This is a genomic window from Neorhizobium sp. PAMB6716 (assembly GCF_058242805.1).
On sequence record NZ_CM177835.1, the window covers coordinates 736093 to 791399 of the forward strand.

Genomic DNA, 55307 nt, shown 5'->3' on the forward strand with positions numbered 1-55307 from the left:
GTGACGGCAAGATGCGCGAAATCGCGGCACACGCCGGTGCGATCGGTGAAACCGCCAAAGGCTGTGCGCAGTGGATCGGCTTTCTGGTAATCGAAAGTAATGTGGTTGTGGGTGAAATCGAGAATGGCCTTCACACGCGGCCAGCCCATCGGCGTGTCGGAAAACGTCTTCCAGGCAAAATCGGCCAGGCGGTCCGTGTCGCAGTAACGGCTGCCGAGCAGGAAGACCAGAACCTCGTCCGGCAGATCCTTGATCTCGTGCTGGTAGGCATTTTCGGGGATGGGATCGGCAAGGCCGCCGTCATAGATCTCGAAATCGGTGGTGATCGTGGTCACGCCGGCCGGTGCCACGATGCGGCTGCAGGCATTTCCGAACCCGTCAATATAACCACGGGCCTCGATCGGCCGGTCGAAACTCAGCGTCTGCTCGCCAAAAAGGTCCGCCCGGCGCGAAGGGTGAATGTTGAGAACCAGCAGCATGGCCGTGTCCTGCGGGCATTCGTAGCTCAGGCGAAAGCCCGCGCGAATTTTCATGGATCGATATCCTTGAGCGAGGAGGGAGGAAAGTCATGCGGGCAACGGCGTTCGGTGCTTGTTGTTCCGTTCAGCCGGTCAGTCGTCTGTCGTTTTGTTCAGTCGTCACGTTGATCTGCACCACCATGTCGTCGAAATCGGAGGCTTCGCCGTCGTAACTGCCGGAAAGTGGCACGGCCTGACGTGGGTCTCGCGCCACACCGACGCGGATAAGATCCCGGTTCCCGACGATGCCATTGGTCGGATCGAACTCCACCCATCCGGCGCCGGGCAGGTAAACCTGACACCACGCATGGGTCGATCCGCCGCCGAGCGTGGTCGAGCCATCGCGATCGGGCACGTAGATATAACCGGTGACGAAACGCGCCGCCATGCCGAGAGCCCGGGCAGCCTCCATCATCAGCAGCGCAAAGTCGCGGCAGGTGCCACGGCGCAGCGACAGTGTCTCAAGCGGTGTCTGCGTGCCGTGTTCGTGCCGGCGCGCATAGGTGAAGCTTTCGTGGATGGCATAACAGAGCGTCATCAGCACATGCCCGGTTTCGGTCGGCTGGCCCGGCCGCAGGAATTGGCGGGCAAAGCGGCCGAGACTGTCGTCGGGATCGGGAAAATGCCGCGCAATGACGCGCTCCAGATCCGGCGCCTCTTCCGGATCATAGGCAAAGGGATAGGTGAGGGCCTCGTCGTCGATCTGCAAGTCGAGCGCCACCTGCTCTGAATGCTCCAGACGGATATTGGTTTCGAAACGAAGTTTTTTGGCCCGGCCGGAAAACGAAACCAGCGCCACGCAATTGCCGAACACATCATGGATCCAGCGCACCGATTGCGGCGGCGGATGGATGGCGAGATCGGAACTGAGCAGCGTCTGGTCAAAACTGTCGCGTGGCCGAAACATCAGTCGGTGCTGCCCGAAGGCGACCGGCCGCTTGTAGACATATTCGGTGATGTGGCGAACGGAAAATATCGTCATTCGATTATTGTCTCCCGGTCATCCGCAGTCTCTTGCGGCGCCGGGCGGATGCGTCGATGACCGCCCGCATCCGTGACACGAACCGTCAAGCGCGGCGCAGCAGCGGGTAGTCCTGCGCGTCATAAAGGCGGCGGATGCCGTTGCCGTCGAAACGGGTCTCGTCCACTTCCAGCACGCAACCGCGCAACTGCACGTCGGGCATGTCCTCGATGGCAAAGCGCACGGCTTCGGCCACGGTGTCGAAACGTCTGTAACGCACGCGGGTGGTGCGCTTGTTGGTCTTGCACGGATAAAGCCCGGCGCTTGCATTATAGTCGATGTTTGCCACGTCAATATATCCTGCGGCCGTCAATGGGCCTTCAATCGGGGTTGGGTCGTCTTCTTGAAAACCGGCGAAACGGGTCAGCCGGTGGGTTGCAGGTGCGACGCCCTTTTGTCCAGGCGCTCCTGCTTTTCGGTCATCTTGCGTTCGCGCAGCCGAAGCGCCTGGCTGTTGCGCAGGGCCTGAAGCTTGGCGGCATTGGAGCCGGCATCTGCCTCAGGGCGGGCAAACAGAAGCGTGGCTGCGGTACGGGGTGATTGCATCATGATAATATCCTTGAAATCCGGGTGTGGCGCGCAAGAAATGGATTTGCTGGCGCACTCCAGCCGCTCGGGCTGAAGTTCTGGAACGTTCGCAAAATCTGTGGGTCGCCAAGCAGCCTAGGAGGCAAGGATGATCAGGTAGCCGAAAAGGCTGTAAACGTATGCGTTCAACATAAGCTATATTGGCGAAACTTCAAGGATTATCGCGACAGGATGCTGCATGGCAGCAATTTATACGCATGAGGTTTACGCAGAGCCCGCGTTGTGGGGTGTTTTTCATACCCGTCGTGTTCTGCTGTCAGGAGTAACAGCAAGCCGGCCCTCGGTCAGTCGTTGCGGATCTGAAAGCCGGCCTTGTTCTGCGCAAAACCGCAGCTTTCGTAAAAACGAAGCACCTCGGGTCTCTGGCGCCCGGTCAGCAGCATGACCTTGTAGCAGTCTGCGGCAAAAGCATGCGCCACCGCATGACGGATGACGGCGCGGGCATAACCCTTGCCGCGAGAGGCAGAAAGCGTCACGACATTTTCGATCAGCCCATAGGGACGGGCGTTTCGGGTCAGGTTGGGGATCACCAGCAGCGTCGCCGTTGATACGGCAACATCCGCCGACAGCCCGAGAAAGACGTGGAGGCCCGGATGCGACAGCATCGCATGGTAACGTGCGTGCGCGGTCTGCGGCAAGACCTGGGGATCTGTGGGGTTAAGCTCACGGTAAAGAGCAAGCAGCGATGCAAGGTCGTGCGGACCGGCGGGGCGGATCGATAGCTGCGCGCCTCCCGTCATCAATCCTTGTCCTTCGGGCCAAACATCTTCTTCAGCATGTCGGCCATCGGACCTGATGTCGGCAGCGCTTTTGGCTGGGCAAAATTGCGGGCAGCGCGAATATGCGACTGGCCGCCACCCGGCTTTTCCGACGTCTTTGCCTTTTTGGGCTCGTCGTCCGGTTTGGCACCGACGGCCAGCGCCAGCTTGTTCATCAGCTGCGAATCCTCGCCCTTCACCAGCATGTCGGCATTGTCGGCGAGTGCCTCGAGCAGCGGGTCGAGCCAGACGCGGTCGACCTTGGCGAAATCGCCGAGCACATGGTTCTGCACCTGCTCCTTGGAGCCGGGATGGCCGATGCCGAGCCGCAGACGGCGATACTCGCGCCCGCAATGGGCATCGAGCGATTTGACGCCATTGTGCCCGCCATGGCCGCCGCCCGTCTTGATCCGGGCCTTGCCGGGCACGAGATCCAGCTCGTCATAGATGGCAATAATGTCCTGTGGCTGAAGCTTGTAGAAGCGCATGGCTTCGCCGACGGCCTCGCCGGACAGGTTCATGAAGGTCTGCGGCTTGATCAGCAGCACCTTTTCCGCGCCAATTTCGCCTTCGGAAATTTCTGCCTTGAACTTCTTCGACCACGGGGCAAATCCCTGACGGCGCTGGATGGCATCGACCGCCATGAACCCGATATTGTGGCGATTGCCGGAATATTTGGCGCCCGGATTGCCGAGGCCGGCGATGATGAACATGTGACGTTTCCTCGACGCGCTGGCCGTTGAACAGGGTGGCCGTTGAAACCGGTGGCCATTACGCTGCGCGTCTGGGACCGCGAAACGGGCCGGAAGTCAAGTATTTTTGGCAAAATCCTGGCCCCTGCTTCAGTCCCTCGTCCCTTCGGCGTCAGATGGTTTGGCGGGGATCACCGCACGGGCGTCAGGCCATAGGCGCGGTAGATCTTGTCGCGCATGCCATTGGCGTTCAAGCGGTCGAGCGATGCCTGCATGCGCTCGATCAGCGTGACCGAGACACTTTTGTTGCAGGCAATAGACAATTGCTGCAGTGACAGAGCGACAACCGGCTCGATCGGCTGTCCCTCCTTCAGCAATTTGCGCACCACGCCGTCTGACATCGGCATCATGTCGATGCGTCCTCCGAGCAATTTTGCAAGGGTGAGGTCAAAGCTTGCGCTGAGGTCGATTTCTGTAAAACCCTTCCGGCGCAGGATTTCCTGCGTATAGTCTTCGCGTTGGGTTCCGATGCGGTAGGCCTTGGCCGCCTCAAGGGTTGGCGCATGAACGGGGCTGCCGGCGCGCTTCACCAGTACGTTGCGGTCGATGTGCAGGGGGCCGACCCATTGGAACCGGTTTTCCCGCTCCGCCGTGCGCGCCGTGGCAAAGACGCAATGATCCGGCTGCGTTTCGGCCAGTGCCAGTGCCCGCGCCCAGGGCAGAACCTCGATCTTATAGTTCATATCGGAACCGATGCCCTTCATGATTCCATTGACCTGTTCCACGCCTGCACCGCGCGGCACGTCGTCCGGGCCGAGAAAGCTGAAGGGCGGATAGGATTCGGTGGTAAAGGTCAGGCTTGCGGCCGAGACCGGCCCGGCCAGCATGCAGAAGATTGCAATCAGACACTTCATGCCGCTTCCCCCGAACCCGCTTGATCTTTCAGTATGAACTCATCCTGTCAGGCTTTCCAGTGGTGCTGCAGAGCTTGAAAGATCAGCCATCAGGTCCTCGATGCTGCGGGGCAGGGAAAACAGAAATCCTTGCGCGCAATCGACGCCGATCTGCTTCAAAAGCTCGTGCTGCCGGCGGGTTTCCACGCCTTCTGCAATCACCGTGCAGTTCATTTTGTGCGAGATGGCGCTGATGCCTTCCACCAGCATGCGGTTCTTCTGCCCGACTTCGGAGGCATCGGCGCCGATGGAGCGGATGAAGGACTGGTCGATCTTGACGATATCGACCGGGAAGCGGCTCATGTAACTCAGCGAGGAATAGCCTGTGCCAAAATCATCAAGGGCGATGCGGCAACCGAAGGCATGGATTTCATCGAGGATCTTGCGCACCTTCGGATCGTCATGCATCAGCACGGCCTCGGTGATTTCAACCACCAGTCGGTGCGGCATGATATTGTGGCGGGAAACCAGTGCTGCCAGTCGCGCGGGAAGGCTTGGCTCGAACTGCAAGGGCGAAAAATTCACCGCCACATAGGTTTTATCCATGCCGGGAAGGGCTGAAATGCGCGCCAGGTTGGACAGCGCGTCCTCAAGCACCAGATTGCCGATCTGGTTGATCGAACCGGTTTCCTCGGCCACTTCGATAATGCTGGAGGGCGAGAGCAGGCCCTTGCGCGGATGGCGAAGACGCATCAGCGCCTCGAAACCGACAATGCGGCGGGTCGCGACATCGACGATCGGCTGGAAATGCGATTCGAACCAGTTTGCAGCCAGGGCAACGGTGATGTCGCTTTCGATCTCGGCCCGTTCGCGCGCCCGATCCAGAATGGCTTCGTTATAGATGACGGCACCGTTCTTGCCGTCGCGTTTGCGGGTATACATCGCCATGTCGGCCTTCTGCAGCAGTTCTGCGGCAAGCTGGGCATGGCGCGGATAGAAAGCGAGGCCGATGCTGGCGCTGAGGCGCACGGCCGTGCCATCTGCCTGAAACGGCACGTCGAACAGGTCGACGATCTTCTGGCATATCGCGTTTGCCCGCTCTTCGGCACCGTGGCCGGTGACCAGCAGCGCAAATTCGTCGCCGCCAAGACGCGAGGCGATGTCGTCCACCTGGATCAGCGGCGTGATGCGCCTGGCAAACTGGCACAGAACGCTATCGCCCGCCGTATGGCCGAGCGTGTCGTTGATCGACTTGAAGCGGTCGAGGTCGATGAACAGGCAGGCGATCTGCGATCCGGCGGTGTCAGCTTCGGCAATCTTCTCGTCCAGAACGGCCTCGAACCCCTGGCGATTCAAAAGTCCGGTCAGGTGATCGGATATCGCCTGGCGCCTGTTGCGCTGTTCCGATTGCTTCAGTTCGGTCACATCGGTCATCACGCTGAGCGAGGTCGGCTGATCGCTGCCGGAGGTGTGCAGTTCCGTCTCGAGGATCAGCACATCCATGACGCGTCCGTCAGCACAGAGAAAGCCCACGGTTATCTCGCAGGCGCTGCCGCTCGTGCGCACCTGCTGCTTGCGCGCCCGGTAGCGCATGCGGTCGGCAGGAACGATGAGGTCGATGAAGGGATGGCCCAGAACGTCCTTGCGCGCATAGTCTGTGGCCAGCAGCCAATAATCGCTGACGGCCCAGATCATGTCGTCGCTGTTGAGCGAAAACAGCATGGCGGGCGTCAGGTTATAGGTTTCGGTGGTCTGCTGGTGGGCGCGCTTCAACTCGCGCTCCTCGCGTTCCAGCTGGGTCTGCATTTCGTTGAAGCTTTGCGCCAGCCGCCCCATCTCGTCGGTGGAGCGCCAGTCGACATGGTGGCGCGAGCCAAGCCGGCGCGTGGCTTCGATGGCCGCCGTCAGTCGCATCAGCGGGCGGATGACCATGATGCGATTGCCGAAGATAGCCGTGACGAAGACCGTCAAAATTGCCAGCATGAAGATGGAAATGAAGGCGAGTTCCATGGCGTTGAGCGCCGAAAAAAGCCCGACCTTGTTGTAATAGATGGTGAGCGTGCCGACGTCGTGCAGCCCGTCTGTCGAGCGGTACTGGATGGCCTGCATCGTCTTGTCGAGGCGTTCGCCGCTGCCCCGCAGATTGCTTTCGGTAACGTCGAGCTTGCCCAGCGTATCGCTGACCTGCACGACCCGAATGCCCGGTTCGCCGATCAGCGTTGCCGTGATCATACGAATGCTGTCGAGATCCAGATCCCAGAGCGGCTTGCTGAGCGCCTGTGCATTGGCCTGCAGGCGAATGTCGACGCGCTCCTTTAGGCTCTGCGTCGCCTGCTGCGAAGACAGGGCGAGGAAAAGCGTAAACAGCGGTGCGACGACGATCAGGAGAGCGCCGGATATAATCGCAATGAAACGGCTCTCTACGGAGTGACGCATCAGCTCAGACCAAGGCTCCCGCTATTTTCTTTATCTTGAGATCATGCCTGTCGAGCGGGCATCGTTCCACTCTTTCCTTAAGCAATATTAAAACCCGATTGGCAGATACCGCAATGCGGCTGTCAACCTCTTGCCAGCCCTTTTGCCGGCGGAGACGGATCTTTGCTGCACGATGCATGGGATCCTTCAGCTTATCGACAGATAAACATGGGGTTTTTGCGGCAAAGCTTGTGAAGCGGAATAGAAAAACCCGCCTCCGTTGCCGGAAGCGGGTTCAAAGAATGCTGATCAGCGTAAAGCTTATTCGGCAGTCGCTTCTTCTTCGGTCGTGCCGCCAGCCGGAGCAACGATCGTAGCGATGGTGAAATCGCGATCGGTGATCGTCGGCGTTGCGCCCTTCGGCAGCTTGACGGCCGAGATGTGGATGCTGTCGCCGATCTGGAAGCCGTCGAGGTCGACGGTGATGAATTCCGGGATGTCGTTGGCCGGGCAATCCATTTCAACGGTGTGGCGAACGATGTTCAGCACGCCGCCGATCTTGATGCCGGACTTTTCTTCGTTGATGAAGTGGACCGGAACGTCAACGGTGACCTGGCTGTCTGCGGAAACGCGCAGGAAATCCACGTGCATGGTGAAATCGCGCACCGGATCAAGCTGGTAATCCTTCGGCAGAACGGAGATCTTTTCGCCGTTGAGCACGATGGAAGCGACGGTGGTCATGAAACCGCCGGCGTGGATGCGCTTCGTCACCTCATTGGTGGACAGAGCGATGGAAATCGGGGCCTGCTTGTCACCATAGATGACAGCGGGAATCAAACCGTTGCGGCGAAGTTCACGGGAGGACCCCTTACCAACCCGTTCGCGCGCCTCGGCCTTGAGCTCATAAGATGCGTGGCTCATGGCATATCCTTTCGAGGTTATTTGGAGAACCCGTCTGCTGTGCTTACGCTCTGCGACGGATCAGAAGGGCATCGTCCGATGCGCTTCATCCGCGTTGCCTCCAAGGGTGTCTACGCGGACGAGGGGCCTATAGACCAAGTGGGGCAGGCTGGCAAGCAAAAGCCTTGTCCTGCGGCCATTTCCACTTCAATCCGCGTTTTATACAAACGAAAACGCCGCCCCTGGGGACGGCGTTGGTCGTCGGAATGGTAAGCATCGCGATTAATCGAACAGGCTAGAAACGGATTGTTCGAGCGCGGTGCGGTTGATCGCTTCGCCGAGCAGGGCTGCGGTCGAGACGACGCGGATATTGGGCGCGGACTGGACGGCCGTCGTCGGCTGGATGCTGTCGGTGATCACCAGTTCTCGCAGCTTTGACGACGAGACGCGGGCCACCGCGCCACCGGAGAGAACGCCGTGCGTGATATAGGCAGTGACGCTGGTTGCGCCGTTCTTCAAAAGGGCTTCGGCGGCATTGCACAGCGTTCCGCCCGAATCGACGATGTCATCGATCAGCAGACAGTCCTTGCCGGTGACATCGCCGATGACGTTCATCACTTCGGATTCGCCGGCGCGCTCGCGCCGCTTGTCGACGATGGCCAGCTGGCAGCCCAAGCGCTTGGCAAGCGCGCGGGCACGCACCACGCCGCCGACGTCTGGCGAGACGACCATCACGTTGTTGAGGTCGTAGTTTTCCTTCACGTCACGGGCGAGGATCGGCACGGCGTAGAGGTTGTCTGTCGGGATATCGAAGAAGCCTTGGATCTGATCGGCATGCAGGTCGAGCGTCATCACGCGGTCGGCACCGGCTTCTGTGATCAGATTTGCCACCAGCTTGGCCGAGATCGGCGTGCGCGGGCCGGCCTTGCGGTCCTGGCGGGCATAACCGAAATAGGGAAGCACTGCAGTGATGCGCCGCGCCGAAGATCGACGAAAGGCGTCGATCATGATCAGCAGTTCCATCAGATGGTCATTGGCCGGGAACGAGGTGGGTTGCACGACGAAGATATCTTCGCCACGCACGTTCTCCTGGATCTCGACGAAAATTTCCTGGTCTGCGAACCGTTTGACGGTGGCTTTGCCAAGAGGCACATTAAGATAGGAACAGATCGCGTCGGCAAGATGCCGGTTCGAATTCCCTGCGAAAACCTTCATTGGGGTCCGCCTGTTGTCACGCTGGATGCGGGCCTTTTACCGTTGCTGCACTCGAATGCAAGACTGAACGACTGACATCACCCATTTTTTGTGAACGGTGCGTGAAGTTGGGGCCGGATCCTGCTCCATTCAGCTTGTTTGCGCACCCTGCCATCGCCGGTAGGCGGCGATCGTGTCCTGCGCAATCGTCTGGAGGGTTCTGCCGGGTACGGCAGCCCAGAGATCGCCGCCGGCATAGGCAATGTCCTGTTTTCCCTGGATGCGGTGCAGGCGCTCTCCGGTTTTGTCCAGCACGTCCCAGACATAGGAGACGGTCACGCCGTCGCCACTGCGAAAGGTCGCAAGATAACCTTTGAGGAAATGGCTGCCATTGTCGACATTTGCCGCCTTGATGACGATGCCACTAGCACGCGCCGCATTTGCCAGGTGGCGCGACAATGGCGTGACAATCGTTGCAGGTGCCCCAATGATCGGCAGGAAGCGGATCGTATCGCTCCTGACGGGCCCAAGTGAGGCCGCCTCATTGACCGGCCGAGAGGTCGATTGCCGGGTGGGCGCCGCCTTCGGTTTTTCCGGAGTGGTCGCGCGCTTGCTGGCGGCAACCGACGGACGTCTTTGGGGGAGCGGTGCGGACGCAGCCGGCGAACGCCGGCCCTGGTCGACGGCACGGGCCTGTGCTTCCAGCGTTTGAGGCGCTGCCCGCGCCGCGGTGGGCGCCGTATAACTCTTCCTTTGGGCAGGCGGCGGCAGGGGGGCGCTCTGCACGGTGCGCGGCGCTGTTCTGTTGCCGGCGGTGCGCAAGGCGGGTGTGCTCGAGGTTGACAGCCTTCCCTCATCCAGCCTGCTGCCCTCATCGTCCAGGGGCGCTGCCTGCGAGAGTGGCCGGCTGCTATATCCGCCATTGTCGCCACTGTTCGGATAGGCGGATCCGCCGTCATAGGAGGGGGTGACGGCGCCATAGGGCGGGTTGGCGTAGGAGGCCGGCCGCGGCGGATAGGCTGGTTGCGGGTAAGGCGGATAGGCCGGAGCCGGAAAAGGCTGGTAGATTGAGGCCGGATAGGTCGGTGCCGGATAGGCCTGTCCCGGATAAACAGGCTGCGGATAGGCCTGCTGCGGATAGACCGGCTGCGGATAACCTTGCTGCGGATAGAATTGCGGTGGATAGGCTTGCGGCGGATAGGCCTGAGGAGGATAGGTCTGGGCCGGCGCGGCGTTCCAGCCATTCGTGTAGCCGTTGGGCGCCCCATACCCGTTTGGCGCCACATAGCTGTTTGGCGCGTTGTAAGGTCCCGCATTGGCCGGCGCGTTCCAGTTCGGTGCGTAACCATTATAAGCGGGAACACCTCCGGTCGCGACGCCGTCGTAGCGGCTATAGGTGCGGGGATTGCGATAGGCCTGGCTGGAATAGGTCGGGCGGGTTCCATTGCGATAGGTCGGGGTGGCGCGCCGGTCGGCGTTGCTCCCCCGCGTGGAGGTATAGCGTCCATAGGACTGCTGTCCCACATCGGCGCGTGGCGCCATACGGTAGGAATCGCTGCAGCCGGCGCATAGCAACGTCATCGTTACCGCGACAAGCCGCGGTCCAATCCGTTGCAATTGCCCCATGCCTGTGCCCCCATTCCGTGTACTGAATGATCATCTTTAGGGGAGCTGTTTCGGTGGAGTCAATATTTTATCATATTATACTCTTTGTATTACTGTAATTCTGTGGATTTTTATTTAACGGGCAAGCATGTCGAGACTATGCCGGGAGAGTGTTTTTGGCGCTTCTTGTGTGGTGAGGTAAGTGTGCCCGAGGGTCATGGCGGCACCGCTGTCGGAATCCATGATGATCATGTGCACGAAGAGCGACATATCAGGCAGGATTTCCTGCGGATTGCCGAGGTGGAACATCTGGTGTTCCATCCAGGAAGGCGAGAAGCGCGCGCCGAGCGAATAACCGCAGGCGTTGAGGCGGTGTCTCGTCAGGCCACGCTCATCGATGATGCGGGCATGGGTGTCGAAGACGTCGCCGAAGGTATGGCCCGGTCGCAAGACCTCCTCGATGGCAAGGATCGTTTCGCGGCAGGCATTGTACAATTCGCGATGGCGGGTGGTTGGTTCGCCGATCAGCACGGTGCGCATCATGGCGGCATGGTAATGCGCGCTGGCACCCGCCCATTCCAGGGTCAGCTGATCCTGGGCGTCCAGGGTCCGGCGTCCGGCCTTGTAGCGGCAGAGCAGCGCGTCGGCGCCGGAACCGATGATGAATTCGTTGGCGGGATAATCGCCGCCGCCTGAGAACACCGCACCCTGCATGGCCGCCAGGATATCCGCCTCGCTGCCGCCGGCTGTGATCAGGGGTAATGCTGCATCCAGCGCATCGTCAGCCAGTACGGCTGCCCGCTCCACATAGGCGATCTCGGCGGCACTTTTTACCAGCCGCAGGCGGCTTACCACATGGGAGGCATCGATGATGTCGCCGAACGTGGACAATTGATTGTCGAGGAGACGGGCGACGCGGCCGGTCATGCCATGCGTGTCATATTCCACGCCGATGCGGCAGCCGAGCAGGTCCATCTCGGAGAGCAGGTTCTTGAGGTCCACCGTCGGATCGGCATTCACCCGGTCGACCCAGATGTGGATGTTCTCGAGGATGGAGGTATGGCGCGCCTGGCGCAGGTCCGCCGAGCGGGTGATCAGCGACATCGTGCCATCGGCCTTCACCACCAGGCACTGGAAGAAACAGTAGCCGAACGTGTCATAGCCGGTCAGCCAGTACATGCTTTCCTGGGCAAACAGCAGCATGGCATCGAGCTTTTCCGCCTGCATGGCGCCAGTCAGGCGCTCCAGCCGGGCGGCATATTCGCTGCGTTCGAAATGCAGGGCCATGTTATTCCTCCATGATTGCGATGGCCGATATCTGGCGCCCGTAGTCCGGCTCGCCGGCATGGGTGGTGCGGCGATAGGAAAAGAAGCGCTGAGAATCGGGATAGGTGTCCATATCGAGGTTTTCCGCTGTAACGCCTGCATCGCGCAGGCGCTCTGTGGTCAGCCCCGGAAGATCGAACTGGTAATGTCCGGCCTTTTGCGAGGGCGAGAAGAAGGCGGCAAAGCGCTGATCTTCATCCATGAACCGCGCAAAAAATTCCGGGCCGACCTCATAACTTGCCTGTGCGATCGATGGGCCGAGGCAGGCGAGGATAGCCTGGCGTTCGGCGCCAAGCGCGATCATCGCGGCAATGGTGTTTTCGGCAACGCCATAAAGCGCGCCCTTCCAGCCGGCATGGGCAGCGCCAATCACCCGGTTTTTCGGATCGGCAAACAGGATGGGGCCGCAATCGGCGGCAAGCACACCCAGCACCACGCCCGGCGTTGCCGTCACCAGCGCATCGGCATTCGGGCGCTCGCCGGCATAAGCAGCATCAACGGTCATAACATCCGGAGAATGGACCTGGTTGACGGTGGCAAGGCGCTCCAGCGGCTGGCCGAAATAGGCAGCCACCCGGCGCCGGTTTTCCACCACGTCGTCGCGCATGTCACGCGAGCCGAGCCCGACATTCAAGCCTTCGTAGATGCCCTTCGATACGCCGCCCTGGCGCGTGAAAAACCCGTGGCGAATGCCATCCTGGGTGCATCGAGCCAGCAAGGGGCTCTCGATCGGCGTTGGATCCTGCATGGGCTTGAAATCTGTCCGTCTCTGGGAGGTGAAGGATGGTGCGCTGCGCCGGCAGGGCGCAGTGTCGCGGGCGCCCGGCTGCTTCGTTTTCGAAGCAGAATGTGGACCGGGGGCCGGCGCGATGTCAACCGTGGAGCGGCCGCGTCAGTCGCGGACAGGGCGGAACGGCGCAAGCGTCACGGCGGGACTGGAGACGGCCATGACCTTGAAAAGCTCGCCCATCCGGCCTTCGCCGGCATTGGCGAGACGGTCGACGGAAACGCCGATGGCGCGCTGTTCTGCCTCGCTTTTGCCGCGCGCCAGCTTTGCGGCCCGTTCGCCAAGTCCAAGCCCATAGAGGAAGTCGCCCTGATGCAGGCAGCCGTTGATGCGGATGCCGGTGCTACGTGCAATGCGCGCCAGATCCTCGAAATCGACGTGGCTCGTCAGGTCCGCATCGCCGGGATGGGCAAGCGGCGGGTCATAATCGTGGCGCAGCACAGCCTGCAGCGTGTCGCCGAAATTTGTCACCATATGCCCGTAGTCGATAATGACGGCGGTGCCGCCATCCCGTTTCAGGCGGTCGCAGAGCGTGCTCATCACCGCCTGGCGGGCGGGAGATATCTCAAAGATCGCGCCGTCGCGTTCCGAACCGTGAGAGGAGGGCAGGAGGGCTGGATCAAGTGTGGCCATGCCGATGCCGAACGACAGGCCACCATCCGCGTCGAGGCCGACCATACGTTCGCGAAAACCGGTCGGTGTCTTGACGAACTGGCGGATCGGAATGGCGTCGAACAGCTCGTTTGCGGCAATCAGCGTAAATCCGCCGGGGACGTCCTCAAAAGCCCAATGCCAGGTGATCTTGGCGGAATAGGCTTCGAGCGTGACACGCTGCACACCGCGCAGGCGGTCGCTGGTTTCCACGAGATGAACGCTCAGCGCCTCATGCAGGGCCGGCGCCAATTTCGCGATGGCACGCAGCATGTCGAGCATCATCGTGCCGCGGCCGGGGCCGATTTCCACGAGGTTGACCGGCGTCGGTTTGCCGTGCTGCTGCCAGGCATGCACCATGAAAATGCCAAGCATCTCGCCGAACAACTGGCTGATCTCGGGGGCTGTCACAAAATCGCCATTGCGGCCGAAGGGCTCGCGTGTGCGATAATAGCCATGGTCGGGATCTGCCAGGCAAAGGGCGAAATAGTCGGTTACGCTGATCGGGCCGTTTGCCCGGATAAGGTTCTTGATCTTGTCTGCAAGTGGCGTGGTCACGGAAGCCTCGTCCTCGCGTCAGATATGTGCGGCGGCACGGCGGCCGCGCCAGATGGAAACAACGCCGATCAGCAGCATCGGAACCGAAAGGACCATGCCCATGGTCAGCCAGCCGAAGGCGAGATAACCGAGCTGTGGATCCGGCTCCCGGAAGAATTCGACGAAAATGCGCGACAATGCGTAACCGCAGACGAAAACGCCACAGACGACGCCGGGAGTTCTGAGCGCCTTCAGGCCATGCGTCATCAATCTGAGAATGATCAATAACACGATTCCCTCAAGTAGCGCTTCATAAAGCTGGCTTGGATGGCGGGCAAAGGGTCCGCCGGTCGGAAACACCACCGCCCAGGGCACATCGCTGATGCGGCCCCACAGTTCGCCATTGATGAAATTGGCGATGCGGCCGAAGAACAGGCCGAAGGGGGCAACCGTTGCCACCAGATCAAACAGGCTCCAGACGGCAATACCGTTGCGGCGGGCAAACAGGATCATCGCAATCGTCGTGCCGATCAGCCCGCCATGGAAGGACATGCCGCCGTTCCAGATCTGCAGCGCGCGGATGGGATTTTCGACGACGGCCGGCAGATCATAGAACAGGATATAACCGATGCGGCCGCCGAGCACGATGCCGGCTGCCACCCAGACGAGGAAATCGTCTAGCTTTTCCTTAGATGTCGGCGCCATGCCCGCCGGCCAGAGATCGGGCCGCGACACCAGCGCGCGCGCATAAAACCAGCCGAGGAAAATGCCGGCGACATAAGCCAGTCCATACCAGTGAACCGAAAGCGGGCCGATGGAAAACGCAATCGGATCGATATTCGGAAAAGGCATGATGGCGAGGAAAGATGATGGTGAATACAAGGTTTAATATCCCTCGGCCGATGTGCCGTATCGGGCGGGAACATGACTTTCCGCCCTCGACCGGTCAAGGCCTAACTGATTTCCGGACCGAACGATACGCTCGAAAAACATAACAAAACCACCGCAATAGAAGAATTCGGGTGCTGTTGCCTCAAGGTTTTGCAAAAAGGAATGCCTCCCAAGGCCACCGCTTCTTGCCCATCCTCTTCGAGCGTGAAGTGGGACGAATTGCGGCAAGGGGCGCGAATCTCCTTGCAAGGAGGCAGGCCACACCCTACCTCGTCAGGAGTTAACAGACAGGTCGCCGCGCTGCGGCGCATCAACGGGAGATCGAGGCAATGTCGACCGGAACGAACCGCATGATGGATGAATTCGCGCGACTGATGACCGATGCCGCAGGTGCGGCCCAGGGCGTGCGTCGCGAAGTGGAAACGGCTTTCCAGGCGCAGGCAGAACGGTTTCTCAACAATATGGATCTCGTTCGCCGTGAGGAATTCGACGTGGTGCGCGAAATGGCCATCAAGGCACGAGACGAAAACGATGCGCTGAAGGCTCGTCTTGAGGCGCTCGAAGCAAAGCTTGCCGCAAGCAACAGCTGATATTTACCCTATTCTACGGCAATACCACGCGGTGCTTCCAAAACGAGGCGCCGCGTTTTCTTTTTGGGCTTGACGGCTTTCCTAAAAAGTTTGTCCCGGGATTTTTACAGCCTGTGGACACAGCCGAAAAACTCTGCCCGCAGAGTCGTTTAACCGCCGTGGCTGATCTCCCGAACGAAGCGTCGATGTGAGTCGTCCCCGCAAAAACGGGGTGCGGGGGCTGGTGCTGGGACTCGCTCCCTATACACTGATTTTAAATGATGATTCGAAACGACGACCGAACGATCCGCAGGCTCTTTTCCATGAGCCTTCCCGTTTCGGCCGGCGGGACGATCATCGAAGAGTTTGGTTTTCCGGGTCAGTGTCCGCGTTCATCCCTCATGTTTCTCAAAGCAAACACGCATGTCGCTATCATTCCGGTTGAGAAGGTGCCGTATGAGCCTCTTAGAGATGCAGATTGAACGTCATTCGAACCCGGTTGATATGATCGAGTTCGTCGCAGACTCCAATGACTGGACGTTCGAGCGGTCGGGCGAAGACGAAATCGCCATGACAGTCGCCGGCCACTGGACCGATTATCACGTATCCTTCTCGTGGATGGAAGAGTTCGAGGCGCTGCATCTGGCCTGCGCCTTTGACCTCAAGGTCTCCGACCAGCGCGCCAACGAGGTGATCCGGCTTCTGTCGCATGTCAACGGGCAGGTGCTGATGGGCCATTTCGATCTCTGGCGCCAGGAAGACGTGGTGATCTTCCGCCAGTCGCTGCTTCTGGCCGGTGGTGCCGAACCCAACAACCAGCAGGTCGAGGTGCTTCTCTCAAGCGCGCTCGAAGCTTGCGAAACCTATTATCAGGCCTTCCAGTTCGTCGTCTGGTCGGGCATGGAAGCCAAGGCCGCCATGGATGCGGTTCTGTTTGAGACCGTGGGTGAGTGCTGATGTCGGTTTCTGTCTCTGAAGTCTCGTCGCCGCTGGTGGTGCTGGTCGGTGCGGGAAACATGGGCGGCGCCATGCTGTCTGGCTGGCTGAAGAGCGGCGTGCCCGGCGCCTCGGTGCTGGTCATCGATCCGGGTCCATCGGAGGCGATGATCGCCGAGATCAACAATGCCGGCGCCCGCCATGAAACCTCTGTCCCCGCGGCTGTAAAGGCCGGCATCCTGTTTCTCGCCGTCAAGCCACAGGTGATGGAAGCGGTGCTGCCGCAGCTAGCATCGCTTGTCGGGCCGGATACGGTTGTGGTTTCGGTGGCAGCCGGCAAGACGCTTGCCTTCCTGCAAAGCTATCTTGGCGATGGCGCCATGGTGCGCGCCATGCCCAACACGCCGGCGATGATCGGCCGTGGCGTCACGGGCGCCTATGGCAATGACAAGGTGTCGGAGGCGCAGCGCAAGGCCGTGCATGACCTGTTGAAGGTCAGCGGCCCGGTGGAGTGGGTGGCAGCCGAGAGCGATATTGATGCGGTCACTGCCGTGTCGGGCAGCGGACCGGCCTATGTCTTTTATCTGGTGGAATGCATGGCGGAAGCCGGGCGCAAGCTGGGCCTTCCCGCGGATCTGGCCATGCGGCTGGCGCGCGAAACCGTGTCTGGTGCCGGCGAGTTGCTGAACCGCTCGACCGAGGAGGCCGCGCGGCTTCGCCAGAACGTGACCTCGCCCGGAGGCACGACGGCGGCAGCTTTGGCCGTGCTGATGGCTGATGATGGCATGCAGCCTCTGTTTGATGCCGCACTCAAGGCCGCGCGCGACCGCGCCGAGGAACTGGGACGCTGATTTCTGTGGGAGTGAAGCATGGCTGACGAGATCACCTGGGGCGATTTCGAAAAGGTCGATATCCGTGTCGGCACCATTGTCGAGGCGGAAGCGTTTCCAGAGGCGCGCAAGCCCGCCTACAAGCTGAAGATCGATTTCGGTCCCGAGATCGGTCTGAAACGCTCGTCCGCCCAGATCACCGTGCATTATACGCCGGAGACGCTGATTGGCCGACAGGTGCTCGGCGTCGTCAATTTCCCACCCCGCCAGATCGGCCCCGTCCGCTCCGAAGTGCTGACGCTCGGTTTTGCCGATGAAAACGGCGATATCGTGCTGACCGCTGTGGAACGTCCGGTGCCGAACGGCATGAAGATGATGTGAGACGGCGCGTCTCCCGCCTGTTTCGCTGACGACCCTTAAGCCGGCACCCGCACCACAGCGCGCAATCCGCCTGACGGGCTGTCTCCCAGCGTCACGTTGCCGCCATGGGCGCGGGCGATATCGCGGGCAATGGCAAGGCCAAGGCCGGTGCCGGAAGCATCCAGATTGCGCGCCTCGTCCAACCGGTAGAAGGGCTTGAATACATCCTCGCGCGATTGTTCGGGAATGCCGGGGCCATCATCGTCAAAGGTCAGTGTCAGCCATTTGGAATTGTGGCGGGCTTCCACATGCAGGCTGTTGGCATAACGGCGGGCATTGGAGGCGAGGTTGCCGACCAGCCGCATGAAGGCGCCGGGACGCACGGACAGAAGATCCTCCCCCTCGACGCGAAACGTCATCGTCTTGCCATGCAGCTCGAAATCGGCGCGCATCTTTTCGAGAAGTTCGCTGAGCTTCAGCTCGCCGAAATCCTCCGCCGCCTCGTTGCGGGCAAAGGCGAGATACCCCTCCAGCATGCTCTGCATGTCATCCACATCGGTACCCATGCCGGCAAGATCCGGATTGTCGCCGGCGAGCGCCAGTTGCAGCTTGAAGCGGGTGAGGATGGTGCGCAGGTCATGGCTGATACCGGTCAGCATGGCGGTGCGCTGTTCCATCTGGCGCTCGATGCGCTCGCGCATCTGGATGAAGGCGATGCCGGCACGGCGGATCTCGTCAGCGCCACGCGGCACGAAGGGGGCGGGCATCTTCTGCCCCTTGCCAAAACTTTCGGCGGCATCCGCCAGTGCCAGGATCGGGCGGATCTGGCCACGCAGGAACAGGATGGAAATGCCGATCAGCAGCAGCGACGTGCCGAACATCCAGACGAGGAAGATGTGGGTGTTCGACGCGTAGGTCTGGTTACGAATGGTAAAGACGCGCAGAACCTTGTCGCCGAGCTGGATGCGGATTTCCACAAGCCGGCTGTCGCCCACCGTATCGATCCAGAAGGGCAGGCGGATCTGCTGGTTGATCTGGTCGGCAAGAATATCATCGAGGATCGAGAAGAACGGTTTTGAGCGCGGCGGCGGCAGCTGGCCGCCCGGTTCGATGGATATATTCAGGGACAGCGTTTCGCGCGCGATGCGGATGATCTGCTGATAATTGTCCTCCGGCGGCGGATAGGTGCGGATGACCTCGATGATGGCGGCAATATCCCGGGTGACGGCCTGCGACAGGCGCTCGGTGACCAGCCGCCAGTGGCGCTCCATGAAGACGGCAGCCACCACGGTCTGCAGCAGAAGCATCGGAATGATGACGATCAGCACCGAGCGCAGGTAAAGGCCGGTTGGCATGCGCCGCTTCAGCCAACGGCCGAGCAAGGTCCAGCCTGGCGGCTTCACCCTGCCGATATCGCGCCCGATCCTGTCGAAAATCGCCATCCTGTCTCTCTCGGCCGGCGCTGCGGCCGCCTGTTGCGGGCAGCCCTTGAAGGCTGCGACCTCAATCGATGCTCAGACGGTACCCGATGCCGCGCACGGTTTGAAGATAGATGGGGTTTGCCGGATCGTCCTCGATCTTGCGGCGCAGCCGGTTGATCTGCACGTCGATGGTACGCTCGCCCACTTCCGCATCATCGCCGATCAACTCGTGGCGGGGAATGGTGTCGCCGGCGCGCAGCGCAAACAGCAGCATGATGTCCTGTTCGCGATCGGTCAGGCGAATGGTTTCGGCCGCTCGTCGCAGCTCTTTTTTGGCAATGGAAAAGGTAAACGGGCCAAACATCACCTGGTCGATCTTCGGCGTATCCGGATTGCTGTTGCGGCGCAGGATGTTGTTGATGCGCAGCACCAGTTCGCGCGGGTCGAACGGTTTTGGCAGATAGTCGTCGGCGCCGGCCTGCAGCCCCTCGATGCGCGATTCGGCCTCGGCCCGCGCGGTCAAAAGAATAATCGGGATGGCCCGCTTGTCACGCAGCGACTGGGTGAGCGAGATGCCGGTTTCGCCCGGCATCATGACGTCGAGGATGATGAGGTCGAACTCCAGCCCCTCCAGCTTGCGCCGGGCTTCAGCCGCATCGCTTGCGCCGGTGACGCGAAAACCCTGCTCCCGCAGGTAGCGGTGCAAAAGGTCGCGGATGCGGGTGTCGTCATCCACCACCAGCAGGTGGGCCGCATCGTCCAGCAGAGATACCGGGTTGTTCCCCATGTTCAATCGACCTCGTTTTCGACAGGTGTGAGCCCTTCGGCCCGCCCGCGCATGGAGCGCAGGAAATGGATCACTCCATCGCGCTGCTCCGGCGTCAGGTTTGAAAGCGCCGAGCATATGCGGCTCGATTGCGGCTCCGACAGGGCAAGCGCCAGTTCGCGCCCGGCAAGGGTTGGATAGAGACGCCGCTGCCGGCGATCCTTGGCACCCGCCATCTGGCGAATATAACCGCTATCGATCAACTGCTTCAGCACCCGCGCCAGGCTTTGTTTGGTAATCTGCAGCGTATCCAGAAGGTCCGTCACCATCATGCCCGGCTGCCGGCAGACAAAATAGACCACGCGGTGGTGGGCCCGCCCCATGCCGATCTTTTCAAGGATGGCATCGGGATCGGAAATGAAATCGCGATAGGCAAAGAAAAACAGCTCGATGGTTTCGAAGTCGATCTTGCTTTCATCGACAGCAGGCATCGGCGGCTGGACCTTTTTGAGGGCTTTCCCAGACGAGACCGGTGGCACCAGGCGTTCCTCTTCAAGCGGCGGTGCGGCAGGGTGGCAAGGCGACCGTTTGGAAGGCCCTGCCGTGTTGCCGTCACCGCGACGTATTTCATGCAGGTTTGATAAAGCGCGAAGTGCTTCAACAATCAACATCAATGTGCATGACCGCCGCTTGTCGTCCCCACGCAAAAAATGCTCAGAGACGTGTTCATCCGCTTCATCCGTCACAAAGAAGACGCAAGTACCAACCAAACAGACCATCGTTGCAAGACGACGGAACCTTTGCCGCCCCTGTCCGTTGCGAGGCACAGGGAAACAGGAATTATAACATGAGCTTATCCACAATCGACGGCCCTGTGCAGACAGACGGCAAAATGTCCCTCTCGCATCCGCTGCGTCCGGTTCTCGTCACCGTTTTCGCGCTGAAATTTGCCGTGGCAAGTCTGCTCGTCGCCAGTGCCTGCCTTGCGCCCTCCGTCGGTGCCGAAAGCCGCTATTCCGTTTCGGATTGATTTTGCCGGGTGGCCGGGGAAGGCAAGGCGGGTATAGTGGGTCTTCCTTCATCCCCAACCCGACGAGGCTTCATGGGCATGCTTCAAGCCGGTATCATTCCGGTTACCCCCTTCCAGCAGAACTGCACGCTTCTTTTTGATGCCGACACCAAACAGGGCGTCGTGATCGATCCGGGCGGCGATGTCGATCGTATCATCGAGGTTGCCGCGCAGCAGGGCGTGACGATTTCGGAAATCTGGATCACCCACGGTCATATCGACCATGCCGGCGGTGCAGACGAGTTGCGCGAGAAGACCGGCGCTTCGGTCATCGGCCCGCATGCCGACGACAAGCCGTTGCTCGACGTTCTCGATACACGCGGTGCGGCCTTCGGTTATACCGTTCCGGCGCGCAAGCTGGTTCCCGACCAGTTTCTGAACGAGGGCGATGTGGTGGCGCTCGGCGATCACCGGTTCGAGGTGCTGCATTGCCCGGGTCATGCGCCGGGTCATGTGATCTTCGTCAACCGCGACATGAATTTCACCATCATGGGCGATGTTCTGTTTAACGGATCTATCGGTCGCACCGATCTGCCAGGCGGCAACCACCAGCAATTGCTCGACAGTATTCGCGACAAGGTTCTGCCGCTCGGCGACGAGATGGGCTTTATCTGCGGCCATGGTCCCGGCAGCCGGATTGGCGATGAGCGCCGCAGCAATCCCTTTCTGCAGGGCATCGGGGCGCCGCGCACGCAGCCCACATCAGGCGCTGACAAGGACGACGGCGCCAAGCGTTGATTTTTTGCGCCCGCCGGATCACAGCCCGGTTTCGCCTCTCTTGCCGGAAATTTCTGGCAAGCAGAGCGCAGTACAAAAAAACCCGGCATTCCTGCCGGGCTTCAACTCGAAGTAAAAAACCGTAACGAGACTTAGCCGGCAATCTGCAGATTGACTGCCTTGGGGCCTTTGCCGCGACGATCCGGTTCCGTGTCGAAGCTTACTTTCTGGTTTTCTGAAAGTCCGGACAGGCCCGAAGCCTGTACCGCGGAGATATGGACGAAGATATCTGCTCCGCCATTGTCAGGCTTGATAAAGCCGAAGCCCTTGTCGGTATTGAAGAATTTTACAGTGCCAGTTTCGGCCATGCATCAGGTCCTTTTTCCTCTGTCCGTGTTCAGCGGCGGACAGCATCACGATATTTGCCCAAGAAGGGCAGGCGGCAGGCATTTCGAAAATTGAGGAAAGGGGCCCGTATTTACCGCGCGAGACAAAGAAAAGATCATCATGATCCTTGCTGCATCCCCCGCCCGGAAGTTTTGGCGCTTCCGAAACGCTTCATTATAGCTCTTCCCATGCTCGCAAATTGCCCGAACCAACACAGAGTGCTGCGTTTGACGCAAATTGGCAAGAAAAAGTTTTCTGACGCGAATGGGCAACACCAAACGGGCGTTTCGTCCTTCTGAGGAAATCCGGTGTCCGGTTGCCGCAAGGGGTGAAAAGGCCGCAACTTCAACGGCCTCGCCGGTGGCGAATCAGGTCTCGTCGGGCAAGATTGCGGCCGTTCAGGCTAGAGCGCTTTGGCGATGCCGCGGCGCTTTAGCAGTTCGGGAACCAGTTCAACGATCAGCATGGCAGCAAAGATAAGCCCGCAGCCGAAATAGCCGATGGGCGGCAACGTTTCACCCAGGAGCAAGGCACCAAAAAAGGCGCCGAACAGGGCCTCTGACGACAGAAAGATCGCCGCCTGTGGCGCTGTCGTATAACGCTGACCGATGACCTGCAGCACGAAGGCAAGGCCCGAGGAAATCAGGCCGACATAAAGAATTTCTGCAAGCGAACCGGAGATGGCCTCAAACGACACCGGTTCGACGAAAATGCCGATGGCAAGCGCTGCAACCGCGCAGACGGCAAATTGCGTCGCAGACAGCGCCAGCGGTCGCTGCGACCGGCTGACGAAATGGCCGGCCAGCACGATCTGCAGGCCCCAGAAGCCGGCGCAGGTGATGCTCCAGAGATCGCCGGTGGAGACAGAAGCCACATCGCCGCCGCCGAGCAGGAAGATGCCGACAAGGGCCATCAGCGCCACGGGCCAGATGATCCAGTGCGGATATCGCCGGAAGATGAGGATGGAGATCACCGGCACGAAGACGACGTAGAGGCCGGTCAGGAAGCTTGAATTGGTGACGGTTGTGGTTTGCAGGCCGATTTGCTGGGTTATCGCGCCGCCGAAAAGGGCAAGGCCGACCAGAAGGAAGTCTGCCATGTCGCGACGGGCCGGTTTGCTGCCGATGCGTTTGGCTTCGATGACCGCGAAGGGCAGGACGGCAAGCGCTGCGATGGCAAATCTGAGGCCGACGAACCAGAAGGGGCCGATGCTTGCCATGGCTGTCGATTGCGCCACGAACCCGCCACCCCAGATGGCGGCCGCAAGAAGAAGCACCAGGTTCGCCTGCAAGCGCGTCATGTCGAAATCCGTGAAAGGTTAAGCCGGGCGCGGGTTTCGCCACGGCGGCTGCCTATCAGGTGGTAACGGCAGGCTCAAGCTTTTCGATGCAGGCGATTCGCAAAGGTGGCAATGAAGCCTCAGGAATGATGGATGCGGCGGCCGTCGGCCTTGGTCCTTTGGCTTGCAGCCAGTCCGCGAAAACTCAGTCTCCAGAGCCCGGCTGCCGCCACGCAGAAGACCAGCGTCAGCGCGCCGAAAATCAGCCGCTGATCGCCGGCGGCATCGCTCTGCAGGAGAAGCTGTGGGGTTACCACCTGCGACAGGGAGGAAATGTCCTGCGCACTGGCCGTGCCGACCAGCGCCAGCATCATCAGCACGCAGGCCGCAAGGGCCGTCACGGCAACCCACAAACTGCCGCTCAGGCGGCGTGTCCGGATGCGGGCCGTGGCCTCTTCGTCGTCCAGAAACATGGGGCAGTCCTCTCAAGGCGTCGTCGATAGGGTAAGAAGACCTCTGGAAAGCGACGTCACAACGACGGGATTGCGGCAGTCGGCGGCAATTATTGTGGCGAAAACAAGGCGTTACGGGCAAGGCATCGCAAGGTGCGGATAGTGCCGGTTGCCGCCGTTGAAATAACACGCGAATTCGTGTTTTGCCGCGCGTTGCAAGAAAGACGCACGTGCCGGCTTTTCGGCCTTGAAACAGGCGGCTTTCTTCGACATAGAACCTGACGGCAAAGCCGAGCCGGCCTGCCGTTTTTAACAGCTTCAGGACATTATCATCATGGCCTTTCTTGCCGATGCACTTTCCCGCGTAAAGCCGTCCGCCACCATTGCCGTTTCGCAGAAAGCCCGCGAACTGAAAGCCAAGGGCCGCGACGTGATCGGGCTTGGTGCCGGCGAACCGGATTTCGATACGCCTGATAATGTCAAGCAGGCCGCCATCGACGCGATCAACCGCGGCGAAACGAAGTACACGCCGGTTTCGGGCATTCCGCAGCTGCGCGAAGCCATCGCCAAGAAGTTCAAGCGCGAGAACAATCTCGATTACACCGCAGCCCAGACCATCGTCGGCACCGGCGGCAAGCAGATCCTGTTCAACGCTTTCATGGCAACGCTGAACGCCGGCGATGAAGTGATCATTCCGGCGCCTTACTGGGTGTCCTACCCGGAAATGGTGGCGCTGTGCGGTGGCACGCCCGTTATCGTCTCTGCCACGCAGGAAAACAATTTTAAGCTCCAGCCGGCCGATCTCGAAAAGGCGATCACCGACAAGACCAAGTGGTTCATCTTCAACTCGCCGTCCAACCCGTCGGGTGCGGCCTACAGCCATGACGAGCTGAAGGCGCTGACCGATGTGCTGGTCAAGTATCCGCATGTCTGGGTTCTCACCGACGACATGTACGAGCACCTGACGTTTGGTGATTTCAAGTTTGCGACGCCGGTTGAAGTGGAGCCGAAGCTTTATGACCGCACGCTGACCATGAACGGCGTCTCGAAAGCCTATGCGATGACCGGCTGGCGTATCGGTTATGCAGCCGGCCCGCTGGAGCTGATCAAGGCCATGGACATGATCCAGGGCCAGCAGACCTCGGGCGCCTCCTCGATTGCCCAGTGGGCCGCCGTGGAAGCCCTGAACGGCCCGCAGGATTTCGTCGCCAAGAACAAGGCGATCTTCGAAGGCCGCCGCGATCTCGTCGTTTCCATGCTGAACCAGGCCAAGGGCATTTCCTGCCCGAACCCGGAAGGCGCCTTCTACGTCTATCCGTCCTGCGCTGGCCTGATCGGCAAGACGGCACCCTCGGGCAAGGTCATCGAGACCGACGAGGATTTCGTCACCGAACTTCTGGAAACCGAAGGCGTGGCCGTCGTCCACGGTTCGGCATTCGGCCTTGGCCCCAACTTCCGCATCTCCTACGCCACCTCGGAAGACCTGCTGGAAGAAGCCTGCCGCCGCATCCAGCGCTTCTGCAACGCCTGCAAGTAAGCACGGCTGTCAGCATTTAGAGAAGGGCTCGCCAGTGATGGCGGGCCCTTTTGTCGTTGAGGGTCCTTGTTGACGATTTCACGCTCCAAGCGTACATTTTCACCATGAAAACCGTCTCCATTCGCGAAGCTCAGGATCGTTTTAACGAACTCGCACAGGATGTCGAGAAAGGCGAAACCGTGACCGTGACCCGCAACGGCAAGCCGGTGTTCGATCTGGTGCCACGTGAGGGTGCGATCCAGAAGAAGGGCGGGATCGATTGGGAGGCAGGGCAGGCCTATTTGCGCTCCATCGGGGTCACCGATCCATTCCCCTTTATCGCCGATGACTTTGACGATCCGCTTCCCGAGGACTTCCTTCTCCGTCCTCTGCCGTAAACCATGGGTCTCTTGCTGGATACCCATTTCGTCATAGCCTTCCTACGGAAGACATTTCCGACCGACTTTCCCCAGATGCATCGGGTTCTCTCAGGAAGGGCCGATGTGGTCTATGTCTCCGTTGCAAGCCTCTGGGAAATTGCCATCAAGCACAGGTTGGGCAAGCTGGAAATTGACATGCCTCTTGAGCGCATGCCGGAAAGCCTTAAAGCCAGTGGCCTGACAATGCTTCCTATTGCCATAGAACACGTCCTGACCGTCGCTCAGCCCGAGCCACCAACGCGTGATCCGTTCGACCGGCTTCTGCTTGCCCAGGCGCAGGTCGAAAACCTGCAATTGGTCACGATTGACCGGGCGCTTGTCGATCACCCGCTGGCGTTCCGGTTTTGATCGGCATACCGAAACGCCTGCGGATGAGTGGTTAAGCCTTCGTCAGCCTGATGATGGTCGATTCTCCGCCGCCGCGTTGTTCGGTGACGGCATAAACGGCACCATCGGGGCCGACCTTGACGTCGCGGATGCGGGCGTTGAGCGGAACGCGTTCCTCATGCTTCACCCGGTCGTTTTCCATGTGCAGCACGACGACGCCCTGGCTGACCAGTCCGCCGACGAGGAAGGCGCCCTTCCATTCTGGGATGGCATCGCCATCGTAAAAGGCCATGCCGGAGGGGGCGATGACAGGATCCCAATAATAGACCGGCTGTTCGGTCTCGGCCATCTGGGTGATGCCCTTGCCAACCGGCGCGCCGCTATATTCGATGCCGTAAGTGACTTCCGGCCAGCCATAGTTCTTGCCCGCTTCCGGACGGTTCAACTCGTCGCCACCCCGCGGGCCGTGCTCTACCAGCCAGAAACGCCCCTCGTTATCCACTGTCGAGGACTGCACATTGCGATGGCCCAGGGACCATATTTCCGGCAAAGCGTTCTGCTGGCCAACGAAGGGATTATCCGGCAGCGCCTTGCCTTCCTGAGTGATGCGGAACACCTTGCCGAGGCCGCTGTCGAGATCCTGCGCCTGCACGCGCGGTTCGCTGTCGGAGCGTTCGCCGACGGTCACGTAAAGCTCGCCATTGGATCCGAAGGCGAGGCGGGATCCGAAATGCTTGTTGCCGTCATAACCGGGCATCTGGCGGAAGATCACCGTGACATCTTCCAGCCTGCCGCCGCCTTGGTCATCCGGCACAAGACGCGCGGAAGCGACAGACGTGCCATTGCCATCCTCACGTTCCTCGGAAAACGAGAAGAAGATTTTCGCCGAGCTTTCATAGTCGGGCGCAAGCGCCACATCGAGCAGTCCGCCCTGGCCCCCTGCCAGCACTTTTGGTACGCCGGCAATCGCAGGCCCTGCCTTGCCGTCACTGACGATATGCATGGCGCCCTGTTTGGCGGTCACCAGAATGCGCCCGTCCGGCAGGAACTCCATCGCCCAAAGATGCGGCAGTCCCTCAGCCACCGTTTCCGTCTTGATCTGAGCCATGGCTGCAGGCTGAGAGGCGCGTGTCTGGCCTTGAAACTGCGGTTCCTGGCTCGGCGCATTGGGCGGTTTGGTTTCCGCAGGCTGCCCTTGCGCATAAGCGGGCAGGGCGGCAGCGCCGGCAAGGATCGATCCGGCGATCAGAAGGCTGAACGATTTCATGGTCTTCTCCCAGTTTGCAAAGTCTGCGCCAGCGACCCAATGATCGTGGCACCCTCGCTCACCATGTAGGGTGGCTGGGAGAAATGACCGCACAAGTGACGTTCAAGTTTGCTTTATCCGCATTTGATCAGGCGGGTTCGCAGGTTGAATCAGATGCCTGTCAAGTTGAGTCGGCTTTGGATCCTAAGCGCCTGAAATGACGAATTAAAGTCCGAGCATGGTCAGCATCAGGAACGTGGCAAACAGCACGAAATGGGTCATCCCCTCGATGGCGTTTGTTTCGCCATCATTGAGGTTGATGGCGGCTGCAATCAGGGTGATCGTCACCATCACCGTCTGCACCGGCGTCATCGCCATGATGAAGGGCTGGCCCGTATAAAGCGCAATCGCCTCCATGACTGGCACGGTGAGGATGACGGTCGAGAGCGAGGCGCCCATGGCGATATTGACCACGGCCTGCATGCGGTTGCGAAGTGCTGCCCGGAGCGCCGTCAGGATTTCCGGTGCCGCCGAAATGGAGGCGACGATCACCGCCATCAGGGCAGGCGGCGCGCCGCTTCCCTCAAGCCCGGTATTGATGAAGGCGGACATGAACTCGGCAAGCGCTCCGATCAGCACGACACCGATGAGGATGATCACGATGGAGCGCGTCGTCGAGCTTTCGCTGTGCTCCTGCTCCGGGTGCTGAGGGTCCGCCGATGGCTTGGCGCGCGGATAGCTGTAGCTGAAGAAATAGCTGTGCGGCCCCACCTGCATTCTAAGGAAAAGCCCATAGAGCGCAATCATCGCGCAGATGGTGAAGGCGGAATAATAGTGCCAGCGATCCGACGGCACGAATTCCGGCACGATCATGGAGATGCCCATGGCGGTCAGGATCATCACGCCATAGGTCTTGCCGGAATTGTCGTTATAGGGCTGCTCGCCGTGGCGGAGGCCGCCGAGCAGGGCTGCAAGGCCCAGAATGCCGTTGATGTCGATCATCACAGCGGAATAGATCGTGTCGCGCACCAGCGTCGGCGAGCTTTCTGAACTCATCAGGATCGCGAGAATGATCACCTCGACCGCCACGGCCGACAATGTCAGGATCATCGTGCCATAGGGATCACCAACCTTGTGCGCAAGAATTTCCGCATGATGAGCAACCCGGGTGGAGACGAGCACGATGACACCGATCAGGGCGGCGGCGGCAATGATCGAGACGAGCTTTCCCGCCTCCAGCACCGCATGTTCAGCCAGATAGGCGGCAATCGCCACGAACAGAGCGACCAGGAGAAATTTTTCCTGCTTTACCAGTGATGTCATGTGCGCTTGTACTCCCGGCCACTCAGGCGCAATCTATGGCGGTGGCTGCAAGGTTCAAGCTGCGCCGCCCATGCAGGTCTTCGCCCGCCCGTGAAAATCCTTTTAGGGAACCGCGGGCGCGCTCGGCCATTTGCCGCTTGGACATTGTTTCAAGAAGAACAGAAACTCAGGAGGAAAACCATGACGAAGGTCGTTTACAAGGTCGTTCAACACGATGGCGGCTGGGCCTACCGGCTGGGCGACGTCTATTCCGAAACATTCGCCACCCATTCGGACGCCTTGCAGGCCGCGCGTATCGTGGCTGCCGAACAGCAGGTGGGCGGCGATGCCGAAGAGATCAGCTGGCAGGATGCCGCCGGCATCTGGCATGTCGAATACAGCGATGGCGGTGACCGGCCGGAAGCCGAAGTGGAAGATATGGAGCCTGATGGCGACCGGGCGCGCTGACGCTGTCAGACGCCTCGCACATAATCGATCAGCCCTTCGCAGAGCGCATCGAACACTGCTCTGCAACGGGGCGATTGCCTGAGGTTCTCGTGCATGGCAACCCACGTATCGAGTGACAGGGAAAAATCCGGCAGAAGCCGCACGAGGTGCGGCTGCCGTTGCGCAAGCTTCACCTGGCAGATGCCGATGCCCGCTCCCGCGCGGATTGCCGAAAGCTGGGCAAGGTTACTGTCGGTGCGGTAGGTCCAGTGAAGGTTTTGCGGAAAGTCCGGCGCCTGTTGCCGGATGCTTTCGATGCTGGCCCGGATAAAAGCCGTCTCGTGGTCAAAACCGACCATGTGGTGCTGCGTCAACGCCTTGAGATCCGCTGGACTGCCCTTGCGATCCAGGTAGCTGCGGGCTGCGTGAAGTCCAAGTTCGATCGTTCCGATATGGCGGGCCACCAGCGCATCCTGCCGCGGTTTTGTCATGCGCACGGCAATGTCTGCCTCGCGGCGCAAAAGGTCATGGAGCGTGTCGGACAGGGATAACTCCACGGACAGCCGCGGATAGGCCGCCTGCAACTGCGACAGGATCGGCGGTAGAACCTCCACACCGATCACGTCACTGGCGCTGATGCGCACCACGCCTTCCACAGCGCCGATGGCGCTCGATGCCTCGCGCAGCAGTGCCGCAGCCGTGGTGGAGAGACTTTCCGCATAGGGGCGCAACGCTTGCGCCGCATCGGTGGGGCGCAAGCCCTGTTGCGAGCGCGTGAACAGCGCATGACCCAGCGCCTGCTCCAGTTCATCGATATGGCGCCCGACGGTCGGTTGCGTCAGCCCGAGCGTGCGTGCAGCCGCCGAGAGGGACCCGGTTTCCAGAACAGCCAGCAGCGTTCGGTAGAGGTTCCAGTCCGGATCATTCATTTTTGAATAGACACCATAACATTTCCGCCAATTTCATATAGCGCTAAGGCACAGGATACTCCAGTCCGTCAGACCGAAGGAGTTTCCAATGACTGCCCCCCACGTAACCGAGAACGCCTCCACCACCCTTGTTGCAAAACCCATTGCGCTTGTCCTCGGCGCCACCGGAGGTATCGGCGGAAGCGTCGGCCGCCGTCTGGTCGCGGACGGATGGCATGTGCGTGCGCTGCACCGCAAAGCGCTGTCCGTTGCGCCGAGTGAACCGTCATTTCAATGGGTAACGGGAGATGCCATGAACGGCCGCGACGTGCTGGAGGCGTCGAAAGGAGCACAGGTTATCGTGCATGCGGTCAATCCCCCCGGCTACCGCGACTGGGGTAAGCTGGTTCTGCCGATGATCGACAATACGATTGCTGCGGCAAAGGCCTGCGGCGCGCGCATTCTTCTGCCCGGCACGGTTTACAATTTCGGGCCGGACGCCTTTCCAATTCTGGACGAAGACAGTCCGCAGAACCCGTTGACAGTCAAGGGTGCCATTCGTGCCGAGCTTGAGCACCGGTTGCACCGCGCAGCAGAAGACGGCGTACCGGTGCTGATCGTGCGGGCGGGAGACTTTTTTGGGCCGGGGGCCGCAAGCAGCTGGTTTTCGCAAGGTCTGGTCCGGCCCGGCCGGCCTGTCACCCGTGTCATCCGACCGGCAGCGCGGGGCATTGGCCATCAGTGGGCCTATCTGCCGGATGTGGCCGACACCATGGTGCGGCTGCTGGGGCAGGCAAGCCGTATGCCGCTTTTTGCTGTCTTTCATATGGATGGTGTCTGGGATGAGGATGGCGAGCGGCTGATTGATGCCATTGCGCGTGTGACCGGGCGCACGCCGCGCCAGCACAGGTTCCCCTGGTGGCTCGTGGGCATGGCGCGCTCGGTCGTGCCGCTGTTCCGGGAGCTTTGGGAAATGCGGTATCTGTGGGCAACACCGGTTCGAATGTCGAACGGGAAGCTTCGCGCATTTCTGGGTTTTGAGCCGCACACACCGCTCGATACGGCGATCCGCGAAACCCTCATTTCGCTCAAATGCCTTGAACCGCAGGCTGGGCCGGTGTTCGGCAATGGTGGGAAGAGGCTGCCCAAGACCGCTTTGCCCCGCTAGCCACGGGCGTTTTGTTCAGCTCGTCCCCGATAAAAACGAGGCCCGCAATGTGCGGGCCTCGCAAGCGATCAGGATTACTCGGCTGCTTCCAGCGTCGGATAGTCGGTGTAACCTTCCGCGCCGCCGCCGTAGAGCGTCTGCGGGTTGATGTTGTTCCAGGCCGCGCCGTCCTTGATGCGGCGCACCAGGTCCGGATTGGCAATGAACGGCTTGCCGAAGGACACGAGGTCGGCCTTGCCGCTGGCAACAGCCTCTTCTGCCGTCTCGGCCGAATAACCGTTGTTCAGCATCCAGGCGCCCTTGCCACCGGCATCGACATAGGTTGCCTTGAAGGCGGCGTAGTCGAAGCTGGTGCCTTCGTACTGGTGGTCGCGCGGGCCGCCGGTTGCACCTTCGATCACGTGGATGAAGGCGAGGTTGCGGGAGGCGAGCGCCTTGACCAGCGTGTTGAACACTGCCTGCGGATCACTGTCGCTGACATCGTTGGCAGGCGTCGTCGGCGAAAGCCGAATGCCGGTCTTGCCGGCGCCGATGGCGTTCACGACAGCATCGACCACTTCCAGCGTCAGGCGGATGCGGTTTTCGATCGAGCCGCCATAGGCGTCCGTGCGCTTGTTGGCGCCGTCCTTCAGGAACTGGTCGAGCAGGTAACCGTTGGCGCCGTGGATTTCGACACCGTCAAAGCCGGCATCGACGGCCGCACGGGCAGCCTTGGCGAAATCATCGGCAATGCCTGGAAGTTCGGAAAGCTCGAGTGCGCGCGGTTCGGAGGTTTCAGCAAATCCGCCGCTGCCATCTTCGTTCAGGATATAGGTCTTCGACTTCGCCGCAATGGCGGAGGGGGCAACGGGGGCGGCACCGCCCGGCTGCAGTGACACATGCGAGATGCGACCGACATGCCAGAGCTGGGCAACGATCTTGCCGCCGCGCGAATGCACGGCATCGGTGATCTTCTTCCAGCCTTCCAGTGCTTCCGGCAGATAAAGGCCGGGCACATCCGCATAACCCTGGCCCTGATGGGTGACGGCAGTGCCCTCGGAAACGATGAGGCCGGCGGTGGCGCGCTGTTCGTAATAAACGACGTTCAAATCGTTCGGGATCGCCTTCGGCGAGCGGTTGCGCGTGAGCGGCGCCATGACGATGCGGTTCTTGAGGGTAAGATCCCCGAAGGTGACGGTGTCAAATAGTGTCGGCATGAGAATTCCTTTTGCGTATTGGGCTTGGGAGGAGGAGCCGGGCGACGGGCGCTTAAAGCGTGTCGCCAAGATGGGAGACGAAGGCGCGGATCATGTCTTCGTCGCGATGGTAGAAGGTCCATTGGCCAACCCTGGTGATCTTCACGAGACCGGCCTTTTCAAGGGTCGCCAGATGGGCGGACACGGTAGACTGCGACAGGCCGCAGCGCTTTTCGAACTGGTTGGCGCAAATGCCCATGTCGAGCGGATGCGCCTGCGAGGAAAAATGCGCCTCCGGCTGGCGCAGCCATTCGAGAAACTCGACGCGCACCGGATGCGACAGGGCTTTGAGGATTTCGGTGCGGTCCATGGCCTGATCTCTTATATCGTCCATAACCGATATATGGATCGATATTTTCCGATTTAAAGAGGGGAAGGGGATCGGCCGCCAAAAAAAATGGGCCGCCGGATTGCTCCGAGGCCCAAAGTTATGAAGGTTTAAAAACCTCCAGAGGGGAACAGCCGGCGCGGGCAACGAGGGGATGTTACCAAGTGGCGCCAACTGTCATCAATATGGGGGTGGGGTTTTACAGAAGCAAGTGCTGTGCCGCGCTGCCGGTCGATATTTCCGCTGACATGGACAAGGCACAGTTAAAAAAAGAGGGCCACCGGATTTCTCCAGGGCCCTTTAAATTGTGAAGGTCAAATAACCTCCAGAGGGGAACAGCTGCTGCGGTGGAACTGGGAGGAAAAGCCACCATGTGCATCAGCTGTGTGCGATATGGTTCTTTATTGTGCAGCGAACAATCGGTTTTTGTGCAGGCCAGCCATGCGTTCGGCGCAAGGGTTGCCTATTGAGCTGTCGTCAATTGTAGGTTCCCGCACCCAAGCCCTTGGAAAGGCATGATTTTGTTAACCGGTTGCGTTGGCACTGTTTTGCCCGCGATGTTTTTCAGAAGTTCCAGTTTCTGGCCTTGGCGACGATAAAGTCACGAAACACCTTCAGTTTGGCAGCGTTTTTCATCTCGTCGGGGTAACAGAAATAGGTGTCGAACGAGGGAATGTCGGCATTGATGGCAAGCTGGATGAGTCCCGGATCGCGTCCGACGATGTAATCCGGCAGCACGGCGATGCCTATCCCCAGCAGGCAGGCCCGCTTGATCGAGGTCTGGCTGTTGATCTGCAGGTGCGGCAGGCGCGGATTGTCGGAATTGCGGCCGGCATATTCCAGCCAGTTCACATCCAGCAGATAATTGGGGGCAGGCTCCCCGAAGGTGATGATTCGGTGATCGTCGAGATCCTCGATCGTCTGCGGCTCGCCAAACCGGTTGATATAGGAGGGTGCTGCGTAAACGTGCATGTGCACGGTAAACAGCTTGCGCTGGATAAGGTCGGATTGCTGCGGCTGGCGCAGGCGGATGGCGCAATCGGCGTGGCGCATGTTGACGTCCAGTTCCTCGTTGTCGAGGATCAGTTGGATGGCCATTTCCGGATAGAGTTGGAGGAATTCCTGCACCTTGTCGGTGAGCCAGCCCTGGCCGAGACCGACCGTCGTCGTTACGCGCAGCTTGCCGCTCGGCTTTTCCGTCGTCTCCGTCAGCTGCATCTTCACCGTTTCGAGCTTCAGCAGCACGTCATGGGCGGTGCGATAGAGAAGTTCGCCTTGCTCGGTCAGGATCAGGCCGCGCGCGTGGCGGTGAAACAGCTTGACCCCGACATCCTGCTCCAGCGCGCTCACCTGCCGGCTGATCGCCGATTGCGACAGATGCAGCTTGTCGGCGGCATGGGTGAAGGAACCGGCTTCGGCGGCCGCGTGAAAAATGCGTAACTTGTCCCAATCGAGCGGCACGACCATCTCTACTCTGCCGCTTCGGCGAGCGGCAGGATGCCCGCAAGGTAACGTTCGGCCTCAAGCGCTGCCATGCAGCCGAGCCCCGCGGCGGTGATCGCCTGGCGGAACGTATCGTCCGTAACGTCGCCGGCGGCAAACACGCCGGGCACGTCGGTCGCCGTCGAATCCGGGGCCGTCCACATGTAGCCGTTCTCCTTCAGCCTGACCTTGCCCTTGAACAGTTCGGTTGCCGGCGCATGGCCGATGGCCACGAACACGCCGTGGATCGGCCGTTCGGCGACCGCGCCGGTCTGCGTATTGCGCAGTTTTACGCCCGTCACCGACGGCGGCATCGGCGGCTTTGCGGCATCGCCGGTGATTTCGGCCACTTCCGTGTTCCACAACACTTCGACATTCGGGCGCTGCATCAGGCGCTCGCGCAGGATCTTTTCCGAGCGGAAACTGTCGCGGCGATGCACGACCGTCACGGACTTGGCGATGTTCGACAGGTAGAGCGCCTCTTCCACCGCCGAATTGCCGCCGCCGACGACGATCACGTCGCGGTTGCGATAGAAAAAGCCATCGCAGGTGGCGCAGGCCGAGACGCCAAACCCCTGAAAGTGTTGTTCGCTTTCGATGCCGAGCCATTTTGCCTTGGCGCCGGTCGCGATGATCAGCGTATCGGCCGTCCACACCTGTCCGGAATCGGTCTTCACCACGAAGGGACGTGTGGACAGTTCCACCTCGGTCACCAGGTCGTTGATGATCTCGGTGCCGACGTGATGGGCCTGCTTCAGCATCTGCTCCATGAGGAACGGCCCCTGGATCGGATCGGCAAAACCCGGATAGTTTTCCACATCCGTGGTGATCATCAACTGGCCGCCCTGTTCCATGCCGGCAATCAGCACGGGTTTCAGCATGGCGCGCGCGGCATAGATTGCCGCCGTATAGCCGGCAGGCCCGGAGCCGATAATGAGAACCTGCGTGTGACGGGCAGACATGGATGGTTTCCTTTCGAAGAGCGGCATTGGCGCGAGCAAGCGGAACACATGACCATCAGGCGGTTCCCGGCCGGTGCGCCTTTAAGTCCTCCATTTATGAACGTTCCATGCCTCAATTCAAGGGCAGCCCTGCGTTGAACGGCGGGCTGGCGCCTTTACGCACAATAATGATGCCGCAAAGGCCTTTGTTTCCGGCTCTCCGCACAGATTTTTCGCTCGGATGTCGGTGCTGCTGGCTGCGCGCGCATTCGCCATGGCAATCCGCTATGTGCAGTCAGGGAGTTTTTCGCCTGCCAATATGCGCGGAGCCGCTGCCGCCCATGCGCCGTGTTTTCCAGCCTATCCCTGCTTGACCCTTGTCTCCCGACCTTGGGTTGTGTAAGGCGGGACTTTCTTTCGCAGCTGGCGAGAGTGGATCCACGACAATTGAGGGGAAGATACCGCCGGGGGCGGGGCGTGCAGGAGAAATCCGAAAACCCCTGCGGTGCTTTGAGAGCGCATGAAAATTACGCATTTTCATTTTGGCACCGATGGCGGTGCCGAGAGATTTTTCGTTCATCTGGTTCGGGCATTCGAGGAGCGGGGGCTTCAGCAGACCGCCATCATCCGGCGCAACCGCCGCTGGCGCGCCGAGATCGAACAGCAGGCGCGCATCATCGAACATGATTTTCGCAGCCGCACACTCGGCCGGGTCATCCTGCCCTACAGCGTCAGGCGTCTGGTGCGCAGGGAAAAGCCGACGGCCATCATGGCGTGGATGCCGCGCGCCAGCAAGCTGATGCCGGCGGTCAAGGGGCCCGTGCGGATCTGTCGGCTCGGTGACTATCCCGATCGCCTGAAGGAGTTCAGGAATGTCGATATCCTCGTGTGCAACACGCCGGGCATCGCGCGCCATGTGCGCGATAATCTCGGCTGGACGGGCGGGGTGGAGGTGATTTCCAATTTCACCTCGCAAATACGGGTGGAACCACTTCAGCGCGCCCTCCTTGATACGCCGGAGGATGCTTTCGTGGTGATGGCGATGGGCCGGTTCGTCAAGCGCAAGGGGTTTGACACGCTGATCGCCGCTATGGCCAGCGTGCCCGGTGCCTATCTCTGGCTCTGCGGCGATGGCGAAGAGGCCGATGCGCTGAAACAGCAGGCGCAAGTGCTGGGCATTGCTGCGCGCACCCGCTTCATTGGCTGGCAGGAAGGCACGCGCCCGTTTCTGGCGGCTGCCGATACGCTGGTCATGCCGTCCGCGCATGAGCCTCTCGGTAATGTGGTGCTGGAAGCCTGGGCGCAGAATGTGCCGGCCATTTCCAGCCGCTCGGAAGGGCCCTCGTGGTTCATGCGCGACGGCGACAACGGTCTGCTCGTCGATATCGGCGATGTCGAGGGCTTTGCTGCGGCCATCCGGCAGATCATGGCAAGCAGGACCCTTGCCGGACAGCTGTCCTCTGGAGGGCAGCAAACGCTGGAGGCGCAGTTTTCAAGAAAAGCCGTCACCGACGCTTATCTGGATCTCTTTGCGCGCGCCAACTGACGCAAGCATCGAAAGATTGATGCGCACTGAGGACATAATGTTGCGTGAAATCCTTGCGTTCGCTGCGCCTTTGGCTAATACCAAGCCGCAAAACGACAGGGGTTGTCCGTGCTTAAAGCCGAACTTGATGCCATTGATATCAAAATTCTGCGCGAACTTCAGCGCGACGGTCGCATGACCAATGTCGAGCTTGCCGAGCGCGTCGGCATCTCGGCGCCGCCCTGCCTGCGCCGGGTGCGCAAGCTGGAGGAAGCCGGCATCATCGAAGGGTACGCCGCCATCCTCAACGGGCCGCGGCTTGGTTATGACCTCGTCGCCTTCTGCCTTGTCGGGCTGAAGCACCAGTCGGAAAGCAACCTGAAGGCCTTTGCAGCGCTGGCGCAAGGCTGGACGATCGTGCGCGAAGCCTGGATGGTCTCCGGAGACAGCGATTTCCTGCTGCGCTGCACCGCTGAAAACCTCACCAACTTCCAGGATTTCGTCATCGAGGTTCTCGCCGCCAATGAGCACGTGGACACGGTGCGCACCATGCTGACCATCCGCCAGGTGAAGAAGCTGGGTCTGGTGGAAGTGTGATTGTGCCGCTGCTTGCCGTCTGCGCTACCGATCGCGGTCTGACGCGAGCATAACCTTCACGTTCCGGCGGTCCGTCAGCGGGTTGAACGGCAGCCCGGCAATCGCAAAGCTTGCCTGTTCGCCAAGCCTGCCGATCTCCCGTGCGGCCTTCTGTAGAAGGGTTTTCTTCTGCTTCTTTTTTTCCAGCGCCCAGGCGCGCACGATCTCGCCGCCAAGGCCAAGCGGCTGCGTCGTGACGAACTGGTCCTGGATGCAAAGCGCCGGGATCGTCTGGTAGATTTTGAGCTGTGAAAACAGCGGCGACACAGGATCGAAGATCAGGTGATCGACGGCGCGATGGCTTTTGCCGATGGCGCCGAGCAAAAGGCGTGCGGCCTTTGGCGTGACGATGTAGCCGGCAGCCCCCAGATGGGCGCTGCGCAGCACGGAAAGCGACAAACCTGCGACGTGAAGGTTTTTGCGCGAGACGGCAATCGTCCGGCCGGTGGTTTCGATCTTGACGATATCGGCCTCTGCGGGAAGCCAGGAGAGATCGGCGAGGAGCTTTTCCGCGCCCGGCGCCAGATGGATGTCATCCTCGAAGATGACGCCGGGCAAACCGCTTTCGGCAATCCGCCGCCAGGCCTCGCGCTGGCTTAGGAGAATGCCGACTTCGCCGACCGACAGAACCAGGCTGCCATCAGGATGGCTGGTTGACCAGGCGGCCAGCGTTTCCGGTGAAAGCGTTTTCCCGTCCGCCGCTTCGATGCGCTGAAAGGCAAGGCCGCGTTCGCCAAGCAAAGCCTGCATGCGCGCCATGCGGTCTTTTGCGCGATCAAGGTTGATGACATAGATCGTCATGAAAAATGCGGCCTCATCGCGCGTCCAGAAGCGCGCTGTAAACGGCGCCGATGGCCTTTGCCTCGCGTTCGATGGAAAAGTTTTCGGTGACATGGGCAAGGGCTGCGGCTCCCTGCTGACGGCAAAGATCCGGCGCGGCAAGGTAAGGTTCGATACCCTCGACAAAACTGTCGAGCACGCCGCGCTCCACCATTTTGCCCGTCACGCCATCGAGAATGAGTTCGGCAAAGGCGCCGACATCGGCGGCAATAACAGGCACGCCGCTGGCCATGGCCTCGAGCGGCGTCAGCCCAAAGCCTTCCCAGCGCTGGGGAGCAACGAAGAGGTCCAGCCCGCGATACCAGTCGTTGATATTGGTGTGCTCGCCGACAAACAGGATGCGGTCGGCAAGGCCAGCAGCCGCGACGCGGGCTTTCAGATCATCCTCGAAGGCGATGTGCTTGGGCGTGGCGCGGCCGGCAATGACGGCATTCCATTCGGGATGATCCGGCAGAAGGCGGATCATCGCATCAACGAAGAGATCGGTGCCCTTCTGGTGGCGGACCCGGCCGAAACAGCCGACATGATGCTTTTGCGGATCAAGCCCAAGGCTTGGCTTTGCCGAGGCCTTGTCTGCGGCAGGCGAAAAGCGATTTAAGTCAATGCCGTGCAGAATGACGGTGCTGTCCCGCTCCAGGTAGGAGGCGGTTTTCTGGCACACCGCAATCACCCGGTCCATGCGGGCAATCAGACCCTTCGTCCAGCGGGAATGCTTGCGCTGCGAGGCGGAGGTGAAGAGGAGTTTTAGCGGCATGCGGCAGACATCGCGCAGAAAAATGCCCGGAAGCATTTCGATATTGCGCCGTGCATGCCAGATTCGGTGGCGACGCCCTTCAGGCGGCGTCCAGAGGTGCCGGAGGTCGCTTGCCGTCATGGAAGGCAGAGAAGCGGGCAGGCCCGGCCCGAAGGTGACAACCTTCTGGCCGAGACGGTTCTGCACCGGAACAAGCTGGATCACGGTGGAGGTGACGCCCGACAGCCTTCGCTTGAAGTGCGGGGCGATCACCTCGACCTGTTGCAGGGAAGGGGGCACGGCGAACGCCTGCTTTGCCGGATCAGCCCCAGTTGACCGCGAGGATCTCGTAGGCCTTGGAACCGCCGGGGGCGACCACTTCAATGCTGTCGCCGGCTTCCTTGCCGATCAGCGCGCGGGCGATCGGTGAAGAGATAGAGATGCGGCCTTCCTTCACGTCGGCTTCCTGGTCGCCAACGATCTGGTAGATCTTTTCCTCGTCCGTATCCTCGTCGATGAGCTTGACCGTGGCGCCGAACTTGATCTTGGAACCGGACATCTTGCTGAGGTCGATCACCTCGGCGCGGGCCGTCAGGTCTTCCAGTTCGGTCACGCGGCCTTCATTGTGGCTCTGCGCTTCCTTGGCGGCGTGGTATTCGGCATTTTCCGAAAGGTCGCCATGGGCGCGTGCTTCCGAAATGGCCTCGATGATGCGAGGACGTTCCTCCTGTTGGCGCCAGCGCAGTTCTTCCTGCAGCTTGGTGAAACCGGATGGAGTCATCGGGACCTTATCAACCATTTTCCTTAACCCTCAGTCTCATGGCCGCTACCCGCGGCCACAAAAAGAAACAGGTCCCGGAGGGTATCCCCGGAACCGTGTGAAAGCTCTAATTTCGGCAACTATAACAGAATCACTACAGCAATTGCCAGCAAATTCGAAATAGGGCGCCAGCCGTGGAGGGAAAGGGGCGCGTCGTTTCGACACCGGTCTTGACGTTAGGGAAAAGAACATATAGTGAACAGACTAATGAAGAAGTCGCTGAAAGAACGTCTCGCCATTCTCTCCGACGCTGCCAAATATGATGCGTCCTGCGCCTCGAGCGGCACCACGAAACGCCATTCGGGAGGCACCGGTGGATTGGGCTCCACGGAAGGCTCCGGAATCTGCCACGCCTATGCGCCGGACGGGCGATGCATTTCGCTTCTGAAAATCCTGCTCACCAATTTCTGCATCTATGACTGCGTTTATTGCATCAACCGCTCGTCCAGCAATGTCGAGCGGGCGCGGTTCACGCCGGACGAGGTGATCTGGCTGACGCTTGAATTTTACCGGCGCAATTATATCGAGGGCCTGTTTTTATCCTCGGGCATCATCCGCTCCTCCGATCACACGATGGAAGAAATGGTGCGGGTGGCGCGAGAACTGCGCACCGTCCACAAGTTCCGCGGTTATATTCATCTGAAGACCATTCCCGAAGCCTCGCCCGGGCTGATTGCGGAGGCCGGGCTTTATGCCGACCGTCTCTCCATCAATGTGGAACTGCCGACGGACCACGGCATCAGCCAGTTTGCGCCGGAAAAGAAACCGGCCGGCATCCGCCGCGCCATGGGCGATCTGCGGCTGAGGATCGAAGAAGCCTCCGAACCGACCTTGCAGACAAAACGTCGGCGCACGTTTGTTCCCGCGGGCCAGAGCACGCAGATGATCGTCGGTGCCGATGGCGCAAGCGATGCAACGATTTTGGGAACCAGCGCCCGGCTTTACGGCAGCTACGGCCTGAAGCGCGTTTATTATTCCGCCTTCAGCCCCATTCCGGATGCCTCGTCGAAACTGCCGCTGATCAAGCCGCCGCTGATGCGCGAGCACCGGCTTTATCAAGCCGATTGGCTCTATCGTTTCTACGGCTTCGACATTGGCGAAATCACGGCGTCGACGACAGACGGGAATCTGGACCTTGATCTTGATCCAAAGCTCGCCTGGGCGCTCGGCAATCGTGACCAATTTCCCGTCGACGTCAACAAGGCGCCAAAGGAAATGCTGCTGCGCGTGCCGGGTTTCGGCACTAAGACGGTGCGCTCCATCCTGTCTTCGCGCCGGCAGCGCCGGTTGCGGCTGGAGGATCTCGGGCGTCTCTCCGTATCGCTGCGCAAGGTGCAGCCCTTCATCGTCGCCGAGGGGTGGAAGCCGCACCGGCTGATCGACCGCACGGACCTACGTGCCATGTTTGCGCCGCAGCCGCAGCAACTGGCGCTGTTTTGATGCGCACGGTTTTTCTGAAAGGCCGCGGCGATTTTGCCGAATGGCGCGATGCCGCGCGCGCCCTCCTGCAGGCCGACATAGAGCCGCAGGTGGTGGATTGGCGGCTGGCGGGCGAGGCGACGTTGTTGCCGGAAACTGCCGAGGCCGCACCGCCGGAACCGTCAGCCGCCCCGGCCAAGGTGGTGGCCGTGCCGGCGGCTTTTCTGGCGCTGGCGCAATCGGTCGTCTGCCACACACAACCGTCGCGTTTTGCACTTCTCTATCGCCTGCTCTGGCGGCTGCGCGAAGAACGAAGGCTGCTGGAGATCGTCTCCGATGCCGATGTGATCGAGGCGCTGAAGCTGGAAAAATCCGTGCGCCGCGACAGCCACAAGATGAAGGCCTTCGTGCGGTTCAAGGAAGTGCCGGCGGGCGGTGGGCCGCGCCGTTCCTTCGTCGCCTGGTTCGAGCCAGACCACTTTATCGTCTCCCGCACCGCACCGTTCTTTGCCCGTCGTTTTGCCGACATGGACTGGCTGATTGCAACGCCTAAGGGATCGGCCGCCTTTAATGGTGAAGGTCTCGTCGTTTCGGATGAACCGGCGCCGAAGCTTGAGCATCAGGATGCCGCCGATGACCTGTGGCGGGTCTATTACGCCAATATCTTCAATCCCGCCCGGTTGAAGGTGAAGGCGATGACGGCGGAAATGCCAAAAAAATACTGGAAGAACCTGCCGGAGGCCTCGCTCATTCCCGGGTTGATTGCCAATGCCGAGGAAAAGGTGAAGGAGATGGCCGAAAAGGCTGCCTCCCAGCCGCCGGTCTTTCATGAGCGACTGCGCGAGCGGGCATTGGCCGCATCAGGTTCGGGGGCGGAGGCTGCAGCGCCTCCCGGCACGCTTGCCGCGCTTCGCCGGCAAGCGGAGGGATGCACGCGCTGTGCGCTGCATTGCAAGGCCACGCAAACGGTTTTTGGCGAGGGGCCATCGAATGCCGCTGTGATGGTGGTTGGCGAGCAGCCGGGCGATCACGAAGATCTGGCGGGCCGCGCCTTCGTCGGCCCGGCCGGAAAGCTGTTTGACAGCACTCTGTCGGAGATCGGCGTCGATCGTCAAAACCTCTACGTGACCAATGCCGTCAAGCACTTCAAATACGAGCCGCGCGGCAAAAGGCGCATTCACCAGAAACCGAACGAGGCAGAGATCGTTCAGTGCCGCTGGTGGTTGAAGCAGGAGATCGATCTGGTCGCGCCCAAACTGATCGTGGCAATGGGCGCCACAGCCTATTTCTCGCTCACCGGCGAACGGCGGCGCCTGTCGGAGGTGCGAGGAAAGATGATGACCATGGGCCAAGACCGCCGTCTGCTCACCACTGTCCATCCGTCCTATCTGCTACGCCTGCCGGACGGGGAGGTCCAGAACCGGGAAAGACAGCTTTTCCAACAAGAGCTGAGGAGCATGATCGGAGAATGCCTGTAAACGAACAGTTCAGCCGATTGTATAGAGTGATATTTTGCTTCGTGATCAGCGGAAATTTACTTCAGGCTTACAAAATCCCTGAAATCTTATGGTTGCATCCTATGCAGGCGAGCGCATTATAAATGCGTCCGAAGGTTGATTTAGAGGAGATCAATATTCGGATTCACCAGTCATCAAAAAGGGAGGATGTTTCATGGCCATTGAAAGTGTTCAGAAAGTCGGGCTGTTCTATTTGCCACTGCGTTCGGAAGGCCCCCCGGGTGCCCCGATCAATACGCTCAACCTGACAGTTTACACGCCGAAAAGCACTGTCACGGGGCATTCGGAAGTGACGCAGGCGGTCAACCCGCCCCTCAACGTCTCGTCGCATGTCACGGGAAACCTGATTTATGCAACCGTGATGGGGCCTGGTTCGAAAATTCGTCTGGACCTGACAGGCTGGCCGGAAATCGTCTGGCCTGCCGGCGCCGGTGTCGGGCCGGTCATTCCGGAGAACTACTCCGCAATCGTTCTTCTCGAGCCTGATTATTCGGGTGGCGAGATCATCTACCAGTATCGTACCGGGCTCACCGGTGAATGGCATCAGGTGCGCCAGACGATCAGCAAGATCGGCGCCGGCCAGGAGCCGCTCAACAAGGCAGCGTGAAGGCTGATTAGCAGGGCGGACCAATGACGATGTGAACAGCGATCTTGTCTTCGGCACATCCCGACTGCCGATCACTCCGGTTAATGCCGCAAAGCGTGGCTTGGCCGGTAACGGCGGCCGAGGCGGGCCGTTGTGCCGGAAAAAAGATCCGAAAACGCGGAAGGGCGGTCAAGACCGCCCTTCCTGTATTTATGCCGGCCGAAGCTTACGCCGGCTCACGCCTGACGCCCTCAGAAATAGCTCTGCAGCGGGCGCACTTCCAGCTGGCCCTTCTTCAGGGCCTGGATGGCTTCGGCAGCGGCAAGGGCTCCGGCCATCGTGGTGTAATAGGGCACCTTCTGCATCAGCGTTGCGCGGCGCAGCGACTTGGAATCCGAGATCGCCTTGTTGCTGTCCGTCGTGTTGATGACGAGCTGAACCTGACGGTTGCGGATGGCATCCTCGATATGCGGACGTCCCTCCAGAACCTTGTTGATCTTGGTGGCTTCGATGCCCTTCTCGGCAAGGAAACGCGCGGTGCCGCCGGTTGCCATAACCTTGAAGCCGATTTCCACCAGCAGCCTGATCGCCGGCAGAACGCGTTCCTTGTCCTCGTCCCGCACCGAGACGAACACCGTTCCATCACGCGGCAGCTCCACGCTGGCGCCGAGCTGGCTCTTGGCAAAAGCCAGCGCAAAGTTGGTGTCGAGGCCGATCACTTCGCCGGTCGAGCGCATTTCCGGGCCAAGCAGCGTATCGACGCCGGGGAAGCGGGCAAACGGGAAGACGGCTTCCTTGACGGCGATGTGCTTGAGGTTGCGCGGATCGGGCTTGGCGCCATAAGCGGCAATCGCGTCATCCAGCTTTTCGCCGGTCATGATGCGGGCAGCGATCTTGGCAATCGGCGCACCGATGGTTTTTGCGACGAAGGGCACCGTGCGCGAGGCGCGCGGGTTGACTTCGAGCACGTAGATCACGCCGTCCTTGATGGCATATTGCACGTTCATCAGGCCGCCGACGTTGAGCGCACGCGCCATGGCCGCCGTCTGGCGCTCCAACTCGTCGAGCGTTTCATTGGAGAGCGAGCGCGACGGCAGCGAGCAGGCGCTGTCGCCGGAGTGAATGCCGGCTTCCTCGATATGCTCCATGATGCCGGAGACAAAGACGTTTTCGCCGTCGCAGAGTGCATCGACGTCCACTTCCACGGCATTCGTGAGGTAGCTGTCGAAGAGCAGCGGGTTCTTGCCGAGAAGCGTGTTGATCTGGCCGGTCTTGTCATTAGGATAACGCTGCTTGATATCTTCGGGCACGAGACCCGGCACCGTATCGAGCAGGTAGCTCTGCAGCATGCTTTCATTGTGGATGATCTGCATGGCGCGGCCACCCAGAACATAAGACGGGCGCACGACGAGCGGGAAGCCGATTTCCGACGCGACAAGCCGCGCCTGTTCGACGGAATAGGCGATGCCGTTGTTCGGCTGGTTGAGGTCGAGCTTCATCAGAAGCTTCTGGAAGCGATCGCGGTCTTCGGCCAGATCGATCATATCCGGCGCTGTGCCGAGGATCGGGATGCCGTTCTTTTCCAGCGCTTCGGCAAGCTTCAGCGGCGTCTGGCCACCGAACTGCACGATGACGCCGACCACTTCTCCCTTTTCCTGTTCTGCGCGCAGGATCTCGATCACGTCTTCGGCCGTCAGCGGCTCGAAATAGAGGCGGTCGGAGGTATCGTAATCGGTGGAGACGGTTTCCGGGTTGCAGTTGATCATGATCGCTTCGAAGCCGGCATCCTTCAGCGCGAAGGCGGCATGGCAGCAGCAATAATCGAACTCGATGCCCTGGCCGATGCGGTTCGGGCCACCGCCGAGGATGACGACCTTCTTGCGGTCGGAAATTTCCGCTTCCGAGCGCAGTTCGCCAACGAAGGGCGTCTCATAGGTGGAATACATGTAGGCTGTGGGAGAGGCGAATTCGGCAGCACAGGTATCGATGCGCTTGAAGACCGGGCGCACGTTCAGGCTGTTGCGCAGTTCGGCCACTTCCTTCGGGCGCTTGCCGGAAAGGCTGGCAAGACGCGCATCGGAAAAGCCCATGGCCTTCAGGGTACGCAGGTTTTCCGCATCCGTCGGCAGGCCGTGTTCGCGCACGCGCGCTTCCATGTCTACGATCGCCTTCAACTGGGCGATGAACCATGGGTCGATCTTGCAGCCTTCATGCACTTCGGCTTCGCTGAGGCCGAAACGCAGGGCCTGGGCCACCATGCGCAAGCGGTCCGGCGTCGGCGTGCCGATGGCGGCGCGGATGGCGTTCTTGGAACCTTCGCCGGCTTCCATGCCGGGGATCTCGATTTCGTCGAGGCCGGTCAGGCCCGTTTCGAGGCCGCGCAACGCCTTCTGCAGCGATTCGGCAAAGGTGCGGCCGATGGCCATGACTTCGCCGACCGATTTCATCGCCGTCGTGAGTGTCGGCTCGGCGCCGGGGAATTTTTCAAAGGCAAAACGCGGGATTTTCGTGACGACATAATCGATCGACGGTTCGAACGAGGCCGGCGTTGCGCCGCCGGTGATGTCGTTGTCCAACTCGTCCAGCGTATAACCGACGGCAAGCTTTGCCGCGACCTTGGCGATGGGGAAGCCGGTAGCCTTCGATGCGAGAGCGGACGAGCGCGACACGCGCGGGTTCATTTCGATGACGACGAGGCGGCCATCGGCCGGGTTGACGGCAAACTGCACGTTCGAGCCGCCGGTTTCGACGCCGATCTCGCGCAGCACCGCAATCGAGGCGTTGCGCATCATCTGGTATTCCTTGTCCGTCAGCGTCAACGCCGGCGCGACGGTGATACTGTCGCCGGTGTGGACGCCCATCGGATCGATGTTTTCGATGGAGCAGATGATGATGCAATTGTCCGCCTTGTCGCGGACCACTTCCATTTCATACTCCTTCCAGCCGAGAACCGATTCTTCGATTAGCACTTCGGTGGTCGGAGAAGCATCGAGGCCGGAGCCGATGATCTCGAAGAATTCCGAGCGGTTATAGGCAATGCCGCCGCCGGTGCCGCCCATGGTGAAGGAGGGCCGGATGATGGCGGGCAGGCCGACTACGTCGATGGCCTGGGCGGCAATCGCCATGGCATGGCTGATATAACGCTGCTTGCGGTCGGTTTCCCCAAGGTTCCACTGGTTTTCCAGCTCGTCCAGCGCTGTGTCGAGATCGGCACCTGACAGCGTCTCGCGCAGCTTGGCGCGCTCGGCCTCATGGCTCTTGCGGTCGGTGTCCTTGATGTCGGTGGCGTTGGCCAGCATGGATTTAGGCGTTTCAAGGCCGATGCGCTTCATGGCCTCGCGGAAAAGGGCGCGGTCTTCGGCCATGTCGATGGCGGCGGGCTTTGCGCCGATCATTTCGACATTGTAGCGATCCAGCACGCCCATCCGCTTCAGCGAAAGCGCGGTGTTCAATGCCGTCTGGCCGCCCATGGTGGGAAGAAGCGCGTCCGGGCGTTCCTTGGCGATGATCTTGGCGACGACTTCCGGCGTGATCGGCTCGACATAGGTTGCGTCGGCAAGGCCCGGATCGGTCATGATCGTGGCGGGGTTGGAGTTGACCAGGATGACCCGGTAACCCTCTTCCTTTAGCGCCTTGACGGCTTGCGTGCCGGAATAGTCGAACTCGCAGGCCTGGCCGATGACGATTGGCCCCGCGCCAATGATGAGGATGGACTTGATATCTTGGCGCTTGGGCATATCGTCTTTCCGCTTATTTTTTCCTGCGCGAAAAACCGGCCGGATGAGTGGATCACCGGTCGGGCACAAGAATGATTTTTCAGGCTAGAAGCGGCTTATAGGGGAGTGTTGGCCTGGAAGGAACCCCCAATCTTTGAAATCTACAGATGGAAACAGCACTGCCCGCGGTGGTGCGCCAGCGGTGCTTGCCAGGCCTTGTAGAAATCCGCTGTCTGACATTTTGGGGTGCCCTGCGTCTTGCAGTTTCATAAGGCCCCGGTGATCCATCGGCCGCGTGCGCAAGGCAAAGGAACCTGCGTCCTCCCAACTGCGTTCAGGCGACAGAAACACACATAAGGATAAAGCCATGCAATGGCGGGGGCGTCGTCAATCGGACAATATCGAGGATCAGCGCGGCGCGGGCGGAGGCTCGTTTGGCGGGAGGGGCTTTAGAATCCCCATCGGCGGCGGTGCGCGCGGCGGCGGCATCGGCATCGGCGGGCTCATCTTCATCGTGATCGTCTGCTTCATGCTCGGCATCAATCCGCTGACCTTGCTGTCAGGCGGGGATATCGGATCGGACGGCGGATCGTCCGGTACCCAGCAGCAGGCAGAGCCTCGCTCGGCGCAAGATGATGAGATGACGGCCTTCGTGCGCACGGTTCTGGCAGAAACGGAAGACACCTGGAACGGCATTTTCCAGAGAGCCGGCGAGCGGTACGAAGAACCGACCATGGTGCTGTTTTCCGGTGGCGTTCGATCGGCTTGCGGATCGGCGTCTTCTGCGACGGGACCGTTCTACTGCCCGGGCGACCGCAAGGTCTATCTCGACACCGGCTTCTTCCGCGAGCTTTCCGGCAAGTTCGGTGCGTCCGGCGATTTCGCCGAAGCCTATGTGATCGCGCACGAGGTGGGTCATCACGTACAGAACCTGACCGGTGTGCTGCCGAAGTTCAACCAGATGCGCGGCTCGATGAGCGAGGCGGATGCCAACCGTATGTCGGTGCGGGTGGAACTTCAGGCGGATTGTTTTGCCGGCGTCTGGGGAAAATCCACGCAGCAGCGGGGCATTCTGGAACAGGGTGATCTGGAAGAGGCATTGAACGCCGCACAACAGATCGGCGACGACACCTTGCAGAAGCGCTCCCAGGGGTATGTCGTGCCCGATGCCTTCAACCACGGCACCTCGGCCCAGCGGGTCAGCTGGTTCCGCAAAGGCTTTACCAGCGGTGACATGAAAGCCTGCGACACGTTCGCGCCGCGTTACGAGCAGCTTTAACCGATGGCTGCTTTCGATCAGTAAAGAGAAAAGGGCGGCGCGACGCGACGCCTTAACCTGACAGCGCCCGACTGCCTTGATTCGTCAGATGGACTGTGTTCACCCCAGTTGAGGCCGCTTTTTCATTGCCTCCGGAATGCGCTAGGCTCGCAATAGTGTTGGCCACCCCGTAGTCCTGATTCTGAGGTTCACGATGATCACAGTCCATTATCTCGACAATTCCCGCGCCCACCGCATTCTCTGGCTGCTGGAGGAACTGGGGCTGGAATATGCGGTCAAGACCTATCACCGTGCGCCGGATATGCGCGCACCGGAAAGCCTGAAGGCGGTGCATCCGCTCGGCAAATCGCCGGTCATCGAGGATGGTGGCCGGGTGGTTGCCGAAAGCGGCGCGATCATCGAATATCTGGTCGATACCTATGGGGCGGGCAAAAACCTGAAGCCCGCAGCGGGAAGCGACGCGGCGCTCCGCTATACCTACTGGCTGCATTACGCCGAAGGTTCGGCCATGCCGCTTCTGCTGCTGAAGTTGATCTTTCTACGCCTGCCGGGCCAGCTGCCGTTTTTTCTGCGCCCCGTCGCTTCTCTCATCGCAACGGGCGTACAGAAAAAGCTGGTTGATCCGCAGCTTGCCGATCATCTCGCCTTCTGGAACGCCGAGCTTGCCAGCGGCGGCTGGTTTGCCGGCGCGGAATTTTCCGCCGCCGACATTGCCATGAGCTTTCCCGTCGAGGCCGGCATGACGCGGATGGAGGCGATGGGCGACGTCTCTGCCGTGCGCCGCTACATGGAGGCGATTCGCGCGAGGCCCGCCTATCAGCGGGCGCTGGCAAAGGGAGGCCAGTATGATTATGCCCGTAGCTGACAATTGAGGCCGCGCTGAGCGCGGCCTCAAGGCCAAGATTTCAGTGCTCGCTGTCGAGGTGGGCCATTTGCGCTTGCGCGTACCGGGAGCCTGCGGCGGCATCTTTCGGCACCGCCAGTTCGATGGCTGCAAGATCCTCGCCACTCAGCACCACATCCAGCGCCCCGAGCGATTCGGTGAGGCGATCGCGGCGGCGGGCACCGACGAGGGGCACGATGTCATCGCCCTGCTGCGCCACCCAGGCAATGGCGATCTGGGCGACAGTGACGCCGCGCGCTTCGGCAATCGCGCGCAAGGCATCCACAAGCGCAAGGTTCTGCTCCAGATTGCCCTCCTGGAAGCGTGGGCTCATGATGCGAAAATCGCGGCCCTGCGCCTCTCGCGCCTTCTGCCAGTGGCCGCTGATCAGACCGCGTGACAGAACGCCGTAAGCCGTGATGCCAATGCCCAGTTCCCGCGTCACCGGCAGGATCTTGTCTTCCAGGCCGCGCGAGATCAGCGAATATTCGATCTGGAGATCGACGATCGGATGGACGGCGGCGGCGCGGCGGATGGTGTCGGCGCCCACCTCCGACAGGCCGATGTGGCGCACGTAACCGGCCTGAACCATCTCGGCGATGGCGCCAATCGTATCCTCGATCGGCACATTCGGATCGAGCCGGGCAGGGCGGTAGATGTCGATGTAATCGACGCCAAGGCGTTTCAGCGTGTAGGCAAGGGCGGTCTTTACCGCTGATGGGCGAGTATCGTAACCGATCCAGCTGCCATCAGGCCCGCGCTGGGCGCCAAACTTGACGCTGAGCTGCACTTTTTCACGCGACGTCTCTTTCAGGGCTTCGCCGATCAGCATCTCGTTATGGCCCATGCCGTAGAAATCGCCTGTATCGAGCAGCGTGACGCCGGCATCGATGGCTGCATGGATGGTGGCGATGCTTTCTGCGCGGTCGGTGGGTCCGTACATGTCGGACATGCCCATGCAGCCAAGGCCAAGGGCCGAAACCTGCGGGCCGGTTTTTCCAAGCTGACGTGTCTTCATCGCGAATTCCTCTTTCTCAAGGCCGTGACTATGCGGCTGACGATCTTTTACCCGACAGACTTCTGTGCGATAATCCGTCGCAACGCGCACAACCTGTTCGGAAATATGCACAATGGCCGATCTTCCCCTTGCCGAACTCGATGCGTTTGCAGCGGTTGCGCAGAACCAGAGTTTTCGCGCCGCCGCAAAGCTGCGCGGTGTGTCCGCCTCGTCGCTGTCGGAGGCGCTGCGGCGGCTGGAAGCGCGGCTCGGGGTTCGCCTTCTCAACCGCACCACCCGCAGCGTCAGCCTGACGGAAGCCGGCGAACGGTTGTTGCAAAGGCTGAAACCCGGCCTTCTCGAAATCGAAGCGGCACTGGATGACATTAACAGCGTGCGCGACACGCCCGTCGGGCGCCTGAGGCTCAACGTGCCCGGCATTGTTGCCCACGCCGTGCTGCCGGATATCGCCGCCCGGTTCCTCGCGCTTTACCCCGGCATCACGCTGGAAGTCGCGACCAACGACGCGCTGATCGATATCAACGGCGAGGGCTTCGATGCCGGTGTGCGTTATGAGGAAGCCTTGCAGGCGGACATGATCGCCGTGCCGATCGGCCCGCGCGTGCAGCGATATGTCGGCGCTGCAGCGCCTTCCTATCTTGCGCAGCATGGGGCGCCGAGGCATCCGCAGGATCTGCTGGCGCACCAATGTATCCTGCACCGTTTTTCGAGTGGCCGCGTGTTGGCCTGGAGTTTTGAGGAGGAGGGGCGCGAATTCACCATCCTGCCGCCCGCCCGGCTGATTGCCGAAACCACTTCGCTGGAGGTGGCGCTTGCGAGCCGCGGCCTCGGCATCATCTTCACCTTCGAGGAGTTTTTGGCGCCGGCCTTTGCATCCGGTGCGCTGGTGCCGGTGCTTGAGGACTGGACGCAGAGTTTTTCCGGTCCCTTTCTCTATTACAACAGCCGCCGCCACATGCCACAGCCGCTGAAAGCCTTTGTCGAGTTTCTCAAGGCGGATCATCGGCGCAGCGCCTGAGACCGAAGGCGTTTCCAAACGCTGTCGATCCATCACGATTGCTGATGGATTGCGACAATTGTTCTGCTGTCTGGCGCATTCGCCTTGCCTCTCGGCCGGGCAGTGGCTAGATCATTTCTTATGCCGTCTGCCCGAAAATGGGGCAGCGGCTTTTTTCGTTTTGGAGTTTGGTGACATGGCAACCCTTTCAGCCGCGCCCGAAGCGCAGGTTTCGGACAATTCCTGGTCCGGGCATGTGCGGGCGACCGTGGCCCTTGGGCTTCCCTTTGTGGGCGCGCAACTGGCGCAGATGGCGATCAACACCACCGACGTGGTGATGGTCGGCTGGCTCGGCACGACTGAGCTTGCCGCCGTGGTTCTCTCCAGCCAGGTGTTTTTCATCGTGTTCATCTTCGGCAGCGGTTTTGCCAGTGCGGTGGTGCCGCTGGTGGCGCAGGCGATCGGCCGCGGTGATGCGGTGCGGGCCCGCCGTTCGGTGCGCATGGGCATGTGGGTGGTGATTGCCTATGGGGCGCTCACGGCGCCGATCCTGTGGTTTTCGGAACCGCTTCTGCTGCGGCTTGGCCAGGAGCCGGATATTGCAGCGCTGGCGCAAGGCTACCTGCGCATCCTGCAATGGGGCATGTTCCCGGCGCTGCTGTTGATGGTGATGCGCTCCTTCGTCGGTGCGCTGGAGCGGGGAAGCGTGCTGCTTTACGTGACGCTTGGCATGTTTGCCGTCAACATCGTGCTGGATTACGGCCTGATCTTTGGGCGCTTTGGCCTGCCGGCCATGGGGCTGAACGGCGCAGCCATTGCCTCCTTCAGCGTCAACGTCGTCGGGTTTGCGCTGATGGTCGCTTATGTGGAAAACCGTCCGCAGACCCGCGCCTACGAGATCTTCGTGCGCTTCTGGCGGCCGGATTGGGCAGCGTTTCGTGAAATCCTGGGGCTTGGCCTGCCGATCAGCTTCACCATTCTGGCCGAGGCAGGGCTGTTTACCGCGGCTTCCCTGCTGATGGGACTGCTTGGCAAGGAGGAGCTTGCCGCGCACGGCATCGCGCTTCAGCTTGCCTCCATCGCCTTCATGATCCCGCTCGGGCTGGCGCAGGTGGCAACCGTGCGCGTCGGCGTCGCCTATGGTCGCGGCGATCAGCTTGGCGTGCGCCGGGCAGCGCTTTCCGTGCTGCTGATCGGGCTCGCCATTTCCATGATAGGTGGCCTGCTGTTTGCCGTGGCGCCGGCCATGCTCGGCGGCCTGTTTCTCGACATGACCCAGCCGGATGCCCGCGAAGTGCTGATGCTGGCGGTGCCGCTGATCGTGGCGGCCGGCGCCTTCCAGATGTTCGATGGATTGCAGGCGGTGGCCGCCGGTCTGCTGCGCAGCCACAAGGACACGACGATCCCCATGGTGCTGGCGCTCATTGCCTACTGGCCGATCGGCTTCTTCTGCGCCTGGCTTCTCGGCTTCGTCTTCGAATGGCGGGGCATCGGTATCTGGATTGGCTTCGTGCTGGGGCTTGCCGCCGCCGCGGTCATGCTCTGCGTGCGGTTCTGGCTTCTGGTCCGCCGCCACCAGTTCTGAAACAGCAAACGGCCCGCCGGTAAGGGCGGGCCGTCAATTGTATCGTGGATGGTCTGGACCGATCAGCGTTCAGCAAGTGCCGGTTCGCCCTTCTTCTCGCGCACCATGTTGAGGAAGCGGCGGAAGAGGTAATGGCTGTCCTGCGGCCCCGGTGATGCTTCCGGGTGATGCTGCACGGAAAACACCGGCTTGTCGGTGAGGCGCAGGCCGCAATTGCTGCCGTCAAACAGCGAGACATGGGTTTCCTCGACGCCTGCAGGCAGCGAGTCCGACGAGACGGCAAAACCGTGGTTCATCGAGACGATTTCCACCTTGCCGGTCGTGTGATCCTTGACCGGGTGGTTGCCGCCGTGATGGCCCTGGTGCATCTTTTCGGTCTTGGCGCCGAGGGCCAGACCCAGCATCTGGTGGCCAAGGCAGATGCCGAAGGTCGGCGTCTCGCTCTCGATGATCTCGCGGATCACAGGCACGGCATATTCGCCGGTGGCTGCCGGATCGCCCGGGCCGTTCGACAGGAACACGCCATCGGGGTTCAGCGCCATGATGTCTTCGGCAGACGTTGCAGCCGGAACCACCGTTACCTTGCAGTCAAGGCCTGCAAACAGGCGCAGGATGTTGCGCTTGACGCCGTAATCGACGCAGACGATGTGGTACTTGGCATCCTCTGGCGACATTTCGCCATAACCTTCGTTCCACACCCAGGGCGTCTCATTCCACTGCGACGATTGGCCGGAGGTTGCTTCCTTGGCAAGATCAAGACCGACAAGGCCGCTCCAGGCGCGGGCTTCCGCCTTCAGCGCCTCGATGTCGAAGACGCCGTTCGGATCATGGGCGATGACGGCGTTCGGCGCACCGTTTTCGCGGATCCAGGCGGTCAGCGCGCGCGTGTCGATGCCCGAGAGGCCGATGATACCGCGCGAGGCCAGCCAGTCGTTCAGGTGGCGCGAGGCGCGGTAATTCGACGGCTCGGTGATGTCGGCCTTGAAGATGACACCAACCGCGCCGCGGCGAGCCGCCGGCGTCAGGTCTTCGATGTCTTCTTCATTGGTGCCGATATTGCCGATATGCGGGAAGGTGAAGGTGACGATCTGGCCGAGATAGGAGGGATCCGTCAGGATTTCCTCATAGCCGGTGAGCGCCGTGTTGAAGCAGACTTCTGCCGTTACCTTGCCGGTGGCGCCGACGCCATGTCCCTCGATCACCGTTCCGTCGGCGAGGACGAGGAGGGCCGTGGGCTTGCGGGAGGTCCAGGGTGCTGTCTCTGTCATGTCGGTTCGTCTCCGCCCGTTGCCCGGCCACTTGAAGCAGCTGGGCACTAGGGCCATCTATGGTCGCGGTAAAAGGGCGCGCGAAATGTTTTCGCGCTTGGGCTCTGGTTTTTAATCTCGTGCAGGTGCCGGAAAATAACGGAAGCGGTCGAGGTGGTCAATCGCGCCACCTTGCGTCAGGTGGATTTATCCCGTTCTGATGTCAAGGTTCAAAAGGCGCTGATTGATCCTCTTGCCGGTCTCGTCTATGACGGCGGCGCGAAAGACACGGGTAAAGCGGCCGGTTTGAAAGTCAAACACAGCTTTTCCCAAGGAGAAGAACAAGATGATGCGCGACAAGCTTTCCAACGCAATGAAGGACGCGATGAAGGCGAAGGAAGCCCGCCGGCTGTCCACCGTCCGTCTGATCCAGACGGCCATCAAGGATCGCGATATCGCCAACCGTGGCCTCGGCAAGGATCCGGTGAGCGACGACGACATTCTGCAGATCCTGCAGAAGATGATCAAGCAGCGCGAGGAATCGGCCAAGATCTATTCCGAAGGCGGTCGCGAGGAACTGGCCGAGCAGGAGCGCGAGGAAATCACCATCATCCGCGGGTTCATGCCCGAGCAGATGTCCGACGACCAGGTGCTGGAAGCCTGCAAGGGTGTGATTGCCGAAATCGGCGCGCAAGGCCTGCGTGACATGGGCAAGTGCATCAGCGTTCTGAAGGAACGGTATGCCGGCCAGATGGATTTCGCCAAGGCATCGGCCATCGTCAAGGATCTGCTGAAATAGGTTTATCGCTTTAGGTCATCGGTTAAATGGGCGGCTGCGGTAAGAGATGCCGTCAGCCGCCTTTGCGTTTCTGTTCGGCCACGAAATGGCGCAGCACCGCATTGATTCGCGTCTGGTATCCGCTGCCAGTTGCCTGGAAGAAATCGACGATATCGGCATCGAGCCGGATGGAAATCGCCTTCTTTTTGTCCGGGATCACCAGTTCGGCTTTTGACCAGTCGACGTCGAGAAGATCCTTCCAGTCGGGATCGTCGCGCATGGCCGCCTCGATCTCGGCATCGGTGAGGGCGTCGACACGCGCCCAGTCGGTTTGGCTTTCACCGCGCGCCACCATCGCCTCGACTTCCTCAACCGTATATCTGACGATATTCTCTTTGCTCATTTTTCCGTGCCGCTCTTGCTGAAATGATCCGGCAAATGCCGTTTCTGGAAATATAGACGACCGAGATCAGTTTTGTTCTGCCGCTACACACGGCGAGTGTGCGCAGTTCACCATTGCGAAGGGACAGCATTTCCAGCCTGCTGCCCTTCAAGGCAACCGCCGCCTCGGGAAAGTCGATCCCATGCTTGACAATGTTCTGGGCTCGCTTTGCCTCGTCCCATTCGAAAGCGGTAAAAGCATCAGTATCCACGACGACGCCCAGGACGCATGCGCGGTGAAGGCCTTGTGCTGAAACGTCTCCCCGCCATCCTGCGTCGATCGGAGCATTGCCGCGCTGTATAGATCATTTGTATATACAGCCCTCTTCGTCAATGCCGTTCCTCTTCGATCAAGAGGTTACACGTGCCTACGTCTCGTAGAACC

General features: G+C 60.6%; 57 protein-coding genes (1 of these 57 running past the window's edge). 21 read left to right on the top strand and 36 right to left on the bottom strand.

The window, feature by feature from the left end; translation table 11 throughout:
- From AC4CWH_RS03485 to lgt, 15 genes are all read right to left on the bottom strand, one after another.
- A protein-coding gene (locus AC4CWH_RS03485; protein WP_491320403.1) for a transglutaminase-like domain-containing protein crosses the window boundary here: on the bottom strand, positions 1 to 533 show its 5' portion. It extends 286 nt beyond the left edge of the window; only the first 533 of its 819 coding nucleotides appear in the window; the start codon lies at positions 531 to 533; the stop codon falls past the left edge of the window.
- Between the two features lie 70 nt (positions 534 to 603).
- Positions 604 to 1500 carry a transglutaminase family protein gene (locus tag AC4CWH_RS03490; RefSeq protein ID WP_491320404.1) on the bottom strand — a complete coding sequence of 299 codons (897 nt, stop codon included), beginning with the start codon at positions 1498 to 1500 and terminating at the stop codon, positions 604 to 606.
- Between the two features lie 85 nt (positions 1501 to 1585).
- The gene (locus AC4CWH_RS03495; protein WP_491284237.1) at positions 1586 to 1828 is read right to left on the bottom strand and encodes a hypothetical protein; all 243 of its coding nucleotides are present in this window, start codon (positions 1826 to 1828) and stop codon (positions 1586 to 1588) included.
- Between the two features lie 74 nt (positions 1829 to 1902).
- Positions 1903 to 2088, bottom strand: coding sequence for a hypothetical protein (locus tag AC4CWH_RS03500; RefSeq protein WP_491320405.1), 186 nt, complete (start codon positions 2086 to 2088; stop codon positions 1903 to 1905).
- A gap of 323 nt (positions 2089 to 2411) precedes the next feature.
- Positions 2412 to 2867: a GNAT family N-acetyltransferase gene (locus AC4CWH_RS03505; protein ID WP_491320406.1), complete on the bottom strand. Its 456-nt coding sequence runs from the start codon at positions 2865 to 2867 to the stop codon at positions 2412 to 2414.
- Complete coding sequence (gene pth / locus AC4CWH_RS03510; protein ID WP_491320407.1) at positions 2867 to 3598, bottom strand: aminoacyl-tRNA hydrolase; 732 nt, start codon at positions 3596 to 3598, stop codon at positions 2867 to 2869. Before pth ends, AC4CWH_RS03505 begins: the two co-directional genes overlap by 1 nt.
- Positions 3599 to 3768: 170 nt before the next feature.
- Positions 3769 to 4491 carry a substrate-binding periplasmic protein gene (locus tag AC4CWH_RS03515; RefSeq protein WP_491320408.1) on the bottom strand — a complete coding sequence of 241 codons (723 nt, stop codon included), beginning with the start codon at positions 4489 to 4491 and terminating at the stop codon, positions 3769 to 3771.
- Positions 4492 to 4530: 39 nt separating this feature from the next.
- Positions 4531 to 6906, bottom strand: coding sequence for a putative bifunctional diguanylate cyclase/phosphodiesterase (locus AC4CWH_RS03520; protein WP_491320409.1), 2376 nt, complete (start codon positions 6904 to 6906; stop codon positions 4531 to 4533).
- 300 nt (positions 6907 to 7206) lie between these two features.
- Entirely contained in the window at positions 7207 to 7806 is a 600-nt protein-coding gene (locus AC4CWH_RS03525; RefSeq protein ID WP_491284243.1) for a 50S ribosomal protein L25/general stress protein Ctc, read from the bottom strand.
- A gap of 261 nt (positions 7807 to 8067) precedes the next feature.
- Positions 8068 to 9000, bottom strand: coding sequence for a ribose-phosphate pyrophosphokinase (locus AC4CWH_RS03530; protein WP_491284244.1), 933 nt, complete (start codon positions 8998 to 9000; stop codon positions 8068 to 8070).
- Positions 9001 to 9129: 129 nt separating this feature from the next.
- On the bottom strand, positions 9130 to 10560 hold the full coding sequence (locus AC4CWH_RS03535; protein WP_491320410.1) for a hypothetical protein: 1431 nt from the start codon (positions 10558 to 10560) through the stop codon (positions 9130 to 9132).
- Between the two features lie 159 nt (positions 10561 to 10719).
- Positions 10720 to 11871 carry a M24 family metallopeptidase gene (locus AC4CWH_RS03540; protein WP_491284246.1) on the bottom strand — a complete coding sequence of 384 codons (1152 nt, stop codon included), beginning with the start codon at positions 11869 to 11871 and terminating at the stop codon, positions 10720 to 10722.
- 1 nt (position 11872) lies between these two features.
- On the bottom strand, positions 11873 to 12658 hold the full coding sequence (gene pgeF, locus AC4CWH_RS03545; protein ID WP_491320411.1) for a peptidoglycan editing factor PgeF: 786 nt from the start codon (positions 12656 to 12658) through the stop codon (positions 11873 to 11875).
- 144 nt (positions 12659 to 12802) lie between these two features.
- Positions 12803 to 13906, bottom strand: coding sequence for a class I SAM-dependent methyltransferase (locus AC4CWH_RS03550; protein WP_491320412.1), 1104 nt, complete (start codon positions 13904 to 13906; stop codon positions 12803 to 12805).
- A gap of 18 nt (positions 13907 to 13924) precedes the next feature.
- On the bottom strand, positions 13925 to 14767 hold the full coding sequence (lgt, locus tag AC4CWH_RS03555) for a prolipoprotein diacylglyceryl transferase (RefSeq protein WP_491320413.1): 843 nt from the start codon (positions 14765 to 14767) through the stop codon (positions 13925 to 13927).
- Between the two features lie 338 nt (positions 14768 to 15105).
- Here lgt and AC4CWH_RS03560 point away from each other — a divergent pair, with 338 nt between their 5' ends.
- From AC4CWH_RS03560 to AC4CWH_RS03575, 4 genes are all read left to right on the top strand, one after another.
- Positions 15106 to 15366, top strand: a complete 261-nt coding sequence (locus tag AC4CWH_RS03560; protein WP_491284250.1) for an accessory factor UbiK family protein — start codon at positions 15106 to 15108, stop codon at positions 15364 to 15366.
- A gap of 435 nt (positions 15367 to 15801) precedes the next feature.
- Positions 15802 to 16302 (top strand): type III secretion system chaperone family protein, encoded by a 501-nt coding sequence (locus AC4CWH_RS03565; protein ID WP_491320414.1) that lies wholly within the window; start codon positions 15802 to 15804, stop codon positions 16300 to 16302.
- Entirely contained in the window at positions 16302 to 17132 is an 831-nt protein-coding gene (gene proC / locus AC4CWH_RS03570; protein ID WP_491320415.1) for a pyrroline-5-carboxylate reductase, read from the top strand. Before AC4CWH_RS03565 ends, proC begins: the two co-directional genes overlap by 1 nt.
- 18 nt (positions 17133 to 17150) lie before the next feature.
- On the top strand, positions 17151 to 17492 hold the full coding sequence (locus AC4CWH_RS03575; protein WP_491320416.1) for a tRNA-binding protein: 342 nt from the start codon (positions 17151 to 17153) through the stop codon (positions 17490 to 17492).
- Positions 17493 to 17527: 35 nt separating this feature from the next.
- Here AC4CWH_RS03575 and AC4CWH_RS03580 read toward each other — a convergent pair whose 3' ends face one another.
- The 3 genes from AC4CWH_RS03580 to AC4CWH_RS03590 all read right to left on the bottom strand — a co-directional run bounded on the left by AC4CWH_RS03580 (position 17528) and on the right by AC4CWH_RS03590 (position 20149).
- Positions 17528 to 18913, bottom strand: a complete 1386-nt coding sequence (locus tag AC4CWH_RS03580; RefSeq protein WP_491284254.1) for an ATP-binding protein — start codon at positions 18911 to 18913, stop codon at positions 17528 to 17530.
- Positions 18914 to 18974: 61 nt separating this feature from the next.
- Positions 18975 to 19679: a response regulator gene (locus AC4CWH_RS03585; protein ID WP_491320417.1), complete on the bottom strand. Its 705-nt coding sequence runs from the start codon at positions 19677 to 19679 to the stop codon at positions 18975 to 18977.
- 2 nt (positions 19680 to 19681) lie between these two features.
- A complete protein-coding gene (locus AC4CWH_RS03590; protein ID WP_491320418.1) occupies positions 19682 to 20149 on the bottom strand; it encodes a MarR family winged helix-turn-helix transcriptional regulator in 468 nt (155 codons plus the stop codon).
- A 356-nt stretch (positions 20150 to 20505) separates the two neighbouring features.
- On the opposite strand from AC4CWH_RS03590, the gene AC4CWH_RS03595 reads away from it, so the two are divergent.
- A complete protein-coding gene (locus tag AC4CWH_RS03595) occupies positions 20506 to 20688 on the top strand; it encodes a hypothetical protein (protein ID WP_491320419.1) in 183 nt (60 codons plus the stop codon).
- A gap of 72 nt (positions 20689 to 20760) precedes the next feature.
- Entirely contained in the window at positions 20761 to 21465 is a 705-nt protein-coding gene (locus AC4CWH_RS03600; RefSeq protein ID WP_491320420.1) for an MBL fold metallo-hydrolase, read from the top strand.
- Positions 21466 to 21596: 131 nt separating this feature from the next.
- On the opposite strand, the gene AC4CWH_RS03605 is transcribed toward AC4CWH_RS03600, so the two are convergent.
- The 3 genes from AC4CWH_RS03605 to AC4CWH_RS03615 all read right to left on the bottom strand — a co-directional run bounded on the left by AC4CWH_RS03605 (position 21597) and on the right by AC4CWH_RS03615 (position 23583).
- Complete coding sequence (locus AC4CWH_RS03605; RefSeq protein ID WP_003494703.1) at positions 21597 to 21812, bottom strand: cold-shock protein; 216 nt, start codon at positions 21810 to 21812, stop codon at positions 21597 to 21599.
- Between the two features lie 422 nt (positions 21813 to 22234).
- Positions 22235 to 23131 (bottom strand): DMT family transporter, encoded by an 897-nt coding sequence (locus AC4CWH_RS03610; RefSeq protein ID WP_491320421.1) that lies wholly within the window; start codon positions 23129 to 23131, stop codon positions 22235 to 22237.
- A 119-nt stretch (positions 23132 to 23250) separates the two neighbouring features.
- Positions 23251 to 23583 (bottom strand): hypothetical protein, encoded by a 333-nt coding sequence (locus AC4CWH_RS03615; protein ID WP_491320422.1) that lies wholly within the window; start codon positions 23581 to 23583, stop codon positions 23251 to 23253.
- 313 nt (positions 23584 to 23896) lie between these two features.
- On the opposite strand from AC4CWH_RS03615, the gene AC4CWH_RS03620 reads away from it, so the two are divergent.
- The 3 genes from AC4CWH_RS03620 (at position 23897) to AC4CWH_RS03630 (ending at position 25866) form a co-directional block, all read left to right on the top strand.
- Positions 23897 to 25099, top strand: coding sequence for a pyridoxal phosphate-dependent aminotransferase (locus tag AC4CWH_RS03620; RefSeq protein WP_491320423.1), 1203 nt, complete (start codon positions 23897 to 23899; stop codon positions 25097 to 25099).
- Between the two features lie 104 nt (positions 25100 to 25203).
- Entirely contained in the window at positions 25204 to 25476 is a 273-nt protein-coding gene (locus AC4CWH_RS03625) for a type II toxin-antitoxin system Phd/YefM family antitoxin (RefSeq protein WP_491320424.1), read from the top strand.
- A 3-nt stretch (positions 25477 to 25479) separates the two neighbouring features.
- A complete protein-coding gene (locus AC4CWH_RS03630; protein WP_491320425.1) occupies positions 25480 to 25866 on the top strand; it encodes a type II toxin-antitoxin system VapC family toxin in 387 nt (128 codons plus the stop codon).
- 31 nt (positions 25867 to 25897) lie between these two features.
- Here the strand turns inward: AC4CWH_RS03630 and AC4CWH_RS03635 are convergent, their stop codons facing one another.
- The gene (locus AC4CWH_RS03635) at positions 25898 to 27112 is read right to left on the bottom strand and encodes a PQQ-dependent sugar dehydrogenase (protein ID WP_491320426.1); all 1215 of its coding nucleotides are present in this window, start codon (positions 27110 to 27112) and stop codon (positions 25898 to 25900) included.
- A gap of 204 nt (positions 27113 to 27316) precedes the next feature.
- A complete protein-coding gene (locus AC4CWH_RS03640) occupies positions 27317 to 28414 on the bottom strand; it encodes a calcium:cation antiporter (RefSeq protein ID WP_491320427.1) in 1098 nt (365 codons plus the stop codon).
- Between the two features lie 180 nt (positions 28415 to 28594).
- Between AC4CWH_RS03640 and AC4CWH_RS03645 the strand changes: the two genes are divergently transcribed.
- A complete protein-coding gene (locus AC4CWH_RS03645; protein ID WP_491284266.1) occupies positions 28595 to 28861 on the top strand; it encodes a DUF2188 domain-containing protein in 267 nt (88 codons plus the stop codon).
- Between the two features lie 5 nt (positions 28862 to 28866).
- On the opposite strand, the gene AC4CWH_RS03650 is transcribed toward AC4CWH_RS03645, so the two are convergent.
- Positions 28867 to 29769: a LysR family transcriptional regulator gene (locus AC4CWH_RS03650; RefSeq protein WP_491320428.1), complete on the bottom strand. Its 903-nt coding sequence runs from the start codon at positions 29767 to 29769 to the stop codon at positions 28867 to 28869.
- A gap of 88 nt (positions 29770 to 29857) precedes the next feature.
- Here AC4CWH_RS03650 and AC4CWH_RS03655 point away from each other — a divergent pair, with 88 nt between their 5' ends.
- Positions 29858 to 30916 carry an NAD(P)H-binding protein gene (locus AC4CWH_RS03655; RefSeq protein WP_491320429.1) on the top strand — a complete coding sequence of 353 codons (1059 nt, stop codon included), beginning with the start codon at positions 29858 to 29860 and terminating at the stop codon, positions 30914 to 30916.
- A gap of 74 nt (positions 30917 to 30990) precedes the next feature.
- Here the strand turns inward: AC4CWH_RS03655 and AC4CWH_RS03660 are convergent, their stop codons facing one another.
- The 4 genes from AC4CWH_RS03660 to trxB all read right to left on the bottom strand — a co-directional run bounded on the left by AC4CWH_RS03660 (position 30991) and on the right by trxB (position 34923).
- The gene (locus AC4CWH_RS03660) at positions 30991 to 32112 is read right to left on the bottom strand and encodes an alkene reductase (RefSeq protein ID WP_491320430.1); all 1122 of its coding nucleotides are present in this window, start codon (positions 32110 to 32112) and stop codon (positions 30991 to 30993) included.
- Positions 32113 to 32164: 52 nt separating this feature from the next.
- Positions 32165 to 32461 carry an ArsR/SmtB family transcription factor gene (locus tag AC4CWH_RS03665; protein ID WP_491320431.1) on the bottom strand — a complete coding sequence of 99 codons (297 nt, stop codon included), beginning with the start codon at positions 32459 to 32461 and terminating at the stop codon, positions 32165 to 32167.
- Between the two features lie 582 nt (positions 32462 to 33043).
- A complete protein-coding gene (locus AC4CWH_RS03670; protein ID WP_377296595.1) occupies positions 33044 to 33940 on the bottom strand; it encodes a LysR family transcriptional regulator VtlR in 897 nt (298 codons plus the stop codon).
- A gap of 8 nt (positions 33941 to 33948) precedes the next feature.
- Positions 33949 to 34923: a thioredoxin-disulfide reductase gene (gene trxB / locus AC4CWH_RS03675; RefSeq protein ID WP_491320432.1), complete on the bottom strand. Its 975-nt coding sequence runs from the start codon at positions 34921 to 34923 to the stop codon at positions 33949 to 33951.
- Positions 34924 to 35422: 499 nt separating this feature from the next.
- Between trxB and AC4CWH_RS03680 the strand changes: the two genes are divergently transcribed.
- Together AC4CWH_RS03680 and AC4CWH_RS03685 are read left to right on the top strand one after the other, a co-directional pair.
- A complete protein-coding gene (locus tag AC4CWH_RS03680) occupies positions 35423 to 36448 on the top strand; it encodes a glycosyltransferase (RefSeq protein WP_491320433.1) in 1026 nt (341 codons plus the stop codon).
- A gap of 108 nt (positions 36449 to 36556) precedes the next feature.
- Positions 36557 to 37024: an Lrp/AsnC family transcriptional regulator gene (locus tag AC4CWH_RS03685; protein WP_210104473.1), complete on the top strand. Its 468-nt coding sequence runs from the start codon at positions 36557 to 36559 to the stop codon at positions 37022 to 37024.
- 24 nt (positions 37025 to 37048) lie between these two features.
- Here the strand turns inward: AC4CWH_RS03685 and AC4CWH_RS03690 are convergent, their stop codons facing one another.
- From AC4CWH_RS03690 to greA, 3 genes are read right to left on the bottom strand one after another with little or no spacing between them, the layout of a single operon-like run.
- On the bottom strand, positions 37049 to 37864 hold the full coding sequence (locus AC4CWH_RS03690) for a glycosyltransferase family 25 protein (RefSeq protein ID WP_491320434.1): 816 nt from the start codon (positions 37862 to 37864) through the stop codon (positions 37049 to 37051).
- A 13-nt stretch (positions 37865 to 37877) separates the two neighbouring features.
- Positions 37878 to 38936 carry a glycosyltransferase family 4 protein gene (locus AC4CWH_RS03695; RefSeq protein WP_491320435.1) on the bottom strand — a complete coding sequence of 353 codons (1059 nt, stop codon included), beginning with the start codon at positions 38934 to 38936 and terminating at the stop codon, positions 37878 to 37880.
- 22 nt (positions 38937 to 38958) lie between these two features.
- Positions 38959 to 39435: a transcription elongation factor GreA gene (gene greA / locus AC4CWH_RS03700; RefSeq protein ID WP_491284275.1), complete on the bottom strand. Its 477-nt coding sequence runs from the start codon at positions 39433 to 39435 to the stop codon at positions 38959 to 38961.
- A gap of 228 nt (positions 39436 to 39663) precedes the next feature.
- Between greA and AC4CWH_RS03705 the strand changes: the two genes are divergently transcribed.
- The 3 genes from AC4CWH_RS03705 (at position 39664) to AC4CWH_RS03715 (ending at position 42999) form a co-directional block, all read left to right on the top strand.
- Positions 39664 to 40896 carry a putative DNA modification/repair radical SAM protein gene (locus AC4CWH_RS03705; RefSeq protein ID WP_491321343.1) on the top strand — a complete coding sequence of 411 codons (1233 nt, stop codon included), beginning with the start codon at positions 39664 to 39666 and terminating at the stop codon, positions 40894 to 40896.
- On the top strand, positions 40896 to 42353 hold the full coding sequence (locus AC4CWH_RS03710) for a UdgX family uracil-DNA binding protein (protein ID WP_491320436.1): 1458 nt from the start codon (positions 40896 to 40898) through the stop codon (positions 42351 to 42353). The genes AC4CWH_RS03705 and AC4CWH_RS03710 overlap by 1 nt, the downstream gene beginning before the upstream one ends.
- A gap of 193 nt (positions 42354 to 42546) precedes the next feature.
- Positions 42547 to 42999: a DUF1842 domain-containing protein gene (locus AC4CWH_RS03715; protein WP_491320437.1), complete on the top strand. Its 453-nt coding sequence runs from the start codon at positions 42547 to 42549 to the stop codon at positions 42997 to 42999.
- Between the two features lie 230 nt (positions 43000 to 43229).
- Here the strand turns inward: AC4CWH_RS03715 and carB are convergent, their stop codons facing one another.
- Positions 43230 to 46715: a carbamoyl-phosphate synthase large subunit gene (carB, locus tag AC4CWH_RS03720; protein ID WP_491320438.1), complete on the bottom strand. Its 3486-nt coding sequence runs from the start codon at positions 46713 to 46715 to the stop codon at positions 43230 to 43232.
- A gap of 346 nt (positions 46716 to 47061) precedes the next feature.
- On the opposite strand from carB, the gene ypfJ reads away from it, so the two are divergent.
- A complete protein-coding gene (ypfJ, locus tag AC4CWH_RS03725) occupies positions 47062 to 47973 on the top strand; it encodes a KPN_02809 family neutral zinc metallopeptidase (protein ID WP_491320439.1) in 912 nt (303 codons plus the stop codon).
- A gap of 193 nt (positions 47974 to 48166) precedes the next feature.
- Positions 48167 to 48838 (top strand): glutathione S-transferase, encoded by a 672-nt coding sequence (locus tag AC4CWH_RS03730; RefSeq protein ID WP_491320440.1) that lies wholly within the window; start codon positions 48167 to 48169, stop codon positions 48836 to 48838.
- Positions 48839 to 48878: 40 nt separating this feature from the next.
- Here AC4CWH_RS03730 and AC4CWH_RS03735 read toward each other — a convergent pair whose 3' ends face one another.
- Positions 48879 to 49874 (bottom strand): aldo/keto reductase, encoded by a 996-nt coding sequence (locus tag AC4CWH_RS03735; RefSeq protein ID WP_491320441.1) that lies wholly within the window; start codon positions 49872 to 49874, stop codon positions 48879 to 48881.
- A gap of 112 nt (positions 49875 to 49986) precedes the next feature.
- Between AC4CWH_RS03735 and AC4CWH_RS03740 the strand changes: the two genes are divergently transcribed.
- Complete coding sequence (locus tag AC4CWH_RS03740; protein ID WP_491320442.1) at positions 49987 to 50892, top strand: LysR family transcriptional regulator; 906 nt, start codon at positions 49987 to 49989, stop codon at positions 50890 to 50892.
- Positions 50893 to 51067: 175 nt separating this feature from the next.
- A complete protein-coding gene (locus AC4CWH_RS03745; RefSeq protein ID WP_491320443.1) occupies positions 51068 to 52456 on the top strand; it encodes an MATE family efflux transporter in 1389 nt (462 codons plus the stop codon).
- Positions 52457 to 52518: 62 nt separating this feature from the next.
- Here the strand turns inward: AC4CWH_RS03745 and carA are convergent, their stop codons facing one another.
- On the bottom strand, positions 52519 to 53724 hold the full coding sequence (gene carA / locus AC4CWH_RS03750; RefSeq protein ID WP_491320444.1) for a glutamine-hydrolyzing carbamoyl-phosphate synthase small subunit: 1206 nt from the start codon (positions 53722 to 53724) through the stop codon (positions 52519 to 52521).
- Positions 53725 to 54052: 328 nt separating this feature from the next.
- Between carA and AC4CWH_RS03755 the strand changes: the two genes are divergently transcribed.
- Complete coding sequence (locus AC4CWH_RS03755) at positions 54053 to 54502, top strand: GatB/YqeY domain-containing protein (RefSeq protein WP_491285249.1); 450 nt, start codon at positions 54053 to 54055, stop codon at positions 54500 to 54502.
- 52 nt (positions 54503 to 54554) lie between these two features.
- On the opposite strand, the gene AC4CWH_RS03760 is transcribed toward AC4CWH_RS03755, so the two are convergent.
- Together AC4CWH_RS03760 and AC4CWH_RS03765 are read right to left on the bottom strand one after the other, a co-directional pair.
- Positions 54555 to 54884, bottom strand: coding sequence for a BrnA antitoxin family protein (locus AC4CWH_RS03760; RefSeq protein WP_491320445.1), 330 nt, complete (start codon positions 54882 to 54884; stop codon positions 54555 to 54557).
- Entirely contained in the window at positions 54850 to 55134 is a 285-nt protein-coding gene (locus AC4CWH_RS03765; RefSeq protein ID WP_491320446.1) for a BrnT family toxin, read from the bottom strand. Before AC4CWH_RS03765 ends, AC4CWH_RS03760 begins: the two co-directional genes overlap by 35 nt.
- Between the last annotated feature and the right edge of the window lie 173 nt (positions 55135 to 55307).

Excerpts from the sequence above, each read along its gene's own strand:
- AC4CWH_RS03640 (WP_491320427.1), bottom strand. The coding sequence starts at position 28,414 with ATGACATCACTGGTAAAGCAGGAAAAATTTCTCCTGGTCGCTCTGTTC.
- AC4CWH_RS03565 (WP_491320414.1), top strand. The coding sequence starts at position 15,802 with ATGAGCCTCTTAGAGATGCAGATTGAACGTCATTCGAACCCGGTTGAT.
- AC4CWH_RS03755 (WP_491285249.1), top strand. The coding sequence starts at position 54,053 with ATGCGCGACAAGCTTTCCAACGCAATGAAGGACGCGATGAAGGCGAAG.
- AC4CWH_RS03680 (WP_491320433.1), top strand. The coding sequence starts at position 35,423 with ATGAAAATTACGCATTTTCATTTTGGCACCGATGGCGGTGCCGAGAGA.
- AC4CWH_RS03560 (WP_491284250.1), top strand. The coding sequence starts at position 15,106 with ATGTCGACCGGAACGAACCGCATGATGGATGAATTCGCGCGACTGATG.
- AC4CWH_RS03715 (WP_491320437.1), top strand. The coding sequence starts at position 42,547 with ATGGCCATTGAAAGTGTTCAGAAAGTCGGGCTGTTCTATTTGCCACTG.
- AC4CWH_RS03595 (WP_491320419.1), top strand. The coding sequence starts at position 20,506 with ATGAGCTTATCCACAATCGACGGCCCTGTGCAGACAGACGGCAAAATG.
- trxB (WP_491320432.1), bottom strand. The coding sequence starts at position 34,923 with ATGTCTGCCCGTCACACGCAGGTTCTCATTATCGGCTCCGGGCCTGCC.
- ypfJ (WP_491320439.1), top strand. The coding sequence starts at position 47,062 with ATGCAATGGCGGGGGCGTCGTCAATCGGACAATATCGAGGATCAGCGC.
- AC4CWH_RS03760 (WP_491320445.1), bottom strand. The coding sequence starts at position 54,884 with ATGAGCAAAGAGAATATCGTCAGATATACGGTTGAGGAAGTCGAGGCG.
- AC4CWH_RS03580 (WP_491284254.1), bottom strand. The coding sequence starts at position 18,913 with ATGGCGATTTTCGACAGGATCGGGCGCGATATCGGCAGGGTGAAGCCG.
- AC4CWH_RS03490 (WP_491320404.1), bottom strand. The coding sequence starts at position 1,500 with ATGACGATATTTTCCGTTCGCCACATCACCGAATATGTCTACAAGCGG.
- greA (WP_491284275.1), bottom strand. The coding sequence starts at position 39,435 with ATGGTTGATAAGGTCCCGATGACTCCATCCGGTTTCACCAAGCTGCAG.
- AC4CWH_RS03745 (WP_491320443.1), top strand. The coding sequence starts at position 51,068 with ATGGCAACCCTTTCAGCCGCGCCCGAAGCGCAGGTTTCGGACAATTCC.
- AC4CWH_RS03590 (WP_491320418.1), bottom strand. The coding sequence starts at position 20,149 with ATGCCTGCTGTCGATGAAAGCAAGATCGACTTCGAAACCATCGAGCTG.
- AC4CWH_RS03630 (WP_491320425.1), top strand. The coding sequence starts at position 25,480 with ATGGGTCTCTTGCTGGATACCCATTTCGTCATAGCCTTCCTACGGAAG.
- AC4CWH_RS03625 (WP_491320424.1), top strand. The coding sequence starts at position 25,204 with ATGAAAACCGTCTCCATTCGCGAAGCTCAGGATCGTTTTAACGAACTC.
- carA (WP_491320444.1), bottom strand. The coding sequence starts at position 53,724 with ATGACAGAGACAGCACCCTGGACCTCCCGCAAGCCCACGGCCCTCCTC.
- pth (WP_491320407.1), bottom strand. The coding sequence starts at position 3,598 with ATGTTCATCATCGCCGGCCTCGGCAATCCGGGCGCCAAATATTCCGGC.
- AC4CWH_RS03655 (WP_491320429.1), top strand. The coding sequence starts at position 29,858 with ATGACTGCCCCCCACGTAACCGAGAACGCCTCCACCACCCTTGTTGCA.
- AC4CWH_RS03740 (WP_491320442.1), top strand. The coding sequence starts at position 49,987 with ATGGCCGATCTTCCCCTTGCCGAACTCGATGCGTTTGCAGCGGTTGCG.
- AC4CWH_RS03620 (WP_491320423.1), top strand. The coding sequence starts at position 23,897 with ATGGCCTTTCTTGCCGATGCACTTTCCCGCGTAAAGCCGTCCGCCACC.
- AC4CWH_RS03710 (WP_491320436.1), top strand. The coding sequence starts at position 40,896 with ATGCGCACGGTTTTTCTGAAAGGCCGCGGCGATTTTGCCGAATGGCGC.
- carB (WP_491320438.1), bottom strand. The coding sequence starts at position 46,715 with ATGCCCAAGCGCCAAGATATCAAGTCCATCCTCATCATTGGCGCGGGG.
- AC4CWH_RS03505 (WP_491320406.1), bottom strand. The coding sequence starts at position 2,867 with ATGACGGGAGGCGCGCAGCTATCGATCCGCCCCGCCGGTCCGCACGAC.
- AC4CWH_RS03615 (WP_491320422.1), bottom strand. The coding sequence starts at position 23,583 with ATGTTTCTGGACGACGAAGAGGCCACGGCCCGCATCCGGACACGCCGC.
- AC4CWH_RS03525 (WP_491284243.1), bottom strand. The coding sequence starts at position 7,806 with ATGAGCCACGCATCTTATGAGCTCAAGGCCGAGGCGCGCGAACGGGTT.
- AC4CWH_RS03500 (WP_491320405.1), bottom strand. The coding sequence starts at position 2,088 with ATGATGCAATCACCCCGTACCGCAGCCACGCTTCTGTTTGCCCGCCCT.
- AC4CWH_RS03660 (WP_491320430.1), bottom strand. The coding sequence starts at position 32,112 with ATGCCGACACTATTTGACACCGTCACCTTCGGGGATCTTACCCTCAAG.
- AC4CWH_RS03575 (WP_491320416.1), top strand. The coding sequence starts at position 17,151 with ATGGCTGACGAGATCACCTGGGGCGATTTCGAAAAGGTCGATATCCGT.
- AC4CWH_RS03535 (WP_491320410.1), bottom strand. The coding sequence starts at position 10,560 with ATGACGTTGCTATGCGCCGGCTGCAGCGATTCCTACCGTATGGCGCCA.
- AC4CWH_RS03735 (WP_491320441.1), bottom strand. The coding sequence starts at position 49,874 with ATGAAGACACGTCAGCTTGGAAAAACCGGCCCGCAGGTTTCGGCCCTT.
- AC4CWH_RS03650 (WP_491320428.1), bottom strand. The coding sequence starts at position 29,769 with ATGAATGATCCGGACTGGAACCTCTACCGAACGCTGCTGGCTGTTCTG.
- AC4CWH_RS03610 (WP_491320421.1), bottom strand. The coding sequence starts at position 23,131 with ATGACGCGCTTGCAGGCGAACCTGGTGCTTCTTCTTGCGGCCGCCATC.
- AC4CWH_RS03600 (WP_491320420.1), top strand. The coding sequence starts at position 20,761 with ATGGGCATGCTTCAAGCCGGTATCATTCCGGTTACCCCCTTCCAGCAG.
- AC4CWH_RS03605 (WP_003494703.1), bottom strand. The coding sequence starts at position 21,812 with ATGGCCGAAACTGGCACTGTAAAATTCTTCAATACCGACAAGGGCTTC.
- AC4CWH_RS03585 (WP_491320417.1), bottom strand. The coding sequence starts at position 19,679 with ATGGGGAACAACCCGGTATCTCTGCTGGACGATGCGGCCCACCTGCTG.
- AC4CWH_RS03645 (WP_491284266.1), top strand. The coding sequence starts at position 28,595 with ATGACGAAGGTCGTTTACAAGGTCGTTCAACACGATGGCGGCTGGGCC.
- AC4CWH_RS03635 (WP_491320426.1), bottom strand. The coding sequence starts at position 27,112 with ATGAAATCGTTCAGCCTTCTGATCGCCGGATCGATCCTTGCCGGCGCT.
- proC (WP_491320415.1), top strand. The coding sequence starts at position 16,302 with ATGTCGGTTTCTGTCTCTGAAGTCTCGTCGCCGCTGGTGGTGCTGGTC.
- AC4CWH_RS03730 (WP_491320440.1), top strand. The coding sequence starts at position 48,167 with ATGATCACAGTCCATTATCTCGACAATTCCCGCGCCCACCGCATTCTC.
- AC4CWH_RS03665 (WP_491320431.1), bottom strand. The coding sequence starts at position 32,461 with ATGGACCGCACCGAAATCCTCAAAGCCCTGTCGCATCCGGTGCGCGTC.
- pgeF (WP_491320411.1), bottom strand. The coding sequence starts at position 12,658 with ATGCAGGATCCAACGCCGATCGAGAGCCCCTTGCTGGCTCGATGCACC.
- AC4CWH_RS03690 (WP_491320434.1), bottom strand. The coding sequence starts at position 37,864 with ATGACGATCTATGTCATCAACCTTGATCGCGCAAAAGACCGCATGGCG.
- AC4CWH_RS03520 (WP_491320409.1), bottom strand. The coding sequence starts at position 6,906 with ATGCGTCACTCCGTAGAGAGCCGTTTCATTGCGATTATATCCGGCGCT.
- AC4CWH_RS03540 (WP_491284246.1), bottom strand. The coding sequence starts at position 11,871 with ATGGCCCTGCATTTCGAACGCAGCGAATATGCCGCCCGGCTGGAGCGC.
- AC4CWH_RS03705 (WP_491321343.1), top strand. The coding sequence starts at position 39,664 with ATGAAGAAGTCGCTGAAAGAACGTCTCGCCATTCTCTCCGACGCTGCC.
- AC4CWH_RS03515 (WP_491320408.1), bottom strand. The coding sequence starts at position 4,491 with ATGAAGTGTCTGATTGCAATCTTCTGCATGCTGGCCGGGCCGGTCTCG.
- AC4CWH_RS03530 (WP_491284244.1), bottom strand. The coding sequence starts at position 9,000 with ATGAAGGTTTTCGCAGGGAATTCGAACCGGCATCTTGCCGACGCGATC.